The organism is Pseudomonas sp. GW821-FHT07E12, from assembly GCF_058986605.1.
Genome location: NZ_JBYSVX010000034.1, coordinates 1 through 56,379, shown reverse-complemented (window position 1 = coordinate 56,379; position 56,379 = coordinate 1). Strand labels below are relative to the sequence as shown.

The 56,379-nt window shown below is 65.6% G+C and carries 51 protein-coding genes and 2 tRNA genes; 42 read left to right on the top strand and 11 right to left on the bottom strand.

The annotated features are described in order from the left end of the window. Positions 1 to 131 precede the first annotated feature (131 nt). On the top strand, positions 132 to 707 hold the full coding sequence (dcd, locus tag AC3WJE_RS16755; protein ID WP_493731955.1) for a dCTP deaminase: 576 nt from the start codon (positions 132 to 134) through the stop codon (positions 705 to 707). A 90-nt stretch (positions 708 to 797) separates the two neighbouring features. Here the strand turns inward: dcd and AC3WJE_RS16750 are convergent, their stop codons facing one another. From AC3WJE_RS16750 to AC3WJE_RS16740, 3 genes are read right to left on the bottom strand one after another with little or no spacing between them, the layout of a single operon-like run. Continuing rightward, on the bottom strand, positions 798 to 965 hold the full coding sequence (locus AC3WJE_RS16750) for a LiaI-LiaF-like domain-containing protein (RefSeq protein ID WP_493731954.1): 168 nt from the start codon (positions 963 to 965) through the stop codon (positions 798 to 800). 25 nt (positions 966 to 990) lie between these two features. Continuing rightward, complete coding sequence (locus AC3WJE_RS16745) at positions 991 to 1,398, bottom strand: HIT domain-containing protein (RefSeq protein WP_493731953.1); 408 nt, start codon at positions 1,396 to 1,398, stop codon at positions 991 to 993. Next, complete coding sequence (locus AC3WJE_RS16740) at positions 1,395 to 2,054, bottom strand: dienelactone hydrolase family protein (RefSeq protein ID WP_493731952.1); 660 nt, start codon at positions 2,052 to 2,054, stop codon at positions 1,395 to 1,397. The genes AC3WJE_RS16745 and AC3WJE_RS16740 overlap by 4 nt, the downstream gene beginning before the upstream one ends. A gap of 372 nt (positions 2,055 to 2,426) precedes the next feature. Between AC3WJE_RS16740 and rimO the strand changes: the two genes are divergently transcribed. Beyond that, on the top strand, positions 2,427 to 3,803 hold the full coding sequence (gene rimO, locus AC3WJE_RS16735) for a 30S ribosomal protein S12 methylthiotransferase RimO (RefSeq protein ID WP_493731951.1): 1,377 nt from the start codon (positions 2,427 to 2,429) through the stop codon (positions 3,801 to 3,803). A 65-nt stretch (positions 3,804 to 3,868) separates the two neighbouring features. Here rimO and greB read toward each other — a convergent pair whose 3' ends face one another. Beyond that, positions 3,869 to 4,372, bottom strand: coding sequence for a transcription elongation factor GreB (gene greB / locus AC3WJE_RS16730; RefSeq protein ID WP_493731950.1), 504 nt, complete (start codon positions 4,370 to 4,372; stop codon positions 3,869 to 3,871). Positions 4,373 to 4,475: 103 nt separating this feature from the next. Between greB and AC3WJE_RS16725 the strand changes: the two genes are divergently transcribed. Beyond that, the gene (locus AC3WJE_RS16725; protein WP_493731949.1) at positions 4,476 to 5,930 is read left to right on the top strand and encodes a rhomboid family intramembrane serine protease; all 1,455 of its coding nucleotides are present in this window, start codon (positions 4,476 to 4,478) and stop codon (positions 5,928 to 5,930) included. A 159-nt stretch (positions 5,931 to 6,089) separates the two neighbouring features. Here AC3WJE_RS16725 and AC3WJE_RS16720 read toward each other — a convergent pair whose 3' ends face one another. After that, on the bottom strand, positions 6,090 to 7,418 hold the full coding sequence (locus AC3WJE_RS16720; protein WP_493731948.1) for a DUF4013 domain-containing protein: 1,329 nt from the start codon (positions 7,416 to 7,418) through the stop codon (positions 6,090 to 6,092). Positions 7,419 to 7,641: 223 nt separating this feature from the next. After that, on the bottom strand, positions 7,642 to 9,150 hold the full coding sequence (locus AC3WJE_RS16715; protein ID WP_493731947.1) for a helicase HerA-like domain-containing protein: 1,509 nt from the start codon (positions 9,148 to 9,150) through the stop codon (positions 7,642 to 7,644). A 123-nt stretch (positions 9,151 to 9,273) separates the two neighbouring features. Between AC3WJE_RS16715 and AC3WJE_RS16710 the strand changes: the two genes are divergently transcribed. Next, on the top strand, positions 9,274 to 10,842 hold the full coding sequence (locus AC3WJE_RS16710; protein ID WP_493731946.1) for a transglycosylase SLT domain-containing protein: 1,569 nt from the start codon (positions 9,274 to 9,276) through the stop codon (positions 10,840 to 10,842). Between the two features lie 180 nt (positions 10,843 to 11,022). Here the strand turns inward: AC3WJE_RS16710 and asd are convergent, their stop codons facing one another. Next, positions 11,023 to 11,865 carry an archaetidylserine decarboxylase gene (asd, locus tag AC3WJE_RS16705; protein WP_493731945.1) on the bottom strand — a complete coding sequence of 281 codons (843 nt, stop codon included), beginning with the start codon at positions 11,863 to 11,865 and terminating at the stop codon, positions 11,023 to 11,025. After that, the gene (locus tag AC3WJE_RS16700; protein WP_493731944.1) at positions 11,862 to 12,512 is read right to left on the bottom strand and encodes an SCO family protein; all 651 of its coding nucleotides are present in this window, start codon (positions 12,510 to 12,512) and stop codon (positions 11,862 to 11,864) included. The genes asd and AC3WJE_RS16700 overlap by 4 nt, the downstream gene beginning before the upstream one ends. Positions 12,513 to 12,593: 81 nt before the next feature. On the opposite strand from AC3WJE_RS16700, the gene prmB reads away from it, so the two are divergent. The 7 genes from prmB to AC3WJE_RS16665 all read left to right on the top strand — a co-directional run bounded on the left by prmB (position 12,594) and on the right by AC3WJE_RS16665 (position 20,398). Next, a complete protein-coding gene (gene prmB / locus AC3WJE_RS16695; RefSeq protein WP_493731943.1) occupies positions 12,594 to 13,520 on the top strand; it encodes a 50S ribosomal protein L3 N(5)-glutamine methyltransferase in 927 nt (308 codons plus the stop codon). Next, a complete protein-coding gene (gene aroC, locus AC3WJE_RS16690; protein ID WP_493731942.1) occupies positions 13,517 to 14,620 on the top strand; it encodes a chorismate synthase in 1,104 nt (367 codons plus the stop codon). Before prmB ends, aroC begins: the two co-directional genes overlap by 4 nt. Further along, positions 14,613 to 15,662: a 2-hydroxyacid dehydrogenase gene (locus AC3WJE_RS16685; RefSeq protein WP_493731941.1), complete on the top strand. Its 1,050-nt coding sequence runs from the start codon at positions 14,613 to 14,615 to the stop codon at positions 15,660 to 15,662. Before aroC ends, AC3WJE_RS16685 begins: the two co-directional genes overlap by 8 nt. Before the next feature lie 122 nt (positions 15,663 to 15,784). Then, a complete protein-coding gene (locus AC3WJE_RS16680; protein ID WP_493731940.1) occupies positions 15,785 to 16,810 on the top strand; it encodes an aspartate-semialdehyde dehydrogenase in 1,026 nt (341 codons plus the stop codon). A 326-nt stretch (positions 16,811 to 17,136) separates the two neighbouring features. Next, positions 17,137 to 18,822: a type IV pilus assembly protein FimV gene (locus tag AC3WJE_RS16675; RefSeq protein ID WP_493731939.1), complete on the top strand. Its 1,686-nt coding sequence runs from the start codon at positions 17,137 to 17,139 to the stop codon at positions 18,820 to 18,822. A gap of 149 nt (positions 18,823 to 18,971) precedes the next feature. Beyond that, positions 18,972 to 19,745, top strand: coding sequence for a tRNA pseudouridine(38-40) synthase TruA (gene truA / locus AC3WJE_RS16670; RefSeq protein ID WP_493731938.1), 774 nt, complete (start codon positions 18,972 to 18,974; stop codon positions 19,743 to 19,745). After that, positions 19,742 to 20,398, top strand: coding sequence for a phosphoribosylanthranilate isomerase (locus AC3WJE_RS16665; RefSeq protein WP_493731937.1), 657 nt, complete (start codon positions 19,742 to 19,744; stop codon positions 20,396 to 20,398). The genes truA and AC3WJE_RS16665 overlap by 4 nt, the downstream gene beginning before the upstream one ends. A 141-nt stretch (positions 20,399 to 20,539) precedes the next feature. Here the strand turns inward: AC3WJE_RS16665 and AC3WJE_RS16660 are convergent, their stop codons facing one another. Beyond that, positions 20,540 to 21,427, bottom strand: coding sequence for a LysR family transcriptional regulator (locus tag AC3WJE_RS16660; RefSeq protein WP_493731936.1), 888 nt, complete (start codon positions 21,425 to 21,427; stop codon positions 20,540 to 20,542). A gap of 117 nt (positions 21,428 to 21,544) precedes the next feature. Between AC3WJE_RS16660 and trpB the strand changes: the two genes are divergently transcribed. The 4 genes from trpB to glmM all read left to right on the top strand — a co-directional run bounded on the left by trpB (position 21,545) and on the right by glmM (position 26,207). After that, positions 21,545 to 22,762, top strand: coding sequence for a tryptophan synthase subunit beta (gene trpB, locus AC3WJE_RS16655; protein ID WP_493731935.1), 1,218 nt, complete (start codon positions 21,545 to 21,547; stop codon positions 22,760 to 22,762). 184 nt (positions 22,763 to 22,946) lie between these two features. After that, complete coding sequence (trpA, locus tag AC3WJE_RS16650) at positions 22,947 to 23,750, top strand: tryptophan synthase subunit alpha (RefSeq protein WP_493731934.1); 804 nt, start codon at positions 22,947 to 22,949, stop codon at positions 23,748 to 23,750. A 214-nt stretch (positions 23,751 to 23,964) separates the two neighbouring features. After that, a complete protein-coding gene (accD, locus tag AC3WJE_RS16645; RefSeq protein ID WP_493731933.1) occupies positions 23,965 to 24,855 on the top strand; it encodes an acetyl-CoA carboxylase, carboxyltransferase subunit beta in 891 nt (296 codons plus the stop codon). Then, complete coding sequence (gene glmM, locus AC3WJE_RS16640) at positions 24,852 to 26,207, top strand: phosphoglucosamine mutase (protein WP_493731932.1); 1,356 nt, start codon at positions 24,852 to 24,854, stop codon at positions 26,205 to 26,207. Before accD ends, glmM begins: the two co-directional genes overlap by 4 nt. A 75-nt stretch (positions 26,208 to 26,282) precedes the next feature. On the opposite strand, the gene AC3WJE_RS16635 is transcribed toward glmM, so the two are convergent. Both AC3WJE_RS16635 and AC3WJE_RS16630 read right to left on the bottom strand, forming a co-directional pair. Next, positions 26,283 to 27,137 carry a polysaccharide deacetylase family protein gene (locus AC3WJE_RS16635; RefSeq protein ID WP_493731931.1) on the bottom strand — a complete coding sequence of 285 codons (855 nt, stop codon included), beginning with the start codon at positions 27,135 to 27,137 and terminating at the stop codon, positions 26,283 to 26,285. Then, on the bottom strand, positions 27,107 to 28,279 hold the full coding sequence (locus tag AC3WJE_RS16630) for a glycosyltransferase family 4 protein (protein ID WP_493731930.1): 1,173 nt from the start codon (positions 28,277 to 28,279) through the stop codon (positions 27,107 to 27,109). Before AC3WJE_RS16630 ends, AC3WJE_RS16635 begins: the two co-directional genes overlap by 31 nt. Before the next feature lie 395 nt (positions 28,280 to 28,674). Here AC3WJE_RS16630 and AC3WJE_RS16625 point away from each other — a divergent pair, with 395 nt between their 5' ends. The 27 genes from AC3WJE_RS16625 (at position 28,675) to pnp (ending at position 56,247) form a co-directional block, all read left to right on the top strand. Then, positions 28,675 to 29,610: an isopenicillin N synthase family dioxygenase gene (locus AC3WJE_RS16625; RefSeq protein ID WP_493731929.1), complete on the top strand. Its 936-nt coding sequence runs from the start codon at positions 28,675 to 28,677 to the stop codon at positions 29,608 to 29,610. Positions 29,611 to 29,840: 230 nt separating this feature from the next. Further along, entirely contained in the window at positions 29,841 to 30,596 is a 756-nt protein-coding gene (gene tpiA, locus AC3WJE_RS16620; RefSeq protein WP_493731959.1) for a triose-phosphate isomerase, read from the top strand. Positions 30,597 to 30,629: 33 nt separating this feature from the next. After that, positions 30,630 to 31,052: a preprotein translocase subunit SecG gene (secG, locus tag AC3WJE_RS16615; protein WP_493731928.1), complete on the top strand. Its 423-nt coding sequence runs from the start codon at positions 30,630 to 30,632 to the stop codon at positions 31,050 to 31,052. A 49-nt stretch (positions 31,053 to 31,101) separates the two neighbouring features. Next, a tRNA-Leu gene (locus AC3WJE_RS16610) sits at positions 31,102 to 31,186 on the top strand. A 105-nt stretch (positions 31,187 to 31,291) separates the two neighbouring features. Beyond that, positions 31,292 to 31,648, top strand: coding sequence for an NADH-quinone oxidoreductase subunit A (locus AC3WJE_RS16605; RefSeq protein ID WP_493731927.1), 357 nt, complete (start codon positions 31,292 to 31,294; stop codon positions 31,646 to 31,648). Next, a complete protein-coding gene (locus AC3WJE_RS16600; RefSeq protein ID WP_493731926.1) occupies positions 31,639 to 32,193 on the top strand; it encodes a NuoB/complex I 20 kDa subunit family protein in 555 nt (184 codons plus the stop codon). The genes AC3WJE_RS16605 and AC3WJE_RS16600 overlap by 10 nt, the downstream gene beginning before the upstream one ends. A gap of 34 nt (positions 32,194 to 32,227) precedes the next feature. Further along, positions 32,228 to 32,980, top strand: a complete 753-nt coding sequence (locus AC3WJE_RS16595; RefSeq protein ID WP_493731925.1) for an NADH-quinone oxidoreductase subunit C — start codon at positions 32,228 to 32,230, stop codon at positions 32,978 to 32,980. Continuing rightward, positions 32,977 to 34,284, top strand: a complete 1,308-nt coding sequence (locus AC3WJE_RS16590; protein WP_493731924.1) for an NADH-quinone oxidoreductase subunit D — start codon at positions 32,977 to 32,979, stop codon at positions 34,282 to 34,284. The genes AC3WJE_RS16595 and AC3WJE_RS16590 overlap by 4 nt, the downstream gene beginning before the upstream one ends. Continuing rightward, positions 34,281 to 34,808: an NADH-quinone oxidoreductase subunit NuoE gene (gene nuoE / locus AC3WJE_RS16585; RefSeq protein WP_493731923.1), complete on the top strand. Its 528-nt coding sequence runs from the start codon at positions 34,281 to 34,283 to the stop codon at positions 34,806 to 34,808. Before AC3WJE_RS16590 ends, nuoE begins: the two co-directional genes overlap by 4 nt. Continuing rightward, complete coding sequence (locus AC3WJE_RS16580; RefSeq protein ID WP_493731922.1) at positions 34,808 to 35,326, top strand: hypothetical protein; 519 nt, start codon at positions 34,808 to 34,810, stop codon at positions 35,324 to 35,326. The genes nuoE and AC3WJE_RS16580 overlap by 1 nt, the downstream gene beginning before the upstream one ends. Beyond that, entirely contained in the window at positions 35,323 to 36,660 is a 1,338-nt protein-coding gene (gene nuoF / locus AC3WJE_RS16575; protein ID WP_493731921.1) for an NADH-quinone oxidoreductase subunit NuoF, read from the top strand. Before AC3WJE_RS16580 ends, nuoF begins: the two co-directional genes overlap by 4 nt. Next, on the top strand, positions 36,657 to 38,906 hold the full coding sequence (gene nuoG, locus AC3WJE_RS16570; RefSeq protein WP_493731920.1) for an NADH-quinone oxidoreductase subunit NuoG: 2,250 nt from the start codon (positions 36,657 to 36,659) through the stop codon (positions 38,904 to 38,906). The genes nuoF and nuoG overlap by 4 nt, the downstream gene beginning before the upstream one ends. Then, a complete protein-coding gene (nuoH, locus tag AC3WJE_RS16565; protein ID WP_493731919.1) occupies positions 38,903 to 39,994 on the top strand; it encodes an NADH-quinone oxidoreductase subunit NuoH in 1,092 nt (363 codons plus the stop codon). The genes nuoG and nuoH overlap by 4 nt, the downstream gene beginning before the upstream one ends. A 4-nt stretch (positions 39,995 to 39,998) precedes the next feature. Next, a complete protein-coding gene (gene nuoI, locus AC3WJE_RS16560) occupies positions 39,999 to 40,487 on the top strand; it encodes an NADH-quinone oxidoreductase subunit NuoI (protein ID WP_493731918.1) in 489 nt (162 codons plus the stop codon). Next, positions 40,471 to 41,160, top strand: a complete 690-nt coding sequence (locus AC3WJE_RS16555) for an NADH-quinone oxidoreductase subunit J (protein WP_493731917.1) — start codon at positions 40,471 to 40,473, stop codon at positions 41,158 to 41,160. Before nuoI ends, AC3WJE_RS16555 begins: the two co-directional genes overlap by 17 nt. Further along, the gene (gene nuoK, locus AC3WJE_RS16550) at positions 41,157 to 41,462 is read left to right on the top strand and encodes an NADH-quinone oxidoreductase subunit NuoK (protein WP_493731916.1); all 306 of its coding nucleotides are present in this window, start codon (positions 41,157 to 41,159) and stop codon (positions 41,460 to 41,462) included. The genes AC3WJE_RS16555 and nuoK overlap by 4 nt, the downstream gene beginning before the upstream one ends. Positions 41,463 to 41,469: 7 nt before the next feature. Next, the gene (gene nuoL / locus AC3WJE_RS16545; RefSeq protein ID WP_493731915.1) at positions 41,470 to 43,590 is read left to right on the top strand and encodes an NADH-quinone oxidoreductase subunit L; all 2,121 of its coding nucleotides are present in this window, start codon (positions 41,470 to 41,472) and stop codon (positions 43,588 to 43,590) included. Positions 43,591 to 43,610: 20 nt separating this feature from the next. Then, positions 43,611 to 45,116, top strand: coding sequence for an NADH-quinone oxidoreductase subunit M (locus AC3WJE_RS16540; RefSeq protein WP_493731914.1), 1,506 nt, complete (start codon positions 43,611 to 43,613; stop codon positions 45,114 to 45,116). 35 nt (positions 45,117 to 45,151) lie between these two features. Next, complete coding sequence (gene nuoN / locus AC3WJE_RS16535) at positions 45,152 to 46,612, top strand: NADH-quinone oxidoreductase subunit NuoN (RefSeq protein WP_493731913.1); 1,461 nt, start codon at positions 45,152 to 45,154, stop codon at positions 46,610 to 46,612. A gap of 212 nt (positions 46,613 to 46,824) precedes the next feature. Further along, positions 46,825 to 46,901 (top strand) — tRNA-Met (locus tag AC3WJE_RS16530). Positions 46,902 to 47,076: 175 nt separating this feature from the next. Next, a complete protein-coding gene (rimP, locus tag AC3WJE_RS16525) occupies positions 47,077 to 47,667 on the top strand; it encodes a ribosome maturation factor RimP (protein WP_493731912.1) in 591 nt (196 codons plus the stop codon). 4 nt (positions 47,668 to 47,671) lie between these two features. Next, positions 47,672 to 49,183 carry a transcription termination factor NusA gene (gene nusA / locus AC3WJE_RS16520; protein WP_493731911.1) on the top strand — a complete coding sequence of 504 codons (1,512 nt, stop codon included), beginning with the start codon at positions 47,672 to 47,674 and terminating at the stop codon, positions 49,181 to 49,183. Positions 49,184 to 49,278: 95 nt separating this feature from the next. After that, entirely contained in the window at positions 49,279 to 52,023 is a 2,745-nt protein-coding gene (gene infB / locus AC3WJE_RS16515; RefSeq protein ID WP_493731910.1) for a translation initiation factor IF-2, read from the top strand. A gap of 121 nt (positions 52,024 to 52,144) precedes the next feature. Then, entirely contained in the window at positions 52,145 to 52,504 is a 360-nt protein-coding gene (rbfA, locus tag AC3WJE_RS16510; protein WP_493731909.1) for a 30S ribosome-binding factor RbfA, read from the top strand. A 131-nt stretch (positions 52,505 to 52,635) separates the two neighbouring features. Beyond that, positions 52,636 to 53,538, top strand: a complete 903-nt coding sequence (gene truB / locus AC3WJE_RS16505; RefSeq protein WP_493731908.1) for a tRNA pseudouridine(55) synthase TruB — start codon at positions 52,636 to 52,638, stop codon at positions 53,536 to 53,538. A gap of 182 nt (positions 53,539 to 53,720) precedes the next feature. Next, positions 53,721 to 53,981, top strand: coding sequence for a 30S ribosomal protein S15 (gene rpsO / locus AC3WJE_RS16500; RefSeq protein WP_493731907.1), 261 nt, complete (start codon positions 53,721 to 53,723; stop codon positions 53,979 to 53,981). Between the two features lie 151 nt (positions 53,982 to 54,132). Continuing rightward, positions 54,133 to 56,247: a polyribonucleotide nucleotidyltransferase gene (gene pnp, locus AC3WJE_RS16495; protein ID WP_493731906.1), complete on the top strand. Its 2,115-nt coding sequence runs from the start codon at positions 54,133 to 54,135 to the stop codon at positions 56,245 to 56,247. Positions 56,248 to 56,379 lie beyond the last annotated feature (132 nt).

Here is a 56,379-nt window from a genome sequence, read left to right as displayed (position 1 = left end):
CAGCAGGACCGCAGGAGCGGCTTCAGCCGCGAGGGGCCTTTTCCGGAGAAAGGCCCCTCGCGGCTGAAGCCGCTCCTGCGCGCGTTGCGGCAGGATAGAATTGCCGCCCCACGCAGGCATCAGGACCCCGCATGAGTATCAAGAGCGACCGCTGGATCAGGCGCATGGCCGAACAGCACGGCATGATCGAGCCGTTCGAGCCGGGCCAGGTCAAGCAGGACGCCGCCGCCCAGCGCATCGTCAGCTACGGCACTTCCAGCTACGGCTACGACGTGCGCTGCTCGCGCGAGTTCAAGGTGTTCACCAACATCAACTCGACGATCGTCGATCCCAAGCAGTTCGATCCGAAGAGCTTCGTCGACGTGATCGGCGATGAGTGCATCATCCCGCCGAACAGCTTCGCGCTGGCGCGCACGGTCGAGTACTTCCGCATCCCGCGCGACACGCTGGTGGTGTGCCTGGGCAAGAGCACCTACGCGCGCTGCGGCATCATCGTCAACGTGACGCCGCTGGAGCCGGAGTGGGAAGGCCACGTCACGCTGGAATTCAGCAACACCACGCCGCTGCCGGCGCGCATCTACGCCAACGAGGGCGTGGCGCAGATGTTGTTCTTCCAATCCGATGCCGACGATGTCTGTGAGACCTCGTACCGCGATCGCGGCGGCAAGTACCAGGGCCAGGTCGGGGTCACGCTGCCGCGTACCTGACGGGCTGGGGATCGGGAAACGGGAATGGGGAATCGGCAGAGCGGAAGTCCGCTTCTGCGGTTCCCCATTTTCTATTCCCCATTCCCGGCCTTACTTGCCCCTGCCGAACAGCATGCCGATGCCGACCGCCACCAGGATCGCCGGCCACCAGGTGGTGATCAGCTTGCCGATGCTCAGGTTGGTCCAGCCCAGGTTGTTTGCCAGGAACAGCAGGCCGACCACGATCAGGATCAGCGCGGCGACGATGTTCGATCTCATGCGAATACCGGTAGTAAAGAGGCGCCTATCGTAGCCGCTGCGCCCAGGCACTGACACGCTCGGCCAGCGCCGCGGTATCGAAGCGTTGGGCCGGGCCGCTGCCCCAGACCGGGCCGGGCCAGGCGGGGTCGCCTTCGTGCCGACCGAGCAGGTGTACGTGCAGCTGTCGCACGATGTTGCCGAGCGCGCCGATGTTGAGTTTGGTCACGCCGGGCTCGGCCCGCAGCAACTGCGAGAGCTGGTTGATTTCCGCCAGCAGCAGGCGCTGTTGGGCGCCGTCGAGGTCGATCCACTCGCTGGTGCCGTCCACGCGCGGCACCAGAACCAGCCAGGGGAAGCGGGTGTCGTCCATCAAGCGGATCTGCGACAGCGGACCGTCGGCGACGAACACACTGTCGGCGGCCAGGCGTGCGTCAAGCTGGAAGTCGCTCATGCCAGTTGTTCCGCGAGGAAGCGCAGCGTGCGCTCGCGTGCCAGTCGGGCACTGTCCGGCTCGTAGTTGTGGCCGACGCTGCGGTTGAAGGCGTGATCGGCCGGATAGCTGAAGACCTCCATCTGCGGCAGCTTCGCGCGGTGTTGCTGCACCGCTTCCGGCGGGATGCTCTTGTCCTTCTCGCCGAAGTGGAACATCACCGGTGCCTTGGGTGTCTCGTCGAGGAACTGGGTGTTGCGACCGCCGTAGTAGCTGACCGAAGGCAGGCCCAGACGCGTGGCCGACAGCAGTGCGATCGTGCCGCCCCAGCAGTAGCCGACGGTGCCGGTGTTGCCTGCCGGCGCCAAAGCGATAGCCGCAGCCTTCACCACGTCCACGGCCTTGTCGACGCCGATCTGGCTGACCAGTTCCAGGCCGCGCTTCACGCCGTCGTTGTCGTAGGGCAGTTGCAGGTCCTTTTCGATCAGGTCGAAGAAGGACGGCGCGAGTACCTCGTAGCCTTGCGCGGCGAAGTCCTCGGCGACCTGGCGGATGTGTTCGTTGGCGCCGAAGATTTCCTGGATCACGACCAGCCCGCCGCGTGGTGTTCCGGAGGGCCTGGCATGCCAGGCGGTGACCTGTCCATGTGGGGTGTCGAGGGTGGTCCAGTGGCCCATGGCGGTTTTCCTGGCGGGGGAGGGAATTATCGTCGTCCTGTGACCGGGCGGGTGTCGTCCAGGTTCCCGGGGTGATTCAGCCTGGACTTCCTGATCCGGGGCTCGGCAAGGTTGGGATCTGGGCCTGTCGGGAGTTGATGGGTTTCGTTCGTGTTCGATGGGCCAGGTCATTCCGCCATTCGCCGTGATGGGGTTTCTGTGGGAGGGACTTCAGTCCCGACGGCTTCACCGGTAAAGCCCATCGGGACTGATGGCCCGAGGCCACCTGGAGTCCCTCCCACAGGATCGTCCGTCGTTCAGGAGGTGCCGCGGGCCCGGCTATAATTTGCCGGCTCAGGCCCAGGCCGTTCCTCCCCAGGCTCTCTCGCTCCCATGTCCTTGTCGAACCCCAAAGTCGGCTTCGTCAGCCTCGGCTGCCCGAAAGCGCTCGTCGATTCCGAACGCATCCTCACCCAGTTGCGGGTCGAGGGCTACGACATCGTGCCGTCCTACGATGCCGCCGACGTGGTGGTGGTCAACACCTGCGGCTTCATCGACTCGGCGGTGACCGAATCGCTGGACGCGATCGGCGAGGCGATGAACGAGAACGGCAAGGTGATCGTCACCGGCTGCCTGGGCAAGCGCCCGGAACAGATCCGCGAGGCGTATCCGGACGTGCTGGCGGTATCCGGTCCGCAGGACTACGACAGCGTGATGCAGGCGGTGCACGCCGCGCTGCCGCCGCGGCACGATCCGTTCGTCGATCTGGTGCCCGACTACGGCGTCAAGCTGACCCCGCGTCACTACGCTTATCTGAAGATTTCCGAGGGCTGCAACCATCGTTGCAGCTTCTGCATCATCCCCTCGATGCGTGGCGATCTGGTGTCGCGTCCGGTCGAGGACGTGCTGCGCGAGGCCGAGCGGCTGGTGCGCGGCGGCGTGCGCGAACTGCTGGTGGTGTCGCAGGACACCTCCGCCTACGGCGTGGATCGCAAGTACGCGCCGGGCACCTGGCAAGGGCGCGAATACGCCACGCGGATGAAGGCATTGTGCGAGGGGCTGTCCGAACTCGATGCCTGGACCCGCCTGCATTACGTCTACCCGTATCCGCACGTGGACGACGTGGTGCCGCTGATGGCGGAAGGGAAAATCCTGCCGTACCTGGACATTCCGTTCCAGCACGCCAGCCCACGCATCCTCAAGTTGATGAAGCGTCCGGGCGCGGTCGACAAGACCTTGGAGCGCGTGCTGCGCTGGCGCGAGCTGTGCCCGGACATCACCGTGCGCTCGACCTTCATCGTCGGCTTCCCGGGCGAGACCGAGGCCGAGTTCGAGGCGCTGCTGGACTTCCTCGATGCGGCCCAGCTCGATCGTGTCGGTGCGTTCGCCTATTCGCCGGTGGAAGGCGCGGCCGCCAACGATCTGCCCGATCCGGTGCCGGAAGCCGTGAAGCAGGAGCGGCTGGCGCGCTTCATGGAAAAGCAGGCGGCGATTTCCGCGGCCAAGCTGGAAGCCAAGATCGGCAGCGTGCAGCAATGCCTGGTCGATGCGATCGAGGATGGCATCGCGGTAGCGCGCTCGAAGGCCGATGCGCCGGAGATCGATGGCCTGGTGCACATCCAGAATGCCGAGGAAGCGAAGCTGCGCGTTGGCCAGTTTGTCGATGTGGAAATCACCGAGAGCGATGAGCACGATTTGTTCGGTGATGCGTTGCCGGCATCGGGTGCAGGCCCGGTTGCGGCGCGTGCGCTGGATCTGCGGGTCGTCTGAATCATATTGTGGGAGGGACTGATGGCCCGAGGCCACCTAGAGTCCCTCCCACAGAACAGAATTGTTTAGTTGGCGTACTCCACTGCCAGCACCACGAAGCTGTGCTTGCCGCTCGGTAGCTGCGCTTCGAACTCGTCGTCGATCCGCTTCTTCAGCAACGCGCGCGCCAGCGGCGAGTCGATGCTGATCCAGCCGCGCGGGGCGTCGGTCTCGTCCGGGCCGACGATGCGGTAGCGCACGACCTCGCCACTGTCGGCATCCTCCAGTTCCACCGTCGCGCCGAAGAACACCGCCTCCGGGTCACTCGGCGCGGTGTCCACCACGCGCAGGCTTTCCAGGCGTTTGCTGAGGTAGCGCACGCGCCGGTCGATCTCGCCCAACTGCTTCTTGCGATAGGTGTACTCGGCGTTTTCCGAGCGGTCGCCTTCGGCGGCGGCAGCCGACAGCGCCCTGACCACCTCCGGCCGGCGCACCCGCCACAGGTCGTCCAGCTCCGCCTTCAGCCGGGCGTGGCCTTCGGGCGTGATCAGGGCGGTGCTCTTTTCTGCGGGGGGACGCCAACGGCTCATGGGGGCTCGGGATCGCGGCCGGTTCGGGCGCGTGATGCTAGCGCCTTGCGCGTCATGTGGCGATCGTCGAAGCTGCCCGACCATCGATACATGGAGCGTCGCGATGTTGATCCTGCCCCTGCACAAGCCACTGAACCGGGAAACCTTCCCGTGGGTCACGATGCTGCTGGTGCTGGCGAACGTATGGGTGTTCTTCGGCCTGCAATCGGGCGACGATGCCGCGCTTGCTCGAGCGCGGACCTACTACATCGATTCCGGTCTTGGGGGTTACGAGCTGCCGGCCTACGAGCGTTACCTGCAGCGCAGCGGGCAGGCAGATGCGCTGGGGGAACTGCGCGACGTGCCGGAGCGGTTGCAGTTCGCCTACGTCGCCGCCAGCACGATCAACGACGTTGCCTTCGAGCGTGCGCTCGCCGAGGGCAGCCTGTTCGACGATGCCGGGCAGCAACAGGCCTGGGCGCCATTGCGCAGCCGCTACGACGTGTTGCTGGGCGACGTGTTCACGCTGCGCCACAACCTGCGCAACTCGGAGTGGTCGCCCTGGCGGATGCTGGCTTCGGCGTTCCTGCATGGCGGGTTGGGGCATCTGGTCGGCAACATGCTGTTCCTGATCGCGCTCGGGTTGCTGCTCGAAGGGGCGGTCGGTCCGCTGCGGCTGTTGGGGGTGTATCTGCTGGGGGCGTTGGGCGCGAGTGCGGTGAGCCTGCTGTGGCGCTGGGGCGAGCCTGGCGGCGGGCTGGGCGCGTCGGGCGCGATCGCGGCCTTGATGGGCGCGTTCTGCGTGGTGTGGGGGCGGCACCCGGTGCGTTTCTTCTATTGGTTCGGCGTGGTGTTCGACTACATACGCGCTCCGGCGATCGTGCTGTTGCCGCTGTGGCTGGGTTGGGAGCTGTACAACCTGTTCTTCAGCGATGAAAAGGGCATCGGTTTCGATGCACATGCCGGTGGGCTGATGACCGGTGCGTTGCTGGGCGGCGTGCTGGTGTGGGCGCGGCAGACGCGACCGGCGTTCATGCTCGATGCTGGCGCGGCTTCGCGCGTGGACGATCGCTGGGAGCGGGCGCAGCGGCATCTGGGCCGAATGGAGAACCTCGAAGCCGAGCGGTTGCTGGCCGAACTGGCAGCCGAGCAGCCGCAGCGCTTCGATCTGGCACTGGCGCGCTGCCGGGTCGCGCGCAACGCCGGCCAACGTCGCGCGCTGTGTGATCGCGTGCTGGAACTGCTGGCACTGTCGGCCGCCGATGTCGGCCAGGCGCAGACGCAGCGTGCGGCGCTGCAGGAGCTGTCGCTTGATCAGCTGCCGACGATGCTGGGCCTGTCGCTGGCGCGCCGCTGGAGTGAACTGGGCCTGCTCGCCGAGGCCGAGGCGTTGCTGCAGGGGCTCGATGAAACCGCTGCATCGCGCGAGGTGGTGGCGCAGGCATGGCTGTCACTGGCGATGCGTCATGCCGACCGGAACGCGCCCGAGGGGCAGCGCCGCATTCTGGATCTGCTGGTCGGGCGTTATGCCGATCAGCCGCAGGCGGCGAAGGCGCGGTTTCTGCTGGATAACTTGTAGGTACGTGCAGCTGGAAGCGTCGTCAGGAAATCCCGGCGGCAGGCCGGTGCGGGAATTTCGCAGGGATTTCCCAATCGTCGTCCCCGCGCAGGCGGGGACCCAGCGACTTGTACGATGTGAGAAAGCAGCATTTCGTCCCGGCCTGCGCGGGGACGGCAGTTACTTCGAGTCGGTATCGGCTGCGAAGGTATGGCGGGGAACGTGCTGCTCCGCGACGACATCCGCTTGCGGCAACGCCTTCAGCGCCGCTTGCAGCTTGCGCCGCTGTTCTTCGTCATCGCTGATCGCCAGCGCCTGTTGCAGCAATGCACGAGCTTCCTCGTCGCGACCAAAGCGTTCGGCCAGCAGCATCGCCGCCTCGAGCGACCATTGCGGCGCCTGTGGTGAGCGCGGCCACGCCTTGAGCATCGCCAGCAGCATGTCACTGGTGAGCTGATACTGGCCGGCCATGCGCGCGCGTTCGACCAGCAGCGCGGCTTGCGTGTCCTGCGCCGGCACGAAGTCCGGGTGTTGATCGAGCATCTCGCGCATCAGGGCGAGACCACGCCGTTCCTGGCGTTCGTTGATCAGCCGCGACAGGTACTGGCGGGCATGCTCGCGCAGCTCATCCCGACGCGTGCTCTGGCGCAGCAGGCGGTGGTAGAGCTCGTGCACCGACAGACTCACTGCGCGCGAACGTACCGCGCCGCGCAACGTCTCCAGTGCGCTGTCGGTATGACCATCGCGCACCAGGGTCTCGGCTTCGTCGAGCAGCTGTTGGTCCGGGTCGTGGCGATGCAGGGCGTTCAACGTCTCGGGCTCGAAGCCCAGCGCCTCGTGGTACTGGTAGACCAGGTAGCCCATCAGGTGGAAGGCGGCGAACAGGCCCCAGGTCGACACGACGGTCACCGCCAGATCGTCCACGATCGGCGGCAGGTACGCCTGCAGCCAGCGGTTGGCGGTCAGCGCGCTGGCCTGGATCACGAACAACAGGCCGAATGCGGCCAGATAGGGCCAGCCGATGCGTGTGGCCAGGCCCAGCGACACCGCCGGGTTGAGCGCGCGCCGCAGCGAGCCGTCCAACGCCAGCGAGATCACACAGCCTGGCTGCAGCAGTGCGACCACCAGCAGTGTCAGGCTGGCCACCACCAGGCTGCGGGTGAGTACCGCCACCACGGCGATCAGGATGATCGTCAGGATCATCATCAGGATCAGCCGCAACACCGTGCCGTCACTGACGTCGAAGCCGTGCTGGGGGGCGTCGAGGTGGCCGTTGGCGGTATGACGCAGGATCTCGAAAGCGTATTTGTAGATCGCCAGCCAGACGATGATGCCGATGATCCAGCCAATGCCCGGCAGCATCGTCAGCAGGCTGGACAGCGTCAGTGCGATCAGCGACCACAGCGCCGAGCCATGCAACGGGTACAGCGCGATCGCGCGGGTGCGGGTCCAGAACGGAGCGGGCGCGCTGCTGCGGCCGCGCGAACGCGACCTGTTGCGGTCTTCCATGACATTCCCCCTGAGTGTCGATGGCGGATTGTGTCGTGCATGACGCAGGCGGCGCAATCGCAGGGAGGGCGGTACACCCTGGCTTCGGAGTGTTGTTCCGCAAGACAGCCTTTACCCGTCATTCCCGCGAAAGCGGGAATCCAAGGACTTTGGCTTTCAATGAGTTAACGTCCATGGATTCCCGCTTTCGCGGGAATGACGAGTTGGGGGGCGCTGCTTGGACCTAGCGCTTGCCGCCGAAGATGCCGCCCAGGACACCACGCACGATCTGCTGGCCAAGCTTGCTGCCAACCGTGCGGGTGGTCTGCTTGGCCATGGTTTCGAGCAGGCCCTGGCGGCGCTTGGTGCCGAACACGGCGTCCTTGACCGCCTGTCCCCAGTCGTTGCCGCCTTTCGCCTCGTCCTGCTCCTGGGTGCGGGCGGCCGGGGCGTCGGTTTGGCTGGCCTGTTGGCCGGCGCGCTTGGCCAGCATCTCGGTGGCCGATTCGCGGTTGATCGCGGTGTCGTAGCGGGTGCCGACCGGACTGCCGGCACGTACCTGGGCACGCTCGGCATCGGTGATCGCGCCCATCCGGCAGCGTGGCGGAGCGATCAGGGTCTGCTGCACCGGCATCGGAATGCCCTTGTCCTGCAGCGTGGACACCAGCGCCTCGCCGGTGCCCAGGCTGGAGATCGCGGTGGCGACGTTGAGCTTGGGATTGGCGACGAAGGTCTCCGCCGCGGTCTTCACCGCCTTCTGGTCGCGCGGGGTATAGGCACGCAGCGCGTGCTGCACGCGGTTGCCGAGCTGGCCGAGGATGTTGTCCGGCACGTCGTCGGGGAACTGCGAGCAGAAGTACACGCCCACGCCCTTGGAGCGGATCAGCCGCACCACCTGCTCGATGCGCTGCACCAGCGCCGGCGGGGCATCGTCGAACAGCAGATGGGCCTCGTCGAATACGAACACCAGCTTGGGCTTGTCCAGGTCGCCGACTTCCGGCAACCGCTCGAACAGCTCCGACAGCAGCCATAGCAGGAAGGTCGAGTACAGGCGTGGCTTCAGCACCAGCTGCGCGGCGGCGAGAATGCCGATCACGCCGCGTCCGTCCGTCGTGGTCCGCATGATCTCGTTCAGGTCCAGCGCCGGCTCGCCGAAGAAGCCTTCGCCGCCGTCTTGGGAGAGCCGCAGCAGTGAGCGCTGGATCGCCGCGACCGACTGCGCGCTGATCAGCCCGTACTCGGTCGAAACGCTCTGGCGCTCCTCGACCACGAGCCCCAGTAGCGCACGCAGGTCGTCCAGATCGAGCAGCAGCAGGCCGCGGTCGTCGGCAAGCTTGAACACGATGTCGAGCACGCCGGACTGGGTGTCGTTGAGCTCCAGGATGCGCGCCAGCAGGGTCGGGCCCATTTCGCTGACAGTGGTGCGCACCGGGTGGCCGAGCTGGCCGTACAGGTCCCAGAACACCACCGGGTTGGCCGCGGGGGCGTAATCGACGACGCCTATTTCCTTGGCGCGCTGCAGCACTTTCTCGTTGCCGTCACCGGCGACGGCCAGGCCGGCCACGTCGCCTTTCACGTCGGCCATGAACACCGGCACGCCGATCCGCGAGAAGCCCTCGGCCAAAGTCATCAAGGTGACGGTCTTGCCGGTGCCGGTGGCGCCGGCCACCAGGCCGTGGCGATTGCCGAAACGGGGATTCAGAACGACCTGGATGTCGTCGGTGATGCCTTTGCCAAGCAGGATCGGGTCCATGGCAGCCTTCGGGTGGGATGTGGCCGGATTCTAACGGTCGACTGTCTCCGTGACATGGTGTGCCTTGCCCCGGCGCGCGACCGGCGGCTACCCTGCGGATCTTCCCGTTGCACCCGACGACTGATGCCGCTTCCCCGATTTGTGCTGCCCGCCCGGTCGATCCTCGCCGCGGCTCTGCTGTTGTCGCTGTTCCCCGCCGCGCATGCGGCCTCGCGCGAGGAGAAGGCGGCCGCGCTCGACCAGCGCATGCAGGCCGCCGAGAAGCGTTATCGCGACGGGCTGGTGCTGGTGAACAATGCCGATCCGAAAGGCCAGCGCGAGACCGATGCGGCGCTGGAGGACATGGAGGACGTCATCGACGCCTGCATCAAGCTGCGCGGCTGCGAGGTCAACACGATGCTGGCCGGCTACAAGCGGCTGTTGAAGGCCAATGCCGATGCTGCAGTGCCGACGGATGACGATACCGACGACGACCTGCTCGAAGCCGATCCGGACCACACCGGTCCGCTCGCGGCCGATGTGCCGGAGGCGGCACGCGCGGCCAACCTGCTCAACGACCACCGCCATGCCTTCGACGACATGGTGCAGTACAACGCGGCGGTACAGGCCGGCATCCGCCGCTGGCTGACCGACCTGCGCCCGGCGCTGCTGACCAGCTACGAGAACTACGAGAACCTGCGCGCGATCATGTGGCCGGAATGGCAGCAGCGTGGCCTGCCCGAGGCGTTGCTGTTCGGCATCATGGCCAAGGAATCCAACGGTCGCGTGCACGCCAGCTCGCGCGCCGGTGCGGCCGGGTTGATGCAGTTCATGCCGGCCACTGCGGCGCGTTTCGGCCTGGGGCCGGATGGCACCGGCTTCGACACCCGTTTCGATGCACGCAGCGCCGCCGAGGCCAGTGCCAGCTACATCAATGAGCGCATGGCCGAGTTGAACCGCAGCGTCGAGCTGTCACTGGCCGCCTACAACGGCGGCGAGGGTCGGGCCGGGCGGGTGTTCTCGCAATCGGGCGGACGCAATTTCTGGGATCAGGCGGTGTACGAGCAGTTCCCGGCCGAGACCAAGGACTACGTGCCGATGGTGATCGCGGCGGCGTGGATCTTCCTGCACCCGCGTCAGTACGGCGTGGAGTTCCCCAAGATCAACGCGCAGCCGGCCACGCTCCGGTTGGCCAAATCGACCACGATCTACGAACTGACGATCTGCCTGGGCAGTGCCGGCACTCGTGACGGCTACATGCGCGTGCTGCGCAACCTCAATCCACGCTACGAGGCCGATGGCTGGATTCCATCCGGCACGGTGATCAACGCCAACACCCGCATCGTCGGGCTGTACAGCAAGTACTGCGTGAGCGGTCCGCGTGCGGATCTGGCGCGGACTCTGATCACCGCCGACCTGAACACGGCGATCGTGCGGCCGGCAGCGTCCAGTTACACCGGCAGCGTGGCGGTGGGCGATGCCATGCCGATGGGCGGCGTGCCGACCACCATCGCGACCGGCAAGCCCGAACCAGTCAAGCCGAAGGCGAAGCAGGCACGCAGCTACAAGGTCGGCAAGGGCGACACGCTTGGCCGCATCGCGCAGAAGCACCAGTGCGAGCTGAAGGAGCTTGCGCGCGCCAACGGATTGAAGGCGCCGGGCTACGCGCTCAAGCCGGGGCAGACGATCAAGCTGCAGGGCTGCGATAAGTAAGTAGGCGGTTTGATTGAATAACCCGTCGTCATCCCCGCGCAGGCGGGGATCCAGCGACTTGAGGCTTGCCGCGGTAAGGCACTGGGTTCCCGCCTGCGCGGGGACGACGATCTGAAGATTGCGGCCAAAGCCAGGCGCGGCTGATGGTTGATGTCACCCGGGGCCGCGCCCAATGGCTATCTACGCCAGCCGGGCCAACGCCTGGCCCAGGCGCACTGGCGATTCTGCCTTCAACCCCGGATCAAACGCAGCCACACCCGGCGGCAACAGCGTGATTACCGTCGAGCCGTAATTGAAGCGCGCCATCTCCGCGAACCGCTCCAGCACGATGCCCCTGCCGCGCCAGTCCTTGCGGGTGATGCGATCGCCGTAGGCGGGAATCTCCACGCCGCTCCATACCGTCTCCACACCTGAAACCAGCAGCGCGCCGACCATCACCTGCACCATCGGACCGAAGTCGGTATCGAAGTGGCAGACCAGACGCTCGTTGCTGGCAAACAGGCGCGGCACGTTGCGCACCGCATCCGGGCCGACGCTGAACAGCCGGCCGGGCACGTGCACGGTCTCGCGCAGGGTGCCGGTCCACGGCATGTGCACGCGGTGGTAGTCGCGCGGCGACAGGTAGACGGTGGCGAACAGCCCATCGTTGAACGGTATGGCGGCGGCTTCGTCGCCCAAGAGTTCGGCGGCGGTGAAGGATTGCCCCTTGGCCTGGAAGATACGACCGGCCTGGATCGGGCCGAGCTGGCTGATGCGGCCGTCGGCCGGCATCAACAGTACCCGCGGATCGGCGTCGGCCACGCGCGCGCCGGCTTTCAGCGGGCGGGTGAAGAACGCATTGAAGCTCGGGTAGGCGGTCGGATCGGGCTCGGCGGCCTCGGCCAGGTTCACGCCGAACTTCGCCACCACCGCGTCGATCAGGCGCTGCTTGATTGCCGGGTTGGTCGAATAGGCCAGTCGGCGCGCCAGCGACGACAGAAAGCGGTGCGGCAGTGCGTAGGTCAGGGTCGTAACAAGGCTCAAGGGGCGGTTTCCTGGGTCAGCTTGGCAAAGTCGGCGGCGATCGCCTGCGGGTCCAGCGGCGGGCGGATCAGGCCGGCGAGGCGGCCTTCCGGGTCGAGCACGGCGATGCCGGCCGAGTGATCCATGCTGTAGTCGTTCGGGTTCTCGTCGAAATGCTTGCCCGGCACCTTCTGGAACACGAAGCCGAGCGCGGTGGCGAAGCGTTCCAGCGAGGGAGTGTCGGCGGTGGCGGCCAAGGTGTCCTTGTGGAAGGCGTGGGTGTACTCGCCCAGTCGCGTCGGCGGATCGCGGTCGGGATCGACCGAAACGAACAGCACGCGCGGGCGCAGCGTGTCGGGGATCGACTCCCACTGCTTCTGCGCGATCGCCAGATCGGCCAGTGTGGTCGGGCACACGTCCGGGCAGAACGTGAAGCCGAGGAACACCAGCGTCCAGTGGCCTTTGAGTTCACCGGGCACCAGCTGGGTGCCATCGGACTGGCGCAGGCTGAAGTCGGGCAGGGTGCGCGGCTGCGGGTAGAAAGTCACCGTGCGCGTCTCCGGCCAGGGGGAGGGCTTGCCACCGCCGAGCAGCTTCTGCCCGAGCAGCAGGCCGAGTCCGGCCGCCAGCGCCACCACCAGCACGATCAAGGTATTCCGATTGAACATGGACGTTTCCAATGCAACAGACGCTCAATGATAGCGGCCAGCCCTCTATAATCGGAGGCCGACTTTTATATAGCTGTTGCCATGACTGCCGCCGCGGCCGACGAACTACACACGATCATCGACCTGATCCGTTACGGCGCCAGCCGTTTCACCGAGGCTGGGCTGACCTTCGGCCACAGCTACGACAACGCGCTGGACGAGGCGACGCAGCTGGTCCTGCATACGCTGCACCTGCCGCACGATCTCGGCCCGGCCTACGGCCAGGCGCGCTTGCTGCGTTCGGAGAAAGAGCAGGTGCTGGCGCTGTTCCAGCGCCGCATCGACGAGCGCGTGCCGGCCGCCTACCTGACCGGCGAGGCGTGGTTCGCCGGATTGAGCTTCAAGAGTGATTCGCGCGCGCTGGTGCCGCGTTCGCCGATCGCCGAGCTGATCGAGTCCGGCTTCGAGCCGTGGCTGGCCGGTCGCGACGTGCATCGCGCGCTCGACCTGTGCACCGGCTCGGGTTGCATTGCGATCGCGATGGGCCACTACAACCCGAACTGGGAAGTGGATGGCGTGGACATCAGCGACGACGCGCTGGCGCTGGCCGCCGAGAACAAGGAGCGCCTGCTCGCGAACAACGTCAGCCTGCTCAAGTCCGACCTGTTCAACGGCCTGACCGGGCGTCATTACGACCTGATCGTCACCAACCCGCCGTACGTCACCAACGACGAGACCGACGCGCTGCCGAAGGAGTATTCCTACGAGCCGGAGCTAGGTCTGCGTGCCGGCGACGACGGTCTGGACCTGGTGCTGAAGATCCTGCGTGATGCCCCGCTGCACCTGAGCGAGGACGGCCTGCTGATCTGCGAAGTCGGCGATTCCGAGCAGCACCTGATCAAGCTGCTGCCGGAGCTGGATTTCGCCTGGATCGAGTTCAAGGTCGGGCAGATGGGGATCTTCGCGATCGAATGCCGCGATCTGATCCATCACAACGCCCGCATCGCGGAGCTGGCCGCGCAGCGATGAGTTCGAACACCTTCGGCAAGCTGCTCTCGGTCACCACGTTCGGCGAATCGCACGGGCCGGCGATCGGCTGTGTGATCGATGGCTGTCCGCCCGGGCTGGCGATCGCTGCCGAGGAATTCGCCCACGACCTGCAGCGCCGCGCCACCGGCAAGAGCCGTCACACCTCGGCGCGGCGTGAGGCCGACGAGGTCGAGATCCTGTCCGGCGTCTACGAAGGCGTCACCACCGGTACCCCGATCGCGCTGCTGATCCGCAACACCGACCAGCGCAGCAAGGACTACGCGAATATTGCCGCGCAGTTCCGCCCCGGCCACGCCGATTACAGCTACTGGCAGAAGTACGGCATCCGCGACCCGCGTGGTGGCGGCCGCAGTTCCGCACGCGAGACCACGATGCGCGTGGCCGCTGGCGTGATCGCCAAGAAGTGGCTGCAGCAGCGGCATGGCGTGACGGTGCGTGGCTTCCTGTCGCAGCTGGGCGAGATCAAGCCCGAGGGCTTCGACTGGAATGCCGTCGAGGACAACCCGTTCTTCTGGCCGCATGCCGCACAGGTGCCGGCGCTGGAAAGCTACATGGACGCGCTGCGCAAGTCCGGCGATTCGGTCGGCGCGCGCGTGGACGTGGTCGCCGATGGCGTGCCGCCGGGCTGGGGCGAGCCGATCTACGGCAAGCTCGACGGCGACCTCGCCGCGGCGCTGATGAGCATCAATGCGGTCAAGGGCGTGGAGATCGGCGACGGCTTCGCCAGCGTGGTGCAGAAGGGCACCGAGCATCGCGACCTGATCAGCCCGGCCGGCTTCCTCAGCAACCATGCCGGCGGCATTCTCGGCGGCATCTCCACCGGTCAGCAGGTCACCGCTTCGATCGCGCTCAAGCCGACCTCCAGCCTGCGCCTGCCCGGCGAGACGGTGGATGTGGACGGCAACCCGGTCGAAGTCATCACCACCGGTCGCCACGATCCCTGCGTCGGCATCCGCGCCACCCCGATCGCCGAGGCGATGGTCGCGCTGGTACTGATGGACCAGGCGTTGCGCCACCGCGCCCAGTGCAGCGACGTCGGCGAGGTGCGCCCGCGCATTCCGGGGAGTGTCGGTGGCTGAATCACGGCCACGCGTGTGGGTCAGCCAGCCGCTGTTCGACGATGTCGTCGAGCAGCTCGGCACGCATTTCGAGCTGACTACCACCGCGGACGTGATGAAGTATTCGTCTGATGACCTGATCGCCAAGCTGTCGCCGCTGGATGGCGCGCTGGTGACCCTCAACGAGCGCATCGGTGCCGCCGAGATCGCCAACGCGCCCAGGCTGCGCGCGATCGCCAATGTCGGTGTCGGCTACAACAACCTCGATATCCCCGCGCTCAGCGCGGCCGGGATTGTCGCCACCAACACTCCGGACGTACTCACCGAAACCACCGCCGATCTGGGCTTCGCCTTGTTGATGGCGGCTGCGCGCCGCATCACCGAGTCCGAGCGCTGGCTGCGTGACGGACAGTGGGGGCCGTGGTCGTTCAAGACCATGCTTGGCGCCGACGTGCATGGCGCCACGCTGGGCATTCTTGGCATGGGTCGGATCGGTCAGGCCATTGCCCGTCGTGGTCACCACGGTTTCGGCATGAAGGTGCTGTACCACAACCGCTCGCGGCTGCCGGAAGCGGCCGAGCGCGAGGTCGGCGCGCGGTACGCAAGCTTCGACGAACTGCTGGCACAGGCCAATCACCTGGTGCTGGTGCTGCCGTACAGTGCGACTTCCCACCACATCATCGATGCCGCTGCTCTGGCCAGGATGAAGCCGACCGCGACGCTGGTGAACATCGCGCGCGGTGGCCTCATCGATGAGCCGGCGCTCGCCGATGCACTCGCCAACGGTCGTCTGGCCGCCGCCGGACTCGACGTCTACGAAGGCGAGCCGAACGTACGCGCGGAACTGCTGGCGCTGCGCAACGTGGTGTTGACCCCGCACATCGGCAGCGCCTCGCTGGCCACGCGCCGGGCGATGGCGCAGCTGGCGGTGGACAACCTCATCGCGGCGCTGGGCGTCGGCCCGAACGCCGGCAACCCGCCGAGCGCGATCAATCTCGACGCGGCCGCCAAAGCGGCCGGCACCACCGTGGGCGCGACCAAAATCGGCGGCGGCAAACGATAGGGAACCTCCGTGATCGTGCCTGGAGGTTCCCCGAACCCTTTAGTGTGAGCCCCTCACAAGAGCACGGCACATCCATGTGCCGGGATCAAAATTTTTCCTTCGAGAATCCAGAAGAGTTCCTCATGAGTAACCAAGCTCGTCTTTTCACCGTCGCAATCGTGGGCGCCACCGGTGCCGTCGGCGAAACCATGCTGTCCATCCTGGCCGAGCGCAATTTCCCGGTCGGCAAGCTGATCCCGCTGGCCTCGGCGCGTTCGGCCGGCAGCCAGATCGAATACAAGGGCGAGAAGGTCGATGTGGTCGATCTCGAGACCTTTGATCCGGCCGGCGTGGACATCGCGCTGTTCTCGGCCGGTGGCAGCATCTCCAAGGAGTACGCGCCGAAGTTCGCCGCCGCCGGTGCGGTGGTGATCGACAACTCCTCGGCGTTCCGTTACGACGACGACGTGCCGCTGGTGGTGTCAGAGGTCAACCCGCACGCCTTGAAGAACCGTCCGCGCGGCATCATCGCCAACCCGAACTGCTCGACCATGCAGCTGATGCCGGTGCTGGCGCCGATCCACAAGCTGTACGGCATCGAGCGCGTCAACATCGCCACTTATCAGTCAGTGTCCGGCGGCGGCCGTTCGGCGCTGGAGGAGCTGGGCAAGCAGACCGCGCAGCTGCTGGCGTTCCAGGACATCGATCCGCAGCGTTTCCCGGTGCAGATCGCCTTCAACCTGATCCCGCACATCGATGACTTCCAGCCCAACGGCTACACCAAGGAAGAGATGAAGCTGGTCTGGGAGACGCAGAAGATTCTGGAGGACAGCAGCATCCTGGTGAACCCGACCGCAGTGCGCGTGCCGGTGTTCTTCGGTCACTCCGAGGCGGTCAACATCGAGACCAAGAAGAAGATCACCCCGGAGCAGGCGCGTGAGCTGCTGGCATCGGCACCGGGCGTGGAGGTCGTGGACAAGCACGAAGCCGGTGGTTATCCGACCCCGGTGACCCATGCCTCGGGCAAGGACCCGGTGTTTGTCGGCCGCATCCGCGAGGATTTCTCGCATCCGCGTGGCCTGAATCTGTGGGTCGTCGCCGACAACATCCGCAAGGGCGCTGCGCTCAACGCGGTGCAGTTGGCCGAACTGGTCGCTCAGGAGGGCTGATCCAGCCATCTTCGAGTCGATCCGAAGGGCCGCGCATGCGGCCCTTCGTCATTGTGGGAGGGACTTCAGTCCCGACGGGCGGTACCGGTAAAGCGTCGGGACTGAAGTCCCTCCCACAGGCTCACAGGATCATCATCCGGCGCGAACATCGCCTTGGCATTGGCGCGCTCGGGAGACTGCGACCAAGGGCGATATGGCAACCCGCGCAGTATTCGAATCAGGGGGTTGCGGCTATATTGGCGCCCATGAAACGTAGCGGCATGGGCGCAAAGCGCCCGTTACAAGCTTTGGCGGCATTGGTCCTGACGCTTTGCAGCAGTGCTGCAATGGCCTTGGGCCTGGGCGATATCCGGGTGCTGTCCAAGCCCGGTCAGCCGTTGATCGCCGAGATTCCGGTGATTTCCAACGAGCCGGGCGAGCTGGAGAACGCGCGCGTTGCGCTGGCTTCACCGACCACGTTCGCACGGGTCGGGCTGGAGCGGCCGGCCGGGCTGATCAGCGACCTGCAATTCCAGTTCACCCAGGATGCGCGTGGCCGTGCGGTGATTCGCGTCACCAGCAGCGTGCCGGTCGAGCAGAAGGCGATCAGCTTCCTGATCGAGGTGGACTGGGGCAACGGCCGGCTGGTGCGCGAGTACTCCGCGCTGGTCGATGCACCCAACACCGCCGCAGCGATTGCTGAGCCGGAGATCGAGGCACCACAGGCCGGGGCCAGCAACGCGATCGTGCGTGAGCCGGCGCCGGTCGCGGCCCAGCCTCAATCCGCCGCGGATGCGCCGGTCAGCGCGCCAGCCTCGCCGGCACCGGTAGCGCGGCCGCCACGACCGTCGGCGCCGGTGGCTCCTGTCGCGCCCGGCCAGAATCTTGCACCGATACGCCAGGGCCAGACCCTGTCGCAGGTCGCCGTCCAGTTGGCGCGCGGCAGCGGTCATTCGCTCGACCAGACCATGCTGGCGCTGCTGCGAGTCAATCCGGACGCGTTCATTGGCGGCAACATCAACCGGCTCAAGCAGGGCGCGGTGCTGCGCACGCCGCAGCAGGACGAACTGGCGCAGATCGGCGCGGCCGAGGCCACTGCCATGGTGCGCGAGCAGGCCGCCCAGTGGCGACAGGCGCGGGCGCCGATTCCGCAGCCGGCCGAGGCTGGCGCCGCACCGAAGGCCGCGGCGGCCACGCCGGCACCGCGCGCGACCGAAGCCCGGTTGGAAATCGCCCCGGCGGTAAGCAGCAACAGCAACAAGGCAGGCACGACGACCGGCACCACGGCCGGCGGCGAAGGGGACAGGCTCGTGAACGAACAACTGCAGCAGGCGAAGGAAGACGTCGCCACCCGTGATGCCGAAATCCAGGAACTGCGCACGCGCGTGGCCGACCTGGAGAAACTGCGGGAGCAGCAGACCAAGCTGATCGCGATGAAGGACACCGACCTGGCCGCTGCCCAGCAGCGCCTGGCCCAGCAGCCTCCGGCTGGCGAGACCGGCAGTTTCCCGATGTGGCTGTGGGGCGGTGTGGTGCTCGTGCTCGCGGGGCTTGCGGTGTGGCTGGCCTCGCGGCGGCGCAAGCCATCGCCGTTCACCACGTCATCGCGCCGCTTCGGCGACGTCGGGCCGGACATCGCAACGCCCGCCGCTGCAGCGGCGGCGAGCCGCAACGAGCCGGTGATCGGCGAGCGCGAGTTCGGCCACGAGGTCGAGATCGAGGAAGCCTCGCTGCATGACGAAGAGCGCTTCACCAGGAGCGAAGAGACCGACATCGCGCAGGGGCATGAGGTGCCGACTGCCGATGAGCGTCCGTTGCCAGCCGCCTGGGGACCGACCTGGCATGCGCCGGAGGTGTCCGAGGTCGCGCCGCTGAACCCAACCCCGGCCGGCCGCGACCGGCTGGAGCTGGCGGTGGCCTATCTTGACCTGGGCGACAAGGACACCGCACGCAGCCTGCTGCGGGAAGTGGCCGCCAGCGGCGATCCGGAAGCGCGCGCCGAGGCGTCCGCGCTGCTCAGTCAGATCGGCTGAAGCCACACTCTCGGTAGGAGCGGCTTCAGCCGCGATGAGGCTTTACCAGGGGCAAGCCCGTCGCGGCCAATGGCTCTGGGCCGTCCAGCGCCGTCCCTACAAGAAACCGCGCCGACAAGTGAGGTTTCGGTCCAAGCAGAGAGGTTCCAATGCGCTACGCCATGGGTGTGGAATACGACGGCAGCGAGTTCTTCGGCTGGCAGCAGCTTGGCGAGCATGGCGGTCCGAGCGTGCAGGCGACGCTGCAGCAGGCGTTGTCGTCGGTAGCCGCCGCGCCGGTGCAGGTGATCTGCGCCGGCCGTACCGATGCCGGCGTGCATGGCGAATGCCAGGTGGTGCATTTCGACAGCGATGCGCAACGCGAGCCGCGTGGGTGGATGCTGGGTACGACGGCGCGCCTGCCGTCGTCGGTGGCGGTGCGCTGGTGCGTGCCGGTCGCGGACACCTTCAACGCGCGTTTTTCCGCGCGTGCCCGCCGCTACCGCTACCGCCTGCTCAACCGCCAGGTGCGCCCGGCGCTGCATCGCCAGACCTTGAGCTGGGAGCGCCGTCCGCTGGATGCCTCAGCGATGCATGCTGCCGCGCAGGCGCTGCTGGGCGAGAACGACTTCGGCGCGTTCCGCAGCGTGCAATGCCAGGCGTTGCACGCACGCCGCGAGTTGCAGTGGATCCAGGTGCGGCGCGATGGCGACGTGATCGAGATCGGAGTCCGGGCCAATGCATTCCTTCATCACATGGTGCGCAATATCGTCGGCTCGCTGATTCTGGTCGGCACCGGTGAGAAGCCGGTGGAGTGGATCGCCGAACTGCTGGCCGGGCGCGATCGCACCGTGGCCGGGCCGACCGCGCCGCCGCAGGGGCTGGTCTTTGTCGGTCCGCTGTATCCGGCAGAATGGCAGTTGCCCGCCGAGGTCACCCTATGAACCGCACGCTCTACCGTACCCGCATCAAGTTCTGTGGCATGACCCGCGCCGGCGATATCCGCCTGGCGGGCGAACTCGGCGTGGACGCGGTGGGTTTCATCTTCGCGCACGGCAGCCCGCGCCGGGTCGCTCCGACCGAGGCGCGCGCGATGCGCCAGGCGATCGCGCCGATGGTCGATGTGGTCGCACTGTTCCGCAACAACCCCAAGGAAGAGGTGCGCGAAGTGTTGCGCACGGTACGGCCGACGCTGCTGCAGTTCCACGGCGAGGAGGAGGACGCGTTCTGCCGCAGCTTCAACCTGCCGTACCTGAAGGCGATCCCGATGGGCGGCGGAGCCGAGGTCAATGCGCGCACGCTGCAACTGACGTATCCGAACACCTCCGGGTTCCTGTTCGACAGCCATGCCACGGGTGCCAGCGGCGGCAGCGGTTTGACCTTCGACTGGTCGCGCCTGCCGACCGGATTGCACCGGCCGTTCCTGCTGGCCGGCGGCATCACCGCCGACAACGTGTTCGACGCGATCATCGCCACACTGCCGTGGGGCGTGGACGTGTCCAGCGGCATCGAGCTTTCGCCAGGCGTCAAGGACGGTCACAAGATGCGTCGTTTCGTCGAGGAAGTGCGGCGCGCGGACTGCCACGAGCTGGGCTGAGCGGGATATCCCATAGGAGCGGCGTCAGCCGCGATGGGGCTTGCGTGCAGATCCTTCTGCAAAAACCGCACATCTGCCTGCTGGGATTTGAACGGGAAAGCCCGATCGCGGCTGACGCCGCTGCTACGTCCGGCAGGGCATTCAGCGCTCCAGCTCGCCTCGGAACCATCCGGCCAACCGGTCGATACGCGGATCCGGGTTACGCCGTAGTCGGCACAACGCCCAGCGTGCAGGCGTTTCCACGAAACCCCAGGGCGCGATCAACCGTCCGCTGGCGAGATCCTCGCTGACCAGCGGCTGCGGTGCGATCGCGATGCCGAGGCCGGCCACCGCCGCCTCCAGCAGGTAGATCAGGTGTTCGAATTCGTTGCCGTAGCGCAGCGCCTCTGCATCGATACCGTGTGCCGCGGCCCATTCGGGCCAGGCCTGTGGGCGCGAGCGGGTATGCAGCAGCGGGTAATCGAGCAGGCGCTGCGGCGCACTGCCGGCCAGCCGGGTGGCATCCGGATGGCGCGGGCTCAGGACCGGGCCGATTCGCTCCGGTCCCAGGTCGGACACGTTCCAGTCCGTCGGCCAGGGTGGGGAAGCCAGCTGCAGCATCGCATCCAGCCCCGGCAGGTGCGGCTGAGGTGCCTGCTCGCGCGCCGACAGGTGCAGCCGGATCGACGGCATCGCCTGTTCCAGTCTGCCCAGACGCGGGATCAGCCAGCGTGCCAGCAGGCTGGCCGAGCAACCCAGCACCAGCGGCGTTTCGGTGGGCTGCAGACGCAGCTCCGTCCAGGCATCGCCGAGGCGCGAGAAGGCATCGCCGGTGGCATCGCGCAGGCGTTCACCGGCCGGCGTCAGGACCAGGCCGCGGCCGGCCTTGGCGAACAGGGCGGTGCCCAGGGCCTGTTCCAATGTGCGGACATGGCGGCTGACCGCACCGTGGGTGACGTGCAATTCGTCGGCGGCGCGACTGACGCTGCCCAGTCGTGCTGCGGCCTCGAAGGCGCGCAGTGCGGCGAGCGGGGGCAGGGGCTGGCTCATGACATGTGATTGTAGATCACGGATTGTGCGCAATCATCGATTTATCCGGATATGTCACACGGGTTAAAGTGCTGTCTGAATCAACGTGCCCCGCGCTGACGCGGGATGGATCGACCGATGTCTACTTCCCCCATTCGTGATTTTCACGCCTTCCCCGACGCCCAGGGCCACTTTGGCCGCTATGGCGGCCGCTTCGTCGCCGAGACCCTGATCGGTCCGCTGGAGGAGTTGGCCGCCGCCTACGACGCCGCACGCCAGGATCCGGCCTTCATCGCCGCCTATGACAAGGACCTCAAGCACTACGTCGGCCGGCCCAGCCCGATCTACCACGCCGAGCGGCTGAGCCGCGAGGTCGGCGGCGCGCAGATCCTGCTCAAGCGCGAGGACCTGAATCACACCGGTGCGCACAAGATCAACAACACCATCGGCCAGGCGCTGCTGGCCAGCCGCATGGGCAAGACCCGGATCATCGCCGAGACCGGCGCCGGCCAGCACGGCGTGGCTTCGGCCACCGTGGCCGCGCGGTTGGGTCTGGAGTGCGTGGTCTACATGGGCGCCACCGACATCGAGCGGCAGAAGATCAACGTCTACCGGATGAAGCTGCTCGGCGCGACGGTGGTGCCGGTGACTTCCGGCTCGGCCACGCTCAAGGACGCGCTCAACGAGGCGATGCGCGATTGGGTGACCAACGTGCAGGACACCTTCTACATCATCGGCACCGTCGCCGGCCCGGATCCGTATCCGCGCATGGTGCGCGACTTCAACGCGATCGTCGGTCGCGAGGCGCGCGCGCAGATGCTGGAGGATTACGGCCGGCTGCCGGACGCGATCACCGCCTGTGTCGGCGGTGGCAGCAATGCGATCGGCCTGTTCCACGCCTTCCTCAACGACGCTTCGGTGAAGATCTACGGTGCCGAAGCGGCCGGTGATGGTATCGCCAGTGGCCGTCATGCCGCCTCGATCGCCGCGGGTCGTCCGGGCGTGCTGCACGGCAACCGCACCTATGTGATCTGCGATGACGACGGCCAGATCGTCGAAACCCACTCGGTGTCGGCCGGCCTGGACTACCCCGGTGTCGGCCCTGAGCACGCGTTTCTGTCCGACAGCGGCCGCGCCACCTACCTGGGCATCACCGATGACGAGGCGCTGGCCGCGTTCCACCTGTTGGCGCATACCGAGGGCATCCTTGCCGCGCTGGAGTCGAGCCACGCCGTCGCCCAGGCGATCAAACTGGCGCGCGACCTGCCGAAGGACAATTTGGTGCTGTGTAACCTGTCCGGTCGTGGCGACAAGGACGTGCATACGATTGCAGCGCGGGAGGGCGTGGTGGTGTAGCTGGCGGGCAGGGACCAGGGGCCAGAGGCCAGAGGCCAGGGATAGAGCAGCCAGGTCGGAACCATGGCGCGGATTCCCGGCTCTCGCAGATGCGCCGCTTTTCCCTGACCCCTGACCTCCGGCCCCTGGCCTCCCCAAAAACGCCCCCCTGCTTCCCCTTCCTCTCTTCTCGCCTTCCGATCCCATGAGCCGCATCGCAGACAAATTCGCCCAGCTCCAATCGCATGGCCGCAAGGCCCTGATTCCCTTTGTCACTGCGGGCGATCCGTCGCTGGAAGCGACCGTGCCGCTGATGCACGCGCTGGTGCGCGCCGGCGCCGACGTGATCGAACTCGGGGTGCCGTTCTCCGATCCGATGGCCGATGGCCCGACCATCCAGCGCAGCTCCGAGCGCGCGCTGGCGCGGGGTGCTGGGCTCGCCTATGTGCTCGAAGCGGTACATGAGTTCCGCCGCGAGGATGCCGTCACCCCGGTGGTGTTGATGGGCTACCTCAACCCGGTCGAGATCCACGGCACCGAGCGCTTTGCCTCCGAGGCCGTGGCTGCCGGCGTCGATGGCGTGCTGTTGGTGGATCTGCCGCCGGAAGAGGCCGCAGAGACCCGTGGGGCGTTCACCGCTGTCGGTCTGGACCTGATCGTGCTGGCCGCGCCGACCACCACCGACACGCGTCTGGCGACGTTGTGCGACAACGCGCAGGGCTATCTCTACTACGTCAGCTTCGCCGGCGTGACCGGTGCCGACCGGCTCGATACCCGTTCGGCCGGCGATCGCCTGCGGCAGATCCGTGAACGCTCGAAGGTGCCGGTGGTGGCCGGTTTCGGCATCAAGGACGCCGCCAGCGCCGCTGCGATGGCGGTCGATGCCGACGGCGTGGTGGTCGGCAGCGCCCTGGTGGCGGCCTTGGCCGAGGCGAGCGATGTCGCTGCCGCCCGCGAGCGCGCCGAGGCATTCCTGGCGCCGCTGCGGCAGGCTCTCGACGCAAACTGAAGCCAAGAGGCGGTGGGATGAGGAGCCAGATGCACGCAGCTTCGCCCGTACCCTCATCCGCTCCTGCGGAGCGCCATCTCCCGGAAGGGGCATGGCACCCGAGTGAGAAGAACGAGCCACCATTCGGTACCGTCCTGCACCCGAATGGAGCGCCGAGTTAGACTGTCGCCCCTCTGCGGCCCTCGGGGCCGCCTTGAATGGACCGTCACACCGCATGAGTTGGCTCAGCAAATTGATGCCCTCGGGCATCCGTACCGACAACACCCAGAGCAAGAAGCGCAGCGTTCCCGAAGGGCTGTGGGAAAAATGCAGCAATTGCGGCGCGGCGTTGTATCGGCCCGAGCTGGAAGAGAACCTGGAGGTCTGCCCGAAGTGCGACCACCACATGCAGATCCGCGCCCGTGCCCGGCTGGCGGCGCTGTTCGATGACGGCAGCACCAGCGAGATCGCCGCCACCCTCGGCCCGGTCGACGTGCTCAAGTTCAAGGATCAGAAGAAGTACGTCGATCGCATCAAATCCACCCAGAAGGCCACCGGCGAGTACGACGCGCTGGTCGCCATGCGCGGTCTGCTGAAGGGCCAGCCACTGGTCGCTTCCTCGTTCGACTTCGCCTACATGGGCGGCTCGATGGGGTCGGTGGTCGGCGAGCGCTTCGCGCGTGCGGCCGAAGTCGCGCTGGAAGTGGGCTGTCCGTACGTGTGCTTCTCCGCCAGCGGCGGCGCGCGCATGCAGGAGGGCCTGTTCTCGCTGATGCAGATGGCCAAGACCTCCGCCGCGCTGGGGCGCTTGCGTGAGGCCGGCCTGCCGTACATCTCGGTGCTGACCCATCCGACCACCGGTGGTGTTTCCGCCTCGTTCGCGATGCTGGGCGACATCAACATCGCCGAACCGCACGCGTTGATCGGCTTCGCCGGCCCGCGCGTGATCGAGCAGACCGTGCGTGAGAAGTTGCCGGAAGGTTTCCAGCGCTCGGAGTTCCTGGTCGAGCACGGTGCCATCGATCAGATCTGTGATCGCCGCCAGATGCGCGACCGCCTCGCCGAGCTGACCGCGATGATGATGCGTCAGCCGATGCCCTCGGACGCGGCCACGAGCGAGGCATGAGCGCGCGAAAGTATTTCGGCACCGACGGCATCCGCGGACGGGTCGGCCACGGGCCGATTTCCGCCGACTTCGTGCTGCGCCTGGGCAACGCGCTCGGGCGCGTGCTGGGGCAGGGGCGCATCGGCAGCAAGCGGCCCATGGTGCTGATCGGCAAGGACACCCGCATCTCCGGCTACATGTTCGAAGCCGCACTTGAGGCTGGGCTGGTCGCTGCTGGCGTGGACGTACAGTTGATCGGGCCGATGCCGACCCCGGCGGTCGCGTTCCTGACCAACACCCTGCGCGCCGATGCCGGCATCGTCATCAGTGCCTCGCACAACCCGCATTACGACAACGGCATCAAATTCTTCTCCGCCGATGGCGAGAAGCTCGATGACGCCACCGAGGCGGCGATCGAAGCAGCGCTGGACGAGCCGTTCCTCACCGTCGAGTCCGAAGGGCTCGGCAAGGCATCGCGCGCGCGCGATGCGATCGGTCGCTACATCGAGTTCTGCAAGTCCAGCGTGCCGCGTGGTTTCAACCTGCGCGGGATCCGCATGGTGCTGGACTGCGCACACGGCGCGACCTACCACATCGCGCCGATGCTGTTCCGCGAACTGGGCGCCGATGTGACCGTCATCGGTGCCGCGCCGGACGGTCTGAACATCAACGCCGGTGTCGGCTCGACCCACATCGACAACCTCGCCGCGCAGGTGCGCGAGGCCGGCGCCGATCTCGGCATCGCCTTCGACGGCGATGGCGATCGCGTGCTGATGGCCGACGACCAGGGCAACCCGGTCGATGGCGATGATCTGCTGTACGTGCTGGCCCGCGCCTGGCAAGCCAGCGGTCGCCTCAAGGGCACCGTGATCGGCACGCTGATGACCAATTACGGCCTGGAAAAGGCTTTCGCTGGACTTGATATCCCGTTTCAGCGCGTCAAGGTCGGCGATCGCTATGTGCATCAGGCACTGGTCGAAGGGCAGGGCGTGCTGGGCGGTGAAGCCTCCGGCCATGTGCTGTGCCTGGATCGTGCCACCACCGGTGACGGCATCGTCAGCGCGCTGCAGGTGCTGGAGGTATTGCGGCGCGACGGCATGTCGCTGCGGCAGGCGCTGTCGGGCCTGCACAAGGTGCCGCAGAAGACGGTCAACGTGCGCCTCGATGGCGCCAGCGCCAAGCTCACCGTTGCCGATGCCGGCGTGCAGCAGGCGCTGCAGCAGGCGCAGGCGGCGGTGCAGGGTCGTGGTCGCGCCTTCCTGCGTCCGTCCGGCACCGAGCCGGTAGTGCGGGTGACGGTCGAAGCCGACGACGCTGCGCTGATGCAGCGCACGCTCGACGCACTGGCTGGAGCGGTGCGCGACGCGGCGTGAACCGTCCGCGATGACGGTGACGGCCGAGTGCCGTCGCCGTGCTGCAAGGGATCCTGACGTGATCGCAGCGGCGCCTCAGGCGCCGCGCAGCATGCCTTTCTGGCGCGTCTTGAAGCCGTTGAACAGCGGCGCCAGCAGCGGGTTGTAGCTCAGCGCGATGCGCTTGCGCAGCCAGCGTGCCGGCCGATCGCGAATCGCGAAACGATAGATGTGCTCCGGATCGCCGCCGAGCACATTGCGGCCGAACGGATGCGTCGTATGCAGGTGGTGGAAGCCGTGCTTGCGCGCGATCTCGACATGGTCCGCATCGAAGTCACCATACGGCCAGCACAACGTGTCGGAGACTTCGCCCAGTCGCTGCTGCAGCACCGTGCGTGCGGTCGCCAGATCGCGATCCAGTCCTTCGCAGCGTTGCACGCGATCGAGATCGGTGTTGAGCCAGCGCGTATGCGTATGCGTATGGCAGTGCACCTCGAAGGTGCCCGCATCGATCATCGCCTGCGCCTCGCTCCAGCGCATCATCACGTCATCGGCGCGGTTCTCGCGCAGGATCGCCGCCTCGCAGCCGTGGTGATCCGGCGTGGCCGGCAGTGTCAGGCCTTGCTGGCCTGCGTGCGGGCGCACTGCGCCGTCGCCCATCCAGTTGCTGACCACGAACACCACCGCGTGCATGCCGTACTTCTGCAGGATCGGATGGGCGTAGACCCAGTTGTCCAGGTAGCCGTCGTCGAAGGTGATGACGATGGACTTGCGCGGCACCGGCGCGCCGGCGAGGAAGCCGTCGAACTGCGCCAGCGTCAGCGAGGTCCAGCCATCGCGGGCCAGCCAGGCGATCTGGCTTTCGAAGTTCTCCGGCGAGACCGTGATCATGCCCGCCGATGGCGAGACATGGTGGTGCATCAGGACGGGAACGGATTTTGCGCTGGCCATGGGCCAAGCTCCTGCAGCCATTGACGATAGAGACGTTCGGTGGCCTCGGCATGGCCGTGTGCGCTGAAGGTGGGATTGGTGCGTACCCACTCCCAGCCGGCCCGCCCCATGCGCCGGCGACGCTCGGGATCGTCCAGCAACGTCTTGAGCGCGGCGGTCAGCCCAGCCTGATCGCCACGTGCCACCAGCAATGCATTGTCTCCCTCCCGCAACATTTCCGGGACGCCGCCGACCCGGGTGGCGACGATCGGCAGGCCGGCCTGGGCTGCTTCCAGGAACACGGTGCCGGCCGCCTCCTTCTGGGTGGCAAGTGCAAACAGGTCGAAGCCGCTCATCAAGCGCGCGGCATCGCTGCGGTAGCCGATCAAATGGATCTGCGCCGTGAGTCCCAATGTCTCGCGGAGCGCACACAGGCGCTGCATGACCGGGTCGCCATCGCCGACGATCACCAGATGCAGGCGTCGGTTGGCGTGGCACAGCGGCGCGATCGCTTCCAGCAGTTCGACGTGGCCCTTGGGCTCGCGCAGCACGGCCGTGCAGCCGACCACCACGTCATCCGCATCGAAACCCAGTTCCGCGCGTACCGTCTCGCGGCTTTGCTGCAAACGCTCCCAGCAGGTCCGCGGGTTCTCGTCTTCCCACGCCGGCTGCGCGGCGATCGGCGGAACCACGCCGATGCGTGCAGGCGGAATGCCGCGATCGACCAGCATGTCGTGCACGTAACGGCTCACCGTGATGACCCGGTGTGGCAGGGCGGTGTAGGTGAGCCGGCTGTTGATCGGGCTCATCAGGTGGCGCGAACGCACCACCAGGGGGGCTCCCACCAGCCGCGCGCCAGTGGCGGCGATCAGCGTGTCGATGCGGCTGGTGGTGTTGACCACGTCGAATCCTTCGCGCCGCACCAGTTGCCGTACCGCACAGATGCCGGTGAGCAGGCGTCGCGTCCCCCCCATCTTCAGCAGATAGACCGGCAGTCCGGCGCTGCGTGCCAGGTCCGCAAGCGGCGTGTCCGGCTGGCAGAGCAGGGCCATGTGGTGGCCGCGCTCGCGCATGCACAGCATCTGGCGATAGATGTAGATCTCCTGTCCGCCCAGGCCGGTCGCGGCTTCGGTGTGCAGGATTTTGAGCGGAGGGAACGTCATGGGGAGACGTGCACGGCGGTCAGGGTGGGAGGCATGTTCGGTAGGTTCATGGCCGGAACGGTGCGCGACCGGTCTCGGTCACGGCCTCGTTCATCGAGGTGAGGAAGGCCAGGGTGAGTGGTATGCGACACGATGCCGCGGCGATGGAACATCCATGCGGGTTGGGTGGGATGCCGGGCGAGCGGGGCGTGGCTGCAGGAGCGAAATGTGTGCCGCTCCGTGATGAGTGGATTCTCATCATTATATCGCTGTGTATCAGATGAGCTGTGTCGTCACGTTGTCACAGTGCCGATGGGATCGTGCCAAGGGGCGGTATGTCACAATCCGTCGCCAGCCGGACGTGTGTCGCGGGCCGGACGTTATTTCATTCCAGATCACGCTACCGAGGGGCCGCCGTGAGCCGTATTCCGACCTTAGACATCACTCGTTTCGACAGCGACCGCGACGCATTTGTTGCCGAGTTGGGCGCGGCGTACCGCGAATGGGGTTTTGCCGGCATCCGCAACCACGGCATCCCGCAGGTCGAGATCGATCACGCCTATGGCGTGTTCAAGGCGTTCTTCGCATTGCCGGATGAAGTGAAGAAGAAGTACCACGTGCCGGGCAGCGGCGGCGCACGCGGCTATACCGCGTTCGGCGTGGAAACCGCAAAGGATTCCAAGCACTTCGATCTGAAGGAGTTCTGGCACATCGGTCGCGAGATTGCGGATGACTCCAAGTACCGCCCGGTGATGTCGCCGAACCTGTGGCCCGAGGAAGTGCCGGGCTTCCACGAGGCGGGTTATGGTCTATACCAGGCGCTGGACAAGCTCGGCGCCAAGGTGTTGTCGGCGCTGGCCCTGCACATCGGTTTGCCGGAGAGCTACTTTGCCGACAAGACCGACTACGGCAACTCGATCCTGCGCCCGATCCACTACCCGCCGATCACCAGCGAGGACATCCCGAACGTGCGCGCCGGCGCGCACGAGGACATCAACCTGATCACGCTGCTGGTCGGCGCCAGCGCCGCCGGCCTGGAAGTGAAGTCCAAGCAGGGTGAATGGGTCCCGTTCACCTCGGACGCCGACACCATCGTGGTCAACATCGGCGACATGCTGCAGCGCCTGACCAACCACGTATATCCGTCCACCACCCATCGCGTGACCAATCCGCCGGGCGAAGAGGCGCGCAAGCCGCGCTACTCGGTGCCGTTCTTCCTGCATCCCAACCCGGATTTCCTGATCGACGTGCTGCCCTCGACGATCACCGCGGACAACCCCAAGCGTTATCCGGAGCCGATCACCGCCCAGGGCTATCTGGAAGAGCGCCTGCGCGAGATCAAGCTCAAGTAGTGCCGAGCTTGCTCGGCTGAGGCGTTACCGGCTCTCCAGTCGAGTCCTGGGAGGGGGAGCACAGTTCGGCTCCATGTCACGGTGCAGGGTGCTTAATGGACAAAGGCCGGTCATTCGATCGGCCTTTTCCATGTCTGGAATGTCCCGGCGGTGTCCATCCATAACCTGATGGAAGTGGTCGATGGATTATCCTTATACCTTTGGTATGCCCTGAAGGAGTGTCGATGTCCATGCGTCGCAAGATCGTCGCCGGTAACTGGAAGCTGCATGGCACCCGCGAATTCGCCCACGAACTGGTCCGCGGAGTTGCCGCCGGCCTGCCGATCGAGGGGGTCGAGCTGATCATCCTGCCGCCGCTGCCGTACCTGGGCGACCTGATCGAGGACTTCGGCGATTGCTCGATCGGCTTCGGCGCCCAGAACGTCAGCAGCAACGAAGTCGGCGCCTATACCGGTGAGGTCTCGGCGGCCATGCTGGTCGATGTCGGGGCGGCCTATGGTCTGGTCGGGCATTCCGAACGGCGCGAGCACTACCACGAGGACAGTGAGTTGGTCGCGCGCAAGTTCCGCGCTGCGCTCAACGCCGGGTTGGTGCCGATCGTCTGCGTCGGTGAGTCCCTGCGGCAGCGCGAGGCGGGCCAGGCCGAGGCGGTGATCGCCGCGCAACTGGCACCGGTGCTGGCGTTGGTGGGGGCCGAGGGTGTCGGCAAGGGGATGGTGGCTTACGAGCCGATCTGGGCCATCGGCACCGGCCGCAGCGCCAGCCCGGACCAGGCCCAGGCCATGCACGCCTTCATTCGTGGCGAAGTGCGTCGCCACGATGCTAGAATCGCCGATTCGCTGCCGATCCTGTATGGCGGCAGCGTAAAGCCCGACAACGCCGCCGTGCTGTTTTCGCAGCCGGACATCGATGGCGGGCTGGTGGGCGGAGCATCGCTGGTTGCCGGGGATTTCCTGGCCATTGCGCGGGCGGCCGCTGATAGATAAGTCAAATAGGTCTCGTCCGGGGACGGATTCGAAATGCTGATGTTGATCCTCAATGTGGTCTACGTGCTGGTGGCGATCGCGATGATCGCGCTGATCCTGATGCAGCGTGGCGCGGGTGCGGCGGCTGGTTCGGGTTTTGGTGCCGGTGCCTCGGGCACCGTGTTCGGCGCGCGGGGTGCATCGAATTTCCTGTCCAAGTCCACCAAGTGGCTGGCCGTGGTGTTCTTCGGTATCAGCCTGTTCATGGCCTGGTACGCCTCGCATGGCTCGCGCCCGACCGAGCAGGGCCTGGGTGTGATGTCGCAGGCTGCAGCGCCGGTCCCGGCCGCGCCCGCTGGTGAGCTGGTCCCGTCGGTGCCGCAGGCACCGGCCACGGCGACGGTGCCCGCTGAGCAGGCCCAGCAGGCGCCTGTCAAGCGTGAAGAAAACGCTTCAGAACCATCGCAAAAAGACTGAAGCCGGTTACAATACGCTGCGCACTCGCTTGAGCAGGTGCGCGACGTAAGCCCAGGTGGCGGAATTGGTAGACGCACTACCTTGAGGTGGTAGCGACTTAGGTCGTAGGGGTTCGAGTCCCCTCTTGGGCACCATGTTTGGCTACGAGTCCTGTGTGCGGCGGCAATGCCAGCGTGCAGAGGTTCGTTTATCCCATGCCCGCATGCTGGTGATGCGGGCAGAGGCAAGAGAGAAACGTCGTGCTGGCCGAATATTTGCCGAGTCTGCTGTTCTTGGTCGTCGCCACCGGTATCGGCATCGCCCTGATGCTGATCGGTAGGTTCCTCGGCCCCCGTCGCCCCGACGCACAGAAACTCTCGCCGTACGAATGCGGATTCGAAGCATTCGAAGACGCGCGCATGAAGTTCGACGTGCGCTATTACCTGATCGCGATCCAGTTCATCGTCTTCGATCTGGAAATCATCTTCATCGTGCCCTGGACGCAGGTGTTCATGGAAATCGGCGCCCGCTCGCTGGTCACCATGGGCCTGTTCGTGGGCATGCTGTTCCTCGGTTTTATCTACGTGTGGAAGAAGGGAGCGCTGGAATGGGAGTGATTCAGACCCTCGATCGTCTGATGACCAATCCGATCCCCGAGGGTCGGGTCGATGACATCCTGCGCCCGGAAGGCGAGAACCCGCTGCTCGAGAAGGGCTACGTCACCACCAGCGTCGATGCGCTGCTGAACTGGGCGCGCACCGGCTCGATGTGGCCGATGACCTTCGGCCTGGCCTGCTGCGCGGTGGAGATGATGCATGCCGGCGCCGCGCGCCTGGACCTGGATCGTTACGGCGTGGTGTTCCGCCCGTCGCCGCGCCAGTCCGACGTGATGATCGTGGCCGGTACCCTGGTCAACAAGATGGCGCCGGCGCTGCGCAAGGTCTACGACCAGATGCCGGATCCCAAGTGGGTCATCTCGATGGGTAGCTGCGCCAATGGCGGCGGCTATTACCACTATTCGTATTCCGTGGTGCGTGGTTGCGATCGCGTCGTGCCGGTCGATGTCTATGTGCCGGGCTGTCCGCCGACGGCCGAGGCCCTGGTCTACGGCATCCTCCAGCTGCAGAAGAAGATCTGGCGAACCCAGACCATCGCGCGCTGAACCCTCTTCTACCTTAGAGAGCAGCCAAGCCCCCATGGCAGAGCAAGCATCCTCCTTCACCGACCGGCTCCGCGCGCGCTTCGCCGGCGCCCAGGTCACCGTGGTCGAGCCGCGTGGCGAAGTGACGCTCGAAGTACCTTCGGCCGACTGGCATGCGACCTGCCTGGCGCTGCGCGACGAGTTCGGCTTCGAGCAGTTGTCGGACCTGTGCGGTATCGATTACCTCGGCTACGGCAGTGCCGAGTGGGATACCGCGGACGTGTCCTCGCACGGCTTCAGCCGTGGCGTCGAGGGCAAGGGCGCCGGACGTTTCGGCTGGGGCGAGTTCCCGTCGGGCGAGACGTCGGAAGGCATCCGGCCGCAGCAGTTGCCGACGCAGCGCTTCGCGGTCATCGCCCAGCTGCGTTCCTATCAACACAACCTGGCCTTGCGCGTGCGCTGCTATGCGCCGAACGACGAGCTGCCGGTGGTGTCTTCGGTCAACGACATCTGGCCGGGCGTGAACTGGTTCGAGCGCGAGGCGTTCGACCTGTTCGGTATCGTTTTCGCCGGCCATCCGGATCTGCGCCGCATCCTCACCGACTACGGTTTCGTCGGTCATCCGTTCCGCAAGGATTTCCCGCTGATCGGCAACGTCGAAGTGCGTTACGACGAAGAGAAGAAGCGCGTGATCTATGAGCCGGTGACTTCGGTCGAGCCGCGCGTGAACGTGCCGCGCGTGATCCGCGACGACGCGCGCTACAAGACTGCGGCTGGTGAGTCCGCACAGACGGAGGCCGCCAAGTGAGCGAGTTCCACCAGGCGCATGCCGCCTTCGCGAGCAATCCTGCCGAGAGCAAGCAGGAGATCCGCAACTACACGATGAACTTCGGTCCGCAGCATCCGGCCGCGCATGGTGTGTTGCGTCTGATCCTGGAAATGGACGGCGAGACCGTGGTCCGCGCCGATCCGCATATCGGCCTGCTGCACCGGGGTACCGAGAAGCTGGCCGAGTCCAAGCCGTTCAACCAGTCGATCGGCTACATGGATCGCCTGGATTACGTGTCGATGATGTGCAACGAGCACGCCTACGTGCGTGCGATCGAGACCCTGATGGGGATCGAGGCGCCGGAGCGCGCCCAGTACATTCGTACGATGTTCGACGAAATCACCCGCATCCTGAACCACCTGATGTGGGTCGGTTCGAACGCGCTCGACCTCGGCGCGATGGCGGTGATGCTGTACGCGTTCCGTGAGCGCGAAGAGCTGATGGATGTCTACGAGGCGGTCAGTGGCGCGCGCATGCATGCGACCTACTACCGTCCGGGTGGCGTCTACCGCGATCTGCCGGACCGCATGCCGAAGTACAAGGAATCGCGTTGGCACAAGGGCGGGGCGCTGAAGAAGCTCAACGCTGCGCGTGAAGGCTCGATGCTGGATTTCCTCGAAGACTTCACCAACACCTTCCCGTCGCGGGTCGACGAGTACGAGACCCTGCTGACCGACAACCGCATCTGGAAGCAGCGTACGGTCGGCGTCGGCGTGGTCGGACCGGACCTGGCCAAGGCCTGGGGCATGACCGGCGTGATGCTGCGCGGCTCGGGTATCGCCTGGGACCTGCGCAAGAAGCAGCCGTACGCCAAATACGATGCGGTCGATTTCGATATCCCGCTCGGCACCGAAGGCGACTGCTACGACCGCTACCTCTGCCGCGTGGCCGAGATGCGCGAGTCCAACCGCATCATCAAGCAGTGCATCCAGTGGCTGAAGGCCAACCCCGGCCCGGTCATGGTCAAGAACTTCAAGGTCGCGCCGCCCAGCCGCGAGGACATGAAGGACGACATGGAAGCGCTGATCCATCACTTCAAGCTGTTCAGTGAAGGCTATTGCGTGCCGGCCGGTGAGACCTACAGCGCCGTCGAGGCGCCCAAGGGCGAATTCGGCTGCTACCTGTCCTCCGACGGTGCCAACAAGCCGTTCCGCGTGCATCTGCGCGCGCCGGGCTTCGTGCATCTGTCCTCGATCGACGCGGTGGTGCGCGGCTACATGCTGGCCGACGTGGTGGCGATGATCGGTACTTACGATTTGGTTTTCGGTGAGGTCGACCGATGAAGGCGACAGGTAATTTCGAAGCGGCGCGTGACGTCGATCCGATGGTGGTGCTCAACGCGCAGACGCGCGCGCACATCGACCATTGGCTCAGCAAGTTCCCGCCGGAGCGCAAGCGTTCTGCCGTGCTGCAGGGTCTGCATGCCGCGCAGGAGCAGAACCAGGGCTGGCTGACCGACGAGTTGATCGCCGGTGTGGCCAAGTACCTGGACATCCCGCCGGTGTGGGCCTACGAGGTCGCCAGCTTCTACTCGATGTTCGAGACCGAGAAGGTCGGCCGCAACAACGTCGCCTTCTGCACCAACATCAGCTGCTGGCTCAACGGCGCCGAGGATCTGGTCGCGCATGCCGAGAAGAAGCTCGGTTGCAAGCTTGGTCAGTCGACCGCCGACGGCCGTGTCTATCTCAAGCGCGAAGAAGAGTGCCTGGCGGGTTGTGCAGGCGCGCCGATGATGGTCATCAACGGCCACTATCACGAGAATCTGACGCCCGAGAGCGTGGACCGTCTGCTGGAGGAACTGAAATGATGGGTGGCATTCGCATCATGGTATGCGTCGGGCTGTCGCTGGCGATCGCCAGCGCGCTGCTGCCCGGCAATGCCCGCGCCAGCGAGAACTGGGCCAAGTTCCAGGGCAGCGCCAAGACACCGACGGTATGGGTCGATCTGGCCTCCGTGCAGAAGTTCGCCAAGCCGTGGTCGGCTTATGGCATCGACAATCAACCGGTCAACTGCCCCTTCTACCGGGCCAACGTGCGCACGTTCCGGATCGAGTCGAATTATCCCGCCGGCAGCGTCGAGAACGAGCAGCTGTGCTTCTATTGCGACGGCAAGCAGGCGCAGGCCAGCAGTGTTTGCGGCAGCTCCGAGTTGCGCAGCAAGAGCGGCGAAGTGCTGGATTCCAGCAAGGAAAGCGACGAAGGCACGCTGCTCTTCCTGGATCATGCAAAGTACGGCAACACCGGTATCGTTGCGGCCGCGCAGGCAGTCTGCAAGCAGGTGCAATCTTCCGGTCTGCCTCTGAGCGGCAAGGATTCTTCGAAATGAGCCACGCTCACGTTTCGGGTCCGGTCGGTCCCGCACCGCAGCCGCATCAAGTCGTCCTCACGACGCTGCACTACGACACCCCGTGGTCGTACGAGAGTTACCTCAAGACCGGTGGCTACGCTGCGCTGCGCAGGATCCTCGAAGAGAAGATCTCGCCGGCCGACGTGATCGAGATGGTCAAGCAGTCCGGCCTGCGCGGCCGTGGCGGCGCGGGCTTCCCGACCGGCCTGAAGTGGTCGTTCATGCCGAAGGACGCGCCGGTCAAGTACATCCTGTGCAACTCGGACGAGTCCGAGCCGGGTACCTGCAAGGATCGTGACATCCTGCGCTACAACCCGCATTCGGTGGTCGAGGGCATGGCGATCGCCTGCTACGCCACCGGTTCGAAGGCGGCCTACAACTACCTGCGCGGCGAGTTCCACCACGAGCCGTTCGAGCACTTCGAGCAGGCTCTGGCGGACGCCTACGCGAACGGCTGGCTGGGCAAGGACATCCTTGGTAGCGGCATCGACATCGATATCTACGGTGCGCTCGGCGCCGGTGCCTACATCTGCGGCGAAGAAACCGCGCTGATGGAGTCGCTGGAAGGCAAGAAGGGCCAGCCGCGCTACAAGCCGCCGTTCCCGGCCAATTTCGGCCTGTACGGCAAGCCCTCGACGATCAACAACACCGAGACCTATGCCTCGGTGCCGGCGATCATCCGCAACGGTCCGGAGTGGTTCAAGGGCCTGAGCAGGACCGCCAACGGTGGTCCGAAGATCTTCTCGGTCTCCGGTTGCGTGCAGAAGGGTGGCAACTTCGAAGTGCCGCTCGGCACCACCTTCGACGAACTGCTGGAAATGGCGGGCGGCTTGAAGCCGGGCCGTACGCTGAAGGCGGCGATCCCGGGCGGCGTGTCGATGCCGGTGCTGAAGGCTGAGCAGCTCAAGGGCCTGCAGATGGACTACGACACCCTGCGCGCACTGGGCACCGGCCTGGGTTCGGGCGCGATCGTGGTGCTGGACGACAGCGTGTGCTGCGTCAAGTTCGCTTGCCGTATCTCGCAGTTCTTCCACAAGGAATCCTGCGGCCAGTGCACCCCGTGCCGTGAAGGCACCGGCTGGATGCACCGCGTGCTGGAGCGCATCGTCGCCGGCAAGGCCACGATGGAAGACCTGCACCAGCTGCGTGCCGTGGCCGGTCAGATCGAGGGCCACACCATCTGCGCGTTCGGTGAAGCGGCGGCCTGGCCGATCCAGGGCTTCCTGCGTCAGTTCTGGGACGAGTTCGAGTACTACATCGTCAACGGTCATTCGATCGTCGACGGCAAGAAGGTGGAGGCTGCTGCCGCATGAGCGCGCAACCCGTGAATCCCAACGTGGCGCCGGCGCTTGTGCCGGAAGGACACGTCAGCATCGAGATCGACGGGCAGGGCCTGGTCGTTCCGAAGGGTTCGATGATCATCCAGGCCGCCGACAAGGCTGGCATTCCGATCCCGCGCTTCTGCTACCACGAGAAGCTGCCGATCGCGGCCAACTGCCGCATGTGCCTGGTCGATGTCGAGAAGTCGCCGAAGCCGTCGCCCGCGTGCGCGACGCCGGTGATGGAAGGCATGAAGGTCACCACGCGCAGCGAGAAGGCGCTGAAGTACCAGCGCAGCGTGATGGAATTCCTGCTGATCAATCACCCGCTGGACTGCCCGATCTGCGATCAGGGCGGCGAGTGTGAGCTGCAGGACGTTTCGCTCGGCTACGGCCGTTCGGTCAGCCGCTTCAACGAGCGCAAGCGCGTGGTGCCGGACGAGGACATGGGGCCGCTGGTCGCCACCGAGATGACCCGCTGCATCCAGTGCACGCGCTGCGTGCGCTTCACTGCGGACGTCGCCGGTACCTACGAGCTGGGCGGCATGTATCGCGGCGAGAACCTGCAGATCGGTACCTACGACGGCAAGCCGCTGACCACCGAGCTGTCCGGCAACGTCATCGATGTGTGCCCGGTCGGCGCGTTGACCAACAAGGTGTTCCAGTTCCGTGCCCGTCCGTGGGAGCTGCAGGCGCGTGAGTCGCTCGGCTACCACGACGCGATGGGTTCGAACCTGTTCCTGCACGTGCGTCGCGGCGAAGTGCTGCGCGCGGTGCCGCGTGACAACGAAGCGGTCAACGAGTGCTGGCTGTCGGATCGCGACCGCTATTCGCATCAGGGCCTGTACAGCGCCGACCGTGCGGTCAAGCCGCTGAAGAAGGTCAATGGCGAGTGGCAGGAAGTGAGCTGGGCCGAGGGCCTGGCTGCTGCCATCGAAGTGCTCAAGGCGCATCGTGGCGACGATCTTGGCGTGCTGGTGCATCCGTCCGCCTCGAATGAGGAAGGTGAGCTGCTGGTGCGTCTGGCTGAAGGGCTGGGGACCGGCAACCTCGATCACCGCATCTACAACCGCGATTTCTCCGACGCCGCCGTTGCGCAAGCGTTCGCGAAGCCGTTGGCCGAGATCGAGCAGGCCGATGTGATCGTGATCGTCGGCAGCAACGTGCGCCATGAACTGCCGCTGCTGCATACCCGCCTGCGCAAGGCGCAGACCACGCGCGCCGCCAAGATCCACTCGATCAACCCGGTCGATTTCGATTTCGCCTTCAGCCAGGCTGGCAAGCAGATCGTTGCTCCGTCCGGCTACGCGGCGGCACTGGACGACGCTGCGCTGCGCGATGCCGTCAAGGCCGGTGCCCGTGCGGTGGTCATCGTTGGCGGGCTGGTCGAGAACCATCCGCAGGCAGCGACGCTGCGCAAGGCCGTTGCCGATTTCGCCGCCGCAACCGGTGCCGTGCTGTGCCGTATTCCGCAGGGCGCGAATGCGCTCGGCCTGACCGCTCAGGGCGTGCTGCCGAGCGGGCTTGATGTTGCGGCGATGCTGGCCGCGCCGCGCAAGGCGTATGTGACCTACGGCATCGAGCCGGGCCTGGATTTCGCCGATGCCGCTGCCGCGTGCAAGGCATTGGCAGGCGCCAAGGTAGTGGCCTTCAGCCAGTTCGCCTGCGTTTCCACGCGCGATGTGGCCGATGTGATCCTGCCGATCGGTGCGCTGCCGGAAATCGAAGCGACCCTGACCAATCTCGACGGCCGTTCGCAGCTCTCGCGTGCTGCCGGCAAGCTGCCGGGCGAGGCTCGCGAGGGCTGGCGCGTGCTGCGTGCGCTGGGCGGCGAGCTCGGTCTGGCCGGCTTTGGCTTCACTGATCTGGCGGGCCTGCGAGCTGGTCTGCAGGCGCGCAATGTTTCGCCGAAGGCTTCGGTCCAGCCGTCTGCGGCCGTTGAAGGCCTGGAAGTAGCCGCGACCACTGCGATCTACCGCACCGACGCCGTCGTGCGTCGTGCGCAGGCGTTGCAGGCGCATCCGTTGAACATCGCGCCGTGCATCACTCTGCATCCCGACGAGGCCGCCAAGCTGCAGGTCGGGGAAGGGCAGGTAGTCAAGGTGGGCACCGCGACGGGACACGCCACGCTGCCGGTGGTTCTCGACAAGCGGGTGGCTGCGGGTACGGTCTGGATCGAGTCGGGCCATGGCGCAACTGCGCCGATCGGTGCCGGTCGCGTAACGGTGGTGGCTGCATGAACGAGATGCTGTTGAACGCGGTGGACCCGCTGCACCAGTGGTTCCTGGGACTGGGCGCGATCGGCGCGCTGATCTGGATCATATTGAAGATCCTGCTGATCGCCGTGCCGGTCATCACCGCGGTGGCGTTCTACGTGGTGTGGGAGCGCAAGCTGATCGGCTGGATGCACGTGCGCCACGGGCCGATGTACGTCGGCGCGGGCATCCTGCAGGCCTTCGCCGACGTGTTCAAGCTGCTGTTCAAGGAGATCGTGCAGCCGACCAACACGCACAAGGCACTGTTCGTGATCGCGCCGCTGATCACGCTGGCGCCGGCATTCGCGGCCTGGTCGGTGGTGCCGTTCGATTCCAAGCTGGTGCTGTCCAATGCCAACGTCGGCCTGCTGTACCTGCTGGCGATGACCTCGCTGGGCGTGTACGGCATCATCCTGGCCGGTTGGGCTTCGAACTCGAAGTACGCCTTCCTCGGCGCGATGCGTTCGGCCGCGCAGGTGGTCAGCTACGAAATCGCGATGGGCTTCGCTCTGGTCGGCGTGATGATTGCCGCGCAGAGCGTCAACCTGAGCGAGATCGTGCTGGCGCAGGCCGGCAGCTCGGGCTTCTTCGACTGGTTCCTGATTCCGCTGTTCCCGTTGTTCATCGTGTACTGGGTGTCCGGCGTGGCCGAGACCAACCGTGCACCGTTCGACGTGGTGGAAGGCGAGTCGGAGATCGTGGCCGGCCACATGGTCGAGTACTCGGGTGGTGCATTCGCGCTGTTCTTCCTGGCCGAATACGCCAACATGATCCTGGTCAGCTTCCTGATCTCGATCTTCTTCCTGGGTGGTTGGTTGAGCCCGATCCAGGGCTGGGTGACGGCGGATGTGTCGCCGTGGATCAACTGGATCTGGACCGGCGGTTGGCCGTGGCTGCTGCTGAAGGTGTTGTTCTTCGCCAGCGCGTACATCTGGTTCCGTGCCAGCTTCCCGCGCTACCGCTACGACCAGATCATGCGGTTGGGCTGGAAGGTATTCATTCCGCTGACCATCGTATGGATTGCGGTCACGGCACTGATGGTGTTCTACGGCGTGATCCAGAAGGGCGTGTAATTCGATGAACAAGATCACCCACTATTTCAAGAGCCTGCTGCTGCTCGAGCTGCTCGCCGGCCTGTGGCTGACGCTGAAGTACACCTTCAAGCCGAAGTACACCGTGCTGTACCCGATGGAGAAGTTCCCGCAGTCGCCGCGTTTCCGTGGCCTGCATGCGCTGCGTCGCTACCCGAACGGTGAAGAGCGCTGCATCGCCTGCAAGCTGTGCGAAGCGGTCTGCCCGGCGCTGGCGATCACCATCGACTCGGCCAAGCGCGAGGACGGCAGCCGCCGCACCACGCGTTACGACATCGACCTGTTCAAGTGCATCTTCTGCGGCTTCTGCGAAGAGAGCTGCCCGGTCGATTCGATCGTCGAAACCCACATTCTCGAGTACCACTTCGAGAACCGCGGCGAGAACGTCGTCACCAAGCCGCAGCTGCTGGCGATCGGAGACCGGCTGGAAGCCGAGATCGCCGAGCGTCGCGCCGCCGATGCCGCCTTCCGCTGAGGTCATGATGGACTGGGTCAATATCGCTTTCTGGGCCTTCTCTGCCATCGCGGTCATCGCCGCGGGCGCGGTGATCAGCGTGCGCAATCCGGTGTACGCCGTGTTGTGCCTGATCCTGACGTTCTTCTCCATCGCTTGCGTATGGCTGCTGGTCGGTGCCGAGTTCCTCGGCGTGACCCTGGTGCTGGTCTACGTCGGCGCGGTGATGGTGCTGTTCCTGTTCGTGGTGATGATGCTCGACATCGACACCACCCGCATGCGCGAGGGTTGGGTGAAATACCTGCCGGTCGGGCTGATTGTGGCGGTGGCGATGCTGGCGCAGATGGTCACCCTGATCGGCGTCAAGGCGCGCTCGGTTGCCCCGCTGCCGGCCGACAACGCCGCCGCACAGGCCGCCGACGTGTCCAACCTGAAGTGGCTGGCGCACGCTTTGTTCACCGAGTTCCTGCTGCCGTTCGAGTTCGCCGCGGTGATCCTGACCGTGGCGGTGATCGCGGCGGTGATGCTGACCTTGCGCAAGCGCGAGGGCATCAAGACCCAGGACGCTGGTGCGCAGACCCGGGTCAAGGCCGGTGATCGCCTGCGCATCGTCAAGATGGCGGTCGAGAGGAAGCAACCGGTCGCGCCGTCGGCCGATTCCGCAAATGGTCAGGCACAGGAGGCCAAGCCGTGATCACACTGGGCCATCTGCTCGGACTGGGTGCGGTGCTGTTCTGCATCAGCCTCGCCGGCATCTTCCTCAATCGAAAGAACGTGATCGTGTTGCTGATGTCGATCGAACTGCTGCTGCTGTCGGTCAACATCAACTTCATCGCCTTCTCTCGCCAGATGGGCGATCCGGCCGGTCAATTGTTCGTGTTCTTCATCCTGACCGTGGCTGCCGCCGAGGCCGCCATCGGCCTGGCGATCCTGACCACCCTGTTCCGTACACGCCGCACGATCAATGTGGCCGAAGTCGATTCGCTGAAGGGCTGAGCCGTAGATGGAAATCACTCTCTCCAAGAATCTGCTGATCGCCGTGGTGCTTGCACCGCTGGTGGGCAGCATCATCGCCGGTCTGTTCGGCCGGCAGGTGGGACGCAAGGGGGCGCAGTTCGCCACCATCCTCGGCGTCGCGGTCAGCTGCGCATTGTCATGCTGGACGCTGTACCAACTGGCCGGGCAGGGCGCGGTGCCGTTCAACCAGAACCTCTACACCTTCTTCGAAGTCGGCAACTACTCGGCGCATATCGGCTTCATGGTCGACCGCCTGACCGCGATGATGATGGTCGTGGTGACCTTCGTGTCGCTGCTGGTGCACATCTACACCATCGGCTACATGGAAGAAGACCCGGGCTACCAGCGTTTCTTCAGCTACATCTCGCTGTTCACCTTCTCGATGCTCACCCTGGTGATGAGCAACAACTTCCTGCAGCTGTTCTTCGGCTGGGAAGCCGTGGGCCTGGTGTCGTACCTGCTGATCGGTTTCTGGTTCAAGCGTCCGACCGCGGTGTTCGCCAACATGAAGGCGTTCCTGGTCAATCGCGTCGGCGACTTCGGCTTCATCCTCGGTATCGCGGGTGTGCTGCTGTGGTTCGGTTCGCTGGACTACTCGGTGGTGTTCGCCAACGCACCACTGTTGGCGGGTGCTCAGGTGCAGTTGCTGTCCGGGCACACCTGGAGCGTGATGACGCTGATCTGCATCTGCCTGTTCATCGGTGCGATGGGCAAGTCGGCGCAGGTGCCGCTGCACGTGTGGCTGCCCGACTCGATGGAAGGCCCGACCCCGATCTCGGCGCTGATCCACGCCGCGACGATGGTGACCGCTGGTATCTTCATGGTGGCGCGCATGTCGCCGCTGTTCGAGCTGTCGCAGACCGCGCTGGACTTCGTGTTGTTCGTCGGTGCCACCACCGCGTTCTTCACCGGCCTGATCGGTATCGTGCAGAACGACATCAAGCGCGTGGTCGCGTACTCGACGCTGTCGCAGCTCGGCTACATGACGGTTGCGCTGGGCGTGTCGGCCTACTCGGCGGCAGTTTTCCACCTGATGACCCACGCCTTCTTCAAGGCGCTGCTGTTCCTGGCGGCCGGCTCGGTCATCATCGGCATGCACCACGAGCAGGACATGCGCAAGATGGGCGGCCTGCGCAAGTACATGCCGATCACCTACTGGACCAGCGTGATCGGTACGCTGGCGCTGGTGGGCACCCCGTTCTTCTCCGGTTTCTACTCGAAGGACACCATCATCGAGGCGGCCCAGCACCATGCCCACGAGGCACACAGCTGGGTGGCGACCTACGGCTACTGGGCAGTGCTCGGCGGCGTGCTGGTGACCAGCTTCTACAGCTTCCGTCTGCTGTTCATGACCTTCCACGGCAAGGAGCGCTTCCGCGACGCGCACGATGATCATGCACATGGTCACGACGCGCATGCGCATGACGACCATGCCCACGACGATCATGATCACGGCCATGGCCACCATGGCGCGCACGAGCCGCACGAATCGCCATGGGTGGTGACGCTGCCGCTGGTGCTGCTGGCGATCCCGTCGATCGCGGTCGGTTTCTTCTCGATCGGGCCGATGCTGTTCGGTACCGACTGGGCAGGTCACCATGCCGCCGAGGCGATCAAGGGCCAGGCCGTGTCGTTCTTCACCGGCATCATCGATTTCTATGATCCGGCCCGTGACACGGTGGGTGCGCTTGCCGAGGAATTCCACGGTCCGGTCGCGTTCGCTCTGCACGGCATGACCGCGTGGCCGTTCTTCCTGACGGTGGCCGGCTTCCTGCTCGCGGCGCTGTTCTACCTGTGGAAACCGGAGCTTGCGACCAAGGCACGCGAAGTGTTCTCGCTGCCGGTGCGCATCCTCGAAAACAAGTACGGCTTCGACAAGCTCTGGATCGGCGGTTTTGCCGGCGGTGGCGTCAAGCTGGGCAAGGCCTCGCGTGCGATCGATACCTACGTCGTGGACGGCGCTGTGGTGAACGGCTCGGCGCGACTGGTCGACTTGGCCGCGAACCTGCTGCGTCGCACGCAATCCGGGCTCCTCTACCACTACGCCTTTGCAATGATCATCGGTCTGATCGCCTTGTTGGCGGTACTGATGCATTTCTGGCGTTGACCTGTACGGAATAAGAAGACGTGTCGAACTGGCCCTTACTGTCTATCCTGATCTGGCTGCCGATTGTCGGCGGTGCCCTGATCCTCGCCCTGCGCAACGCACAGACTGCCCGTTGGGCGGCGCTGCTGGTCGCCGTGGTGACGTTGCTGCTCAGCCTGCCGTTGCTGAGTGGTTACGACACCGGCAACGATGCCCTGCAGTTTGTCGAGCAGCACGCCTGGATCCCGGCCTACGACATCGGTTACAACCTCGGCGTGGACGGCATCGCGATCGCGCTGATCGTGCTGACCACGCTGGTGACGGTGCTGGCCCTCGTAGGTGCCTGGACTTCGATCGAGAAGCGGGTCAACCAGTACGTCGCGGCGTTCCTGATCCTGGAAGGCGTGACCGTGGGCATCTTCGCGGCGACCGACGCGATGCTGTTCTACGTGTTCTTCGAGGCGATGCTGATCCCGATGTTCCTGATCATCGGCATCTGGGGCGGCCCGCGCCGCATCTACGCCGCGGTCAAGTTCTTCCTGTACACCTTCCTCGGCTCGGTGCTGATGCTGGTGGCGCTGATCTACCTGTACCTGAAGGGCGGCAGCTTCCAGCTGCACGACCTGTACGCGCTGCAGCTGACCGCCCGCGAGCAGACTTGGATATTCTTCGCGTTCCTGATCGCGTTCGCGGTCAAGGTGCCGATGTTCCCGGTCCACACCTGGCTGCCGGATGCGCACGTGGAAGCGCCGACCGCCGGTTCGGTGATCCTGGCGGCGATCGCGCTGAAGATCGGCGGCTACGGCTTCCTGCGCTTCAACCTGCCGATCGTCCCCGACGCCAGCCACGAGTGGGCCTGGCTGGTGATCACGCTGTCGCTGATCGCGGTGATCTACGTCGGCCTGGTCGCGCTGGTCCAGGACGACATGAAGAAGCTGGTTGCGTATTCCTCGATCGCGCACATGGGCTTCGTCACCCTCGGCACCTTCATCGCCTTCACCCTGGTGCGCGACTACGGCAGCGTCGATGCCGCTCGCCTGGGTCTGCAGGGCGCAATGGTGCAGATGATCTCGCACGGCTTCGTGTCCGGTGCGATGTTCTCCTGCATCGGCGTGCTGTACGACCGTATGCATACTCGCCGCATCGCCGATTACGGCGGCGTGGTCAACGTGATGCCGTGGTTCGCCACCTTCGCGATGCTGTTCTACATGGCCAACGCGGGCCTGCCCGGCACCAGCGGTTTCGTCGGCGAGTTCATGATCATCCTGGCGAGCTTCCAGAAGCATCCGCTGATCGCCTTCGGCGCGGCGACCACGCTGGTGATCACCGCCGCCTACACGCTGTGGCTGTACAAGCGCGTGTTCTTCGGCGAAGTGGCCAATGCGCACGTGGCCGAGCTGAAGGACATCAACGGTCGCGAGAAATTCGTGCTGAGCGTGTTCGCCGCCGGTGTGCTGGCGCTGGGCGTGTATCCGAAGCCGCTGACCGATCTGATGGAGCCGTCGATCGCCAAGCTCGCCACGCAGATTGCTGCGAGCAAGCTCTGAACGGCCGTTGCAAGACTTGATTCCAGGATTTGATGATGACCACGCCAACGCCTTTGCCGTTGACCACCGCTGATCTGGCCCCCCTGGCTCCCGAGCTGGTGCTCGTCGCTGGCGCCTTCGCGCTGCTGATGATCGACCTGTTCGTGAGCCAGCGGCACAAGGTCGTCACGCACGTGATTTCGGTGGCCATCCTGGCCCTCGTGTTCGCCATGTTGGCCACCGGTACGGGCGGGCAGGGCGAGATCTTCCACGGCATGTTCGTACGCGACACTGCCGCCGACGTGATGAAAACGGTGATCGTGCTGGTCAGCGGCCTGTCGCTGGTCTATGGCTGGAGCTATCTGCGCGAGCGCAACCTGTACCAGGGCGAGATCCCGGTGCTGGTGCTGTTTGCGACCTCCGGCATGATGATCCTGGTTTCCGCCGGCAGCCTGCTGATGGTCTACCTGGGGCTGGAGCTGCTGGCGCTGTGCTCGTACGCGCTGGTGGCCTCCAACCGCGACAACGGCCTGGCGACCGAGGCGGCGATGAAGTACATCGTGCTCGGCTCGCTGGCCTCGGGCCTGCTGCTGTACGGCATGTCGCTGATCTACGGCGCCACCGGCACGCTGAGCCTGCAGGGTATCCATGAAGCCATCGATGGTTCGGCCGAGCGGACGCTGCTGCTGACCGGCACGATCTTCATGATCGCCGGCGTGGCTTTCAAACTGGGCGCCGCGCCGTTCCATATGTGGTTGCCGGACGTCTACCAAGGTGCGCCTGCGCCGGTCGCGCTGTTCATCAGCTCGGCACCGAAGCTCGCCGCATTCGGCATGGCCTATCGTCTGCTGGAAGTCGGTGTGGGTCCGCTGTCGCCACAGTGGCATCTGCTGCTCGGTGGCCTGGCCGCGGCGTCGCTGGTGATCGGCAACCTGATGGCGATCGCGCAGACCAATCTCAAGCGCATGCTGGCGTATTCGACGGTCTCTCACATCGGCTTCCTGCTGATGGGCATGGCGGGCGGCGACGAACGCGGCTACACGGCGGCGATGTTCTATGCGGTCAGCTACGCGGTCATGTCCACCGCGGCGTTCGGCGCGATCATCGCGCTGTCGCGCAACGGCTTCGAAGCCGAGAACATCGATGACTTCAAGGGCCTGAACGCCCGTAATCCGTGGATGGCGGGCCTGGTGCTGTGCATCATGGCGTCGCTGGCCGGCATCCCGCCGTTCCTGGGCTTCTGGACCAAGCTGGCGGTGCTGGCCGCGGCGGTGCAGGGCAACATGCTGTGGCTGGCGATCCTCGGTGTGATCTGCGCGGTGATCGGTGCCTATTACTACCTGCGCGTGATCAAGGTCATGTACTTCGACGAGCCTGTCGGGCAGCCGTTGCCGGCTAATAACGACCGCGTGCTGGGGATCGTGCTGGGCGTCAATTCGCTGGCCCTGCTGGCCCTGGGCCTGTCCTGGAACTCGATCATGGTCTGGTGCAAGGCGGCGTTCGCGCATCTGGCCTGATCTGCGGGCGCTTGTGCGCTACGCGAGAACGCCCGCGATGCCGCGGGCGTTCTTTGTTTCAGGGTTATTTACATTTATTTGCGCTATCGCTATTCCGAATTCCAAACGCATCACGTATGATGTGCGTCTCGGTTGAGTGCCTCGGCATTCAACGGATTGAAAAACCCGGGGCTTGTAATTTTCTTCCGGGTTCTTCATAATTCCGCTTCTGCTGCGGGGTGGAGCAGTCTGGCAGCTCGTCGGGCTCATAACCCGAAGGTCGCAGGTTCAAATCCTGCCCCCGCTACCATGTTTCGTTTGTTGCTTATGCGGCGGGCGTTCTTGGAACCGCAAAGACGCTTGTTCCCGTCTTTGCGCCAACCCTTCGAGGTTGGATTTTTTCGCACAAGGGGCCCATTGGGCCCCTTGTTGTTTCCGGGGCTCGGTGTTTCATGGGCCCGCTAGACAGACTGGATCAGGTAGCTGTGAGCGACAAGGCAACCGAAATCGCGAATTTGCTGGCTCCCACGGTGCAAGCCCTGGGACTCGAACTGCTGGGCGCGGAATATCTTCCCGCGCCTGGGAGCGCGACTCTGCGGCTGTATATCGATGTGCCGTTGGACGAGCAGCCCGAGCGCGTCGTGAACATCGACGATTGCGAGCGCGTGAGTCGTGAAGTGTCGGCGCAGCTGGACGTGGAAGATCCGATCAGCGGCAATTACACGCTGGAAGTGTCCTCGCCCGGCGTCGATCGTCCGTTGTTCACGCTTGAGCAGTTCGTCCGTCACGTGGGTGAGTCGGCGAAAGTCGGCCTGAAACTGCCGCAGGACAATCGCCGGCGTCTGCAGGGTGCAATCGTGAGCGCCGACGTGGCGACGGGCCAGATCGTCTTCAACGTGGATGGCAACGAAGTAGCGGTCGCGTTCGACAATATTGACAAGGCGCGGATCCTCCCCGATTGGGTCGCTCTGGGGTTGGCTCCGCAGAAACCGAACAAGCCGGGCCCGAAGAAGCCGGGTCAGGCGAAGAAGAAACCATCCAACCAGTCGGCGGCCGGCAAGCCGCGCGCGGAGTGATCAGATGAGCAAAGAGCTTTTGCTGGTAGTGGACGCGGTCGCCAACGAGAAAGGCGTGCCGCGCGAAGTGATCTTCGAAGCGATCGAGGCCGCGTTGGCTTCGGCGGCCAAGAAGCGCTATCACGACCAGGACGTGCTGGCCCGCGTTTCCATCGACCAGAAGGACGGCAACTACGAGACCTTCCGTCGTTGGGAAGTGGTGGCCGACGACGTGGTGATGGAATCGCCCGATCGCCAGATCCGTCTGATGGACGCGATCGATGAAGCCGATGGCGTCGAAGTCGGTGATTACATCGAAGAGCAGATCGAGAATCCGGATTTCGGCCGCATCGCCGCGCAGGCTGCCAAGCAGGTGATCGTGCAGCGCGTGCGCGAGGCCGAGCGCCAGCAGGTCGTCGATGCCTGGAAGGATCGGGTTGGCGAGCTGGTGACCGGCGTGGTCAAGCGCGTCGAGCGCGGCAACATCTACGTCGACCTGGGTGGCAACGCCGAGGCGTTCATCCCGAAGGACAAGGGCATTCCGCGCGACGTAGTGCGCGCCGGTGACCGCGTGCGTGGCTACCTGGCCGAGGTGCGCTCGGAACCGCGCGGCCCGCAGTTGTTCATCAGCCGCGCTGCACCGGAATTCATGATTGAGCTGTTCAAGCTCGAAGTGCCGGAAGTCGGCCAGGGTCTGGTCGAGATCAAGGCCTGTGCCCGCGACCCGGGCGATCGCGCCAAGATCGCGGTGATCGCGCACGACACCCGTACCGATCCGATCGGTGCCTGCATCGGCATGCGCGGTTCGCGCGTGCAGGCGGTCTCCAACGAGCTCAATGGCGAGCGCGTGGACATCGTGCTGTGGAACGAGAACCCGGCCAACTTCGTCATCAATGCGATGGCGCCGGCGGAAGTGCAGTCGATCATCGTCGATGAAGAAAAGCATTCGATGGATCTGGCGGTCGCCGAAGAGCGCCTGGCCCAGGCGATCGGCAAGGGCGGCCAGAACGTGCGTCTGGCCAGCCGCCTGACCGGCTGGCAGCTCAATGTGATGACGGCCGACCAGGTCGCGGCCAAGTCCGAGGCCGAGCAGGCTTCGGCGCGGCAGCTGTTCATGGACAAGCTGGAGGTCGACGAGGAAATCGCCGGCATTCTGGTGGCCGAGGGCTTCAACACGGTCGAGGAAATCGCCTACGTTCCGGTCGGCGAGCTGCTGGCGGTGGAGGGCTTCGACGAGGACATCGTCGAGGAACTGCGCGCCCGTGCCCGCGACGCACTGCTGAACGCGGCGCTGGCCGAGGAAGAAGGGCTGGACGATCAGCAGCCGGCCGAAGATCTGCTGGCGGTGGAAGGCATGGACGAGGCGACCGCCTTCGCCCTGGCCAGCCATGGCGTGCGCACCAGCGAGGACCTGTCCGACCTGGCCGCCGACGAGATCGTCGAGTTTGGTATCGAGGGCTTGACCGCCGAACGTGCCGCCGCGCTGATCCTGGCTGCCCGTGCCGAGGAGATCGCCCGCCTGGAGCGCGGCGAATGAGCCGGCGATGAACCGCGCCCTGACCCCCTCAGGGCTTAGAATCTGCGCTTCCCTTGCGCTGGGCGAGGGGGCGCCCACCAGAGCATAGGATTCGAATGTCGCAGCAAACCACCATCCGCAAGCTTGCCGAACTGGTCAACACGCCGGTCGAGAAGCTGCTGGAGCAGCTGGCCGAGGCCGGCATGAAGTTCAGCGGCCCCGATCAGGTCGTGACCAGTACCGAAAAGATGAAGCTGCTGGGCTTCCTGCGTCGCACGCACGGCAAGACCGAGGCTCCGGCCGAGGCTGCCGGCGAGGCGGACAAGAAGATCACGCTGAATCGCCGCAAGCTGCAGGAGGTGACGGTCAGTGCCGGCCGCAGCAAGACCACGGTGAACGTGGAAGTGCGCCAGAAGCGCACCTACGTCAAGGCGAACGAAGGCGAGGCCGCAGCAAGGACACCGGGCGCCCCGGTGGACGACGAGCGTGCCGAGATCCTGCGCAAGCTCGAAGAATCGCGTCAGCGCAATCTGGCCGAGCAGCAGCGCCTGGCCGAAAGTGATCGCAAGCGCGCCGAGGAAGTCGATCGCAAGCGCAAGGAAGAACAGGCCGAGCGCGAGCGTGAGGACGCCAAGTTGCGTGCCGCCGTGGCTCCGCCGGAAGAGATCGCTCCGGTGGTCGAGATCAGCGATGTCGGTGGTGCTCCCGATCAGGACGCATCGGCACCGCGCGCCGCCCGTCCGGCACCTGCATCGCGTCCGCCGGCATCGGCTGCGCGTCCTGCGCCCGCCGGAGCCCGTCCCGCACCTGCTGGGGCGCGTCCTGCGCCTACCGGTGCGCGTCCCGCGCCGCGTGCTGACGACCGCAATGCGCCCAAGCACAAGGCTCGCGGCTCGCACGTGATGGTGGCCGGCGTCGAGGATGACGATGCCACCAAGCGCTTCGCCGGCCAGTTGCACCTGTCGGCGGCCGATCGTGCCCGCCGTACCAGTTCCAACAACCGTGGCCGTCCGGGCAAGCCTTCGCATGGTTCACGTCGTGGCAACGAGCCGGCACGCGGCGGTGGCGGCAGCCACGGCTTCGAGCGTCCGACCGCACCTGTGGTGCGCGAGATCGCCATCGGCGACACCATCACCGTGGCCGATCTGGCGCAGAAGTTGGCGCTGAAGGGCGGCGACGTGGTGAAGACGTTGTTCAAGATGGGCGTGATGGCGACCATCACCCAGAGCATCGACCACGACACCGCGGTGCTGGTGACCGAAGAGCTGGGCCACAAGGCCTCGCGCGCCAACAGTGCCGACTTCGAGGATGCGCTGCTGGCGCATGCCGAGGAAGCGCAGGGTGAAGTGGCATCGCGTCCGCCGGTGGTCACCATCATGGGTCACGTCGATCACGGCAAGACCTCGCTGCTGGATTACATCCGTCGCACCAAGATCGCCTCGGGCGAGGCGGGCGGCATCACCCAGCACATCGGTGCGTATCACGTCGAGACCGCCAAGGGCGTGATCAGCTTCCTGGATACCCCGGGCCACGCCGCGTTCACTTCGATGCGTGCCCGCGGCGCCAAGATCACCGACATCGTGGTGCTGGTGGTAGCGGCCGACGATGGCGTGATGCCGCAGACCAAGGAAGCGGTGCAGCATGCCAAGGCGGCCGGCGTGCCGCTGATCGTGGCAGTGAACAAGATCGACAAGTCCGACGCCGATCCGCTGCGCGTGAAGAACGAGCTGCTGGCCGAGAACGTGGTGGCCGAAGATTTCGGCGGCGAGACCCAGTTCATCGAGGTGTCGGCCAAGACCGGCCTGGGCATCGACGATCTGCTCGACGCGATTTCGCTGCAGGCCGAAGTGCTGGAGCTGAAGGCGGTCGTCGATGGTCGCGCCAGCGGCACGGTGATCGAATCCTCGCTCGACAAGGGCCGTGGCCCGGTCGCGACGGTGCTGGTGCAGCAGGGCAGCCTGAAGAAGGGCGACTACCTGGTGTGCGGCATCCAGTACGGCCGTGTGCGTGCGCTGTTCGACGAGACTGGTACGCAGCCGGCTGCCGCGGGTCCGTCGATCCCGGTGCAGGTGCTGGGCCTGTCCGGCGTGCCGGATGCCGGCGACGACTTCGTGGTCGTCGACGACGAGCGTCTGGCCAAGGACGTTGCGCAGCAGCGCGAAGCCAAGCGTCGCGAGTCGCGCCTGGTGGCCTCGGCGGGCAACCGCATGGAGGACATCCTGGCGCAGATGGGCAAGGGCGAGGGTCAGCAGGTCCTCAACCTGGTCATCAAGGCCGACGTGCAGGGTTCGGTCGAGGCGCTCAAGCAGGCACTGGTGGCGCTGTCCAACGACGACATCCGCATCAACGTGATCCACTCCGGCGTTGGCGGCATCACCGAGTCGGACGCCAACTCGGCGGCCGCGGCCAAGGCCACGGTGATCGGCTTCAACGTGCGTGCCGACGCCTCGGCGCGCAAGATCATCGAATCCAACGGCGTGGACCTGCGCTACTTCTCGATCATCTATGACGTGATCGACCAGGTGAAGCAGGTGGCATCGGGTCTGCTGGGCGTGGAGATCCGCGAAGAGATCATCGGTATCGCCGAGGTTCGCGACGTGTTCCGCAGCTCCAAGTTCGGTGCGGTCGCCGGCTGTATGGTGGTCGAGGGCGTGGTCAAGCGGAACAAGCCGATCCGCGTGCTGCGCGACAGCGTGGTGGTGTTCGAGGGCGAGCTGGAATCGCTGCGCCGCTTCAAGGAGAACGTCGAGGAGGTTCGCAACGGTACCGAGTGCGGTATCGGTGTGAAGGCCTACAACGACGTCAAGGCCGGCGACCAGATCGAGTGCTTCGAGCGCATCGAAGTGGCGCGGACGCTGTAAATAAAGCAGGGGCCGGAGGCCGGGGGCCAGGGGTCGGGGAAAGGCGCAGACGTTTGGTCTGTCGCTTTTCCCTGGTCTCTGGCCCCTGGTCCCTGGCCCCTGAATCAACGAGGTTCCGGACATGCCTACCAAATCCTTCTACCGTACCGACCGGGTCTCGGCGCAGATGCGTCGGGATCTGGGCACGATCGTGCATGCTGCCGTGCGTGAGCATGGGCTGCCTTCGGTCAGCGTTTCCGATGTCGAGGTGAGCCGGGACCTGGCGCATGCCAAGGTGTTCGTCACCGCGCTGCAGCCGGAGCGTTCGGTCGAGGCGATCAAGGGGCTGAAGGCGCTGGCCGGCGAGCTGCGTACGCAGCTGGCGCGTGCGATGAAGCTGCGCCACGTGCCCGAGCTGCACTTCCAGTACGACGATTCGGTCGATCGCGGCGAACGCATCGACAACCTGTTGCGCGATCTGCCGACGACCGACGGCGAATAAGGTCGTCTCGGGCGCATCGCCGGGCTGTTGTGGGAGGGACTTCAGTCCCGACAGCCGGCCAGGCAGGCCCGTCGGGACTGAAGTCCCTCCCACAACGGCAGGCCTGGCCCTGCACTGCACTCCGATCCTGAATGACCTCGAAGAAGATTTCCTTCCGCCGCCTGGACGGCATTCTGCTGCTCGACAAGCCGGGTGGCATGAGCTCGAACGGGGCGCTGCAGGCCGCACGCCGATTGCTGCGCGCGGAGAAAGGCGGCCATACCGGCAGCCTGGACCCGCTGGCGACCGGCCTGTTGCCGCTGTGCCTGGGCGAGGCGACCAAGATCGCCGGGTTGCTGCTGGGTTCGGCCAAGGCCTACGAGGCCGAGGTGGTGCTCGGCGTCACTACCGATACCGACGATGCCGACGGCGCAGTGCTGCGCGAGCGAGCGGTGCCGGCGTTGGATGAGGCGGCGATCCGCGTGGCGTTGCAGCCGCTGACCGGGCGCATCTTCCAGCGTGCACCGATCTATTCGGCACTCAAGCAGGGCGGAGAGCCGCTGTATGCGCGGGCACGGCGTGGCGAGGCCATCGAGGCGCCGGTGCGCGAGGTCGAGGTGCAGGCGATCGAGATCCTGGAGCTGGCCGGCGAGCGTCTGCGTTTGCGGGTGACCTGCGGTTCGGGGACCTACATCCGTAGTCTGGCCCGCGATCTGGGTGAAGCGCTGGGGTGCGGTGCGCACATCGCCGCGTTGCGGCGGCTGTGGGTCGAGCCGTTCCACGCGCCGCGGATGGTCACGCTGGAGGCCCTGGAGGCGGCAGGAGAGGCGGCGGCCGAGACCTGGCTGCTACCGCTGGCGGACGGGCTGGCCGGCTTCCCGCGACTGGAACTGGATGCCGAACAGGTGCGTCGCTTCCGCATGGGCCAGCGCCTGCGCGACACGGCATTCCCGAATGGGCAGGTGGCGGTGTTCGGTCCGGATGGGCAGCCCAGCGGGCTTGGGATGGTGGACGGTTCAGGTTTGTTGTCGCCGCAGCGGCTGTTCAACCTCTGAACCCGGGGCTGTCCGGAAGCGGCCAGGACCGGCCGCCTTGTCCCCGGAGGCCGCCAACGTTACAATTTCGCGCGCCTTTACGGCGCTATCCTGCGCCGAGAGCGCATATCCCTTAGCAAACGGCGAGTCGGGCGGTGCGCAACGTGCGTTCCTGCCGGCCACGCATCTATCGAGAAAATATCATGTCGATCGACACCCAGAAGGTCATTGAAGACAACAAGCGCAGCGCCCAGGACACCGGTTCGCCGGAAGTGCAGGTCGCTCTGCTGACCGCCCGCATCGAGCTGCTGAGCGAGCACTTCAAGGCCCACAAGAAGGATCACCACAGCCGTCGTGGTCTGCTGCAGATGGTCAACCGTCGCCGCAGCCTGCTGGACTACCTGAAGAAGAAGGACGGCGAGCGTTACAAGGCCCTGATCGAGAAACTCGGCCTGCGCCGCTAATCAGCCCTATCCGCCGCGGCGCAGCGATGCGCCGCGGCTTCGTTTTGGTCGTCCGTAAAAGTTTCGCGGGCCGGAGCCTCCCGGCCACCCGTTCTCGGCAAGGGTCGACGACGGTCCATCAGCAGAAAGCATCATTCCCAAGGAAATCCCCGTGGCAAAAATCACCAAAACCTTCCAGTACGGTAAACACACCGTCACCCTGGAGACGGGCGAGATCGCTCGCCAGGCCGGTGGCGCCGTCATCGTCAAGATGGACGACACCGTGCTGCTGGTCACCGCCGTCGCCGCCAAGAGCGCGCGCGAAGGCCAGGACTTCTTCCCGCTGACGGTTGACTACCAGGAAAAGTTCTACGCCGGCGGCCGCATCCCGGGCGGCTTCTTCAAGCGTGAAGGCCGTGCGACCGAGAAGGAAACGTTGATCTCGCGCCTGATTGATCGTCCGATCCGTCCGCTGTTCCCGGAAGACTACAAGAACGAAGTCCAGATCATCGCCACGGTGATGTCGCTGAACCCGGACATCGACGGCGACATCGCCGCCCTGATCGGTGCTTCGGCCGCCCTGTCGCTGGCCGGCACCCCGTTCAAGGGCCCGATCGGCGCCGCCAAGGTCGGCTACAAGAACGGCGAATACATCCTCAACCCGACCGTGTCGGAGCTGAAGGAATCGCAGCTCGAGCTGGTCGTTGCCGGTACCGCGGGCGCGGTGCTGATGGTGGAGTCGGAAGCGGCGCTGCTGTCGGAAGACGTGATGCTGGGCGCGGTCACCTTCGGTCATCGCGAGATGCAGAAGGTCATCAACGCGATCAACGAGCTGACCGTCGAAGCCGGCACCAAGCCGAGCGACTGGGTTGCTCCGGCCAAGAACGAGGCCCTGATCTCCGCACTGAAGGAAGCTGTCGGCACGCAGCTGGCAAGCGCCTTCCAGGTGCGCGACAAGCTGCAGCGTCGTGACGCGATCTCGGCGATCAAGAAGGACGTGGTCGAGCAGTTGGCTGGCCGCGTTGCCGCCGAAGGCTGGAGCTCGGCCGAGCTGTCGAAGGAATTCGGCGAGCTGGAATACAGCACCATGCGCAACTCGGTGCTCGACACCAAGGTCCGCATCGACGGCCGTGCGCTGGACACCGTCCGCCCGATCGCCGTGAAGACCGGCGTGCTGCCGCGTACCCACGGTTCCTCGCTGTTCACCCGTGGCGAGACCCAGGCGATCGTGACCATCACGCTGGGCACTGCCCGCGATGGCCAGGTGATCGATGCGGTCAGCGGCGAGTACAAGGAAAACTTCCTGTTCCATTACAACTTCCCCCCCTACTCGGTGGGTGAGTGCGGCCGCATGATGGGCCCGAAGCGTCGCGAGATCGGCCACGGCCGTCTGGCCAAGCGCGGCGTGCTGGCAGTGATGCCGTCGCTGGAAGCCTTCCCGTACACCATCCGCGTGGTCTCGGAAATCACCGAATCCAACGGCTCTTCGTCGATGGCTTCGGTGTGTGGTTCCTCGCTCGCCCTGATGGACGCCGGCGTGCCGGTGAAGGCGCCGGTCGCAGGTATCGCGATGGGCCTGGTGAAGGAAGATGACCGCTTCGTCGTGTTGTCGGACATCCTGGGTGACGAAGATCACCTGGGCGACATGGACTTCAAGGTCGCCGGTACGTCCGAGGGCATTTCCGCCCTGCAGATGGACATCAAGATCGAAGGCATCACCGAAGAGATCATGAAGCAGGCTCTGCAGCAGGCCAAGGCTGGCCGTCTGCACATCCTGGGCGAAATGGCTCACGGCCTGACCGCCCCGCGTTCGGAGCTGTCGGACTACGCGCCGCGCCTGCTGACGATCAAGATCCACCCGGACAAGATCCGCGAAGTGATCGGCAAGGGTGGCTCGACCATCCAGGCGATCACCAAGGAAACCGGCACCCAGATCGACATCCAGGACGACGGCACCATCGTCATCGCCTCGGTCAATGCGATCGCCGCGCAGGCTGCCAAGGCCCGCATCGAGCAGATCACCTCGGACGTCGAGCCGGGCCGGATCTACGAAGGCAAGGTCGCCAAGATCATGGACTTCGGCGCGTTCGTCACGATCCTGCCGGGCAAGGACGGCCTGGTGCACGTCTCGCAGATTTCCAGCGAGCGCGTGGAGAAGGTCGGCGACAAGCTGAAGGAAGGCGACGTGGTCAAGGTCAAGGTGCTTGAAGTCGACAAGCAGGGCCGCATCCGCCTGTCGATCAAGGCTGTCGAGGAAGAAGCCGCGGGCGCCGCCGCCAGCGAGTAATCGCTGCTGCTTTTGCTTCGATGAGAAAGCGGGCTTCGGCCCGCTTTTTCTTTGTCCCGGACAAGTGGTTTTTGTAGGAGCGGCTTCAGCCGCGATGAGGCGTTACCGTTATCGGTAACGCCTCATCGCGGC

What these genes read in the sequence shown, in the direction of transcription:
- glmM (WP_493731932.1), top strand. Translation starts at nt 24,852, where the DNA reads ATGAGCGCGCGAAAGTATTTCGGCACCGACGGCATCCGCGGACGGGTC.
- rbfA (WP_493731909.1), top strand. Translation starts at nt 52,145, where the DNA reads ATGCCTACCAAATCCTTCTACCGTACCGACCGGGTCTCGGCGCAGATG.
- truA (WP_493731938.1), top strand. Translation starts at nt 18,972, where the DNA reads ATGCGCTACGCCATGGGTGTGGAATACGACGGCAGCGAGTTCTTCGGC.
- AC3WJE_RS16750 (WP_493731954.1), bottom strand. Translation starts at nt 965, where the DNA reads ATGAGATCGAACATCGTCGCCGCGCTGATCCTGATCGTGGTCGGCCTG.
- AC3WJE_RS16745 (WP_493731953.1), bottom strand. Translation starts at nt 1,398, where the DNA reads ATGAGCGACTTCCAGCTTGACGCACGCCTGGCCGCCGACAGTGTGTTC.
- AC3WJE_RS16715 (WP_493731947.1), bottom strand. Translation starts at nt 9,150, where the DNA reads ATGGACCCGATCCTGCTTGGCAAAGGCATCACCGACGACATCCAGGTC.
- AC3WJE_RS16720 (WP_493731948.1), bottom strand. Translation starts at nt 7,418, where the DNA reads ATGGAAGACCGCAACAGGTCGCGTTCGCGCGGCCGCAGCAGCGCGCCC.
- AC3WJE_RS16700 (WP_493731944.1), bottom strand. Translation starts at nt 12,512, where the DNA reads ATGTTCAATCGGAATACCTTGATCGTGCTGGTGGTGGCGCTGGCGGCC.
- nuoF (WP_493731921.1), top strand. Translation starts at nt 35,323, where the DNA reads ATGAGCCACGCTCACGTTTCGGGTCCGGTCGGTCCCGCACCGCAGCCG.
- nuoL (WP_493731915.1), top strand. Translation starts at nt 41,470, where the DNA reads ATGGAAATCACTCTCTCCAAGAATCTGCTGATCGCCGTGGTGCTTGCA.
- AC3WJE_RS16660 (WP_493731936.1), bottom strand. Translation starts at nt 21,427, where the DNA reads ATGAGCCAGCCCCTGCCCCCGCTCGCCGCACTGCGCGCCTTCGAGGCC.
- rimO (WP_493731951.1), top strand. Translation starts at nt 2,427, where the DNA reads ATGTCCTTGTCGAACCCCAAAGTCGGCTTCGTCAGCCTCGGCTGCCCG.
- AC3WJE_RS16680 (WP_493731940.1), top strand. Translation starts at nt 15,785, where the DNA reads ATGAGTAACCAAGCTCGTCTTTTCACCGTCGCAATCGTGGGCGCCACC.
- prmB (WP_493731943.1), top strand. Translation starts at nt 12,594, where the DNA reads ATGACTGCCGCCGCGGCCGACGAACTACACACGATCATCGACCTGATC.
- greB (WP_493731950.1), bottom strand. Translation starts at nt 4,372, where the DNA reads ATGAGCCGTTGGCGTCCCCCCGCAGAAAAGAGCACCGCCCTGATCACG.
- AC3WJE_RS16725 (WP_493731949.1), top strand. Translation starts at nt 4,476, where the DNA reads ATGTTGATCCTGCCCCTGCACAAGCCACTGAACCGGGAAACCTTCCCG.
- AC3WJE_RS16710 (WP_493731946.1), top strand. Translation starts at nt 9,274, where the DNA reads ATGCCGCTTCCCCGATTTGTGCTGCCCGCCCGGTCGATCCTCGCCGCG.
- secG (WP_493731928.1), top strand. Translation starts at nt 30,630, where the DNA reads ATGCTGATGTTGATCCTCAATGTGGTCTACGTGCTGGTGGCGATCGCG.
- AC3WJE_RS16555 (WP_493731917.1), top strand. Translation starts at nt 40,471, where the DNA reads ATGCCGCCTTCCGCTGAGGTCATGATGGACTGGGTCAATATCGCTTTC.
- tpiA (WP_493731959.1), top strand. Translation starts at nt 29,841, where the DNA reads ATGCGTCGCAAGATCGTCGCCGGTAACTGGAAGCTGCATGGCACCCGC.
- accD (WP_493731933.1), top strand. Translation starts at nt 23,965, where the DNA reads ATGAGTTGGCTCAGCAAATTGATGCCCTCGGGCATCCGTACCGACAAC.
- nuoH (WP_493731919.1), top strand. Translation starts at nt 38,903, where the DNA reads ATGAACGAGATGCTGTTGAACGCGGTGGACCCGCTGCACCAGTGGTTC.
- nusA (WP_493731911.1), top strand. Translation starts at nt 47,672, where the DNA reads ATGAGCAAAGAGCTTTTGCTGGTAGTGGACGCGGTCGCCAACGAGAAA.
- nuoI (WP_493731918.1), top strand. Translation starts at nt 39,999, where the DNA reads ATGAACAAGATCACCCACTATTTCAAGAGCCTGCTGCTGCTCGAGCTG.
- rpsO (WP_493731907.1), top strand. Translation starts at nt 53,721, where the DNA reads ATGTCGATCGACACCCAGAAGGTCATTGAAGACAACAAGCGCAGCGCC.
- trpA (WP_493731934.1), top strand. Translation starts at nt 22,947, where the DNA reads ATGAGCCGCATCGCAGACAAATTCGCCCAGCTCCAATCGCATGGCCGC.
- AC3WJE_RS16595 (WP_493731925.1), top strand. Translation starts at nt 32,228, where the DNA reads ATGGCAGAGCAAGCATCCTCCTTCACCGACCGGCTCCGCGCGCGCTTC.
- nuoE (WP_493731923.1), top strand. Translation starts at nt 34,281, where the DNA reads ATGAAGGCGACAGGTAATTTCGAAGCGGCGCGTGACGTCGATCCGATG.
- AC3WJE_RS16635 (WP_493731931.1), bottom strand. Translation starts at nt 27,137, where the DNA reads ATGGCCAGCGCAAAATCCGTTCCCGTCCTGATGCACCACCATGTCTCG.
- nuoG (WP_493731920.1), top strand. Translation starts at nt 36,657, where the DNA reads ATGAGCGCGCAACCCGTGAATCCCAACGTGGCGCCGGCGCTTGTGCCG.
- AC3WJE_RS16665 (WP_493731937.1), top strand. Translation starts at nt 19,742, where the DNA reads ATGAACCGCACGCTCTACCGTACCCGCATCAAGTTCTGTGGCATGACC.
- AC3WJE_RS16740 (WP_493731952.1), bottom strand. Translation starts at nt 2,054, where the DNA reads ATGGGCCACTGGACCACCCTCGACACCCCACATGGACAGGTCACCGCC.
- AC3WJE_RS16675 (WP_493731939.1), top strand. Translation starts at nt 17,137, where the DNA reads ATGGCCTTGGGCCTGGGCGATATCCGGGTGCTGTCCAAGCCCGGTCAG.
- truB (WP_493731908.1), top strand. Translation starts at nt 52,636, where the DNA reads ATGACCTCGAAGAAGATTTCCTTCCGCCGCCTGGACGGCATTCTGCTG.
- AC3WJE_RS16630 (WP_493731930.1), bottom strand. Translation starts at nt 28,279, where the DNA reads ATGACGTTCCCTCCGCTCAAAATCCTGCACACCGAAGCCGCGACCGGC.
- aroC (WP_493731942.1), top strand. Translation starts at nt 13,517, where the DNA reads ATGAGTTCGAACACCTTCGGCAAGCTGCTCTCGGTCACCACGTTCGGC.
- trpB (WP_493731935.1), top strand. Translation starts at nt 21,545, where the DNA reads ATGTCTACTTCCCCCATTCGTGATTTTCACGCCTTCCCCGACGCCCAG.
- dcd (WP_493731955.1), top strand. Translation starts at nt 132, where the DNA reads ATGAGTATCAAGAGCGACCGCTGGATCAGGCGCATGGCCGAACAGCAC.
- AC3WJE_RS16580 (WP_493731922.1), top strand. Translation starts at nt 34,808, where the DNA reads ATGGGTGGCATTCGCATCATGGTATGCGTCGGGCTGTCGCTGGCGATC.
- nuoN (WP_493731913.1), top strand. Translation starts at nt 45,152, where the DNA reads ATGACCACGCCAACGCCTTTGCCGTTGACCACCGCTGATCTGGCCCCC.
- infB (WP_493731910.1), top strand. Translation starts at nt 49,279, where the DNA reads ATGTCGCAGCAAACCACCATCCGCAAGCTTGCCGAACTGGTCAACACG.
- AC3WJE_RS16600 (WP_493731926.1), top strand. Translation starts at nt 31,639, where the DNA reads ATGGGAGTGATTCAGACCCTCGATCGTCTGATGACCAATCCGATCCCC.